The following is a 57671-nucleotide window of genomic DNA, read 5'->3' on the forward strand; positions in this document are numbered from 1 at the left end:
TATCCTTACCGGCGGTGCGGGTAATGATGTTTTATCTGGTCTGGGTGGTAATGATACCTTGAAAGGAGGTGCTGGCAATGACACTCTCATTGGCGGCGCTGGTGCTGGCACTGGGGGAGATAAAATGTTCGGCGGGTCAGGCAACGACAGTTATTATATTGATAATAAAAGCGATGTCGTCAGTGAAGATGATGGCTTCGGTAGCGATGCCGGCGGTATTGATACCATTAACTCAACTATTTCCCTCACGCTTGGTGCACTTTTTGAAAACCTTAACCTAACAGGCAATGCACCTGCCGAGGGTACAGGGAATGGTCTCGATAATATACTGAAAGGCAATATTAACAATAATATTCTTTCCGGTCTTGCAGGAGAAGATACCCTAGACGGTAGGGCGGGCAATGATACATTACATGGCGGCGATGATAACGATACCTTAATTGACGACGAAGGCAGTAACAAACTTTACGGTGAGGCTGGAGATGATACCTTAAACGTAGACAACGCAGCCGGCAATAACTTCTTGTATGGCGGCGCTGGGCTTGATAGTTTTTCAGCCATAAAGTCTACGGGTAACAATTATTTTAATGGTGCATTAGGCGATAACCGCTTCAACCTTTTTGCAGCGAGTGGTAACAACAATGTTGTGGGCGGTGCTGATAATGATTCTATTCGCGCGGATTCCAGTACGGGTGATAACATCCTGAATGGCGGCGACGGCGATGATTATATTGTGGCGAATAATAGCAATGGCGACAATAAAATCTATGGCATGGGTGGTAACGATCGCTTAATCCTAGTCGCCCCGAAAGGCGCTAACATGCTGCTTGGCGGAGAAGGCGACGATCGCATTAGTCTTTCAGCGGGCAATGCCGCCAGTTTAATCACCCAAACAGTGGATGGTGGTAATCAATCTGATACTTTAATCGTCGATTATACTGATGCCAGCACCACCTTAACCGTCTTTATCAATGCAAATGATGGCGCAAGCGGTACTTTTATTGCCGGCACAAACCAAATTAAATTCACAAACATAGAAGCAATGAAAATTACCGGTACTAACTTTGATGATGACCTAAAAGGTGGAATCGGCAATGACACACTCAATGGTGGCGCAGGTAATAATACGCTGTCTGGCGGAGAAGGTGATGACAGCCTTTACGTTGATAACAATGCTTCTGGAAATAACATTCTTGAAGGAGGAGCTGGCAGTGACAGCCTATCTTCCTCTAATAGCACAGGAAACAATACTTTCAATGGTGGTGCAGATAATGACACTATAGAAGTTAATAATGCTGCCGGTAACAACATTTTGAATGGCGATGACGGCAACGACAAACTTAGTATCTCAGCCAACAGTGGCATCAATAAACTTTTTGGCGGCGCAGGTAACGATAGCATTTACGCTAGGCAATCCGCTGCAGCCAATACATTAGACGGCGGTACTGACAATGACTTTCTAGATGCTTCCGGCTCCACCGGCACAATTATCATGATGGGCGGTGAAGGCAACGATTACCTGACCGCAGAAAATAGCACGGCAAAAAACACCTTTAATGGCGGCAGTGGTAATGACAATATTTTCGGCGGCTTAAATGATGACATGATAATAGGGGGATTAGGTCGAGACACTTTATATGGCTCCACTGGCGCAGATACCTTTGTTTTTAATTCCGCTTCTGATTCTTTCCCCGATAAAATTGGCGATTTTTCTTTGGCGCAAAACGATGTTATTGCCATTTCTGCATCGGCTTTCGGTATCGCCAACTTAACTATTGCGCAATTTTCCTTTAATGGGGCATCCACAGCAGCACAGAGCTTTATCTATGACCAGGAAAACGGTATTTTATCGTTTGATAGGGACGGCAGCGGGGAACAATTTTTTGCTGTTGACTTAGTTGGAGTTGATTCCGGTACGGCATTGACAGCGGCCAATATTCATATTATTGCTTAAAACACCCTAAAATTACTTACCAGCACGGACACATGAAAAACTGTCCGCGCTTGGTAATTCGCTAAAAATTGCCGGAGTGCGGTACTAGTAAATATCACAAATCCGGCAATATCACAGGTGTACTAATTTCATTAATCCTCAGTCCATAACAGATAACGGGGGCTTTAATCACCTCACCTTTTATAGACTGCAAGGCCATCTGTGCCAAGTTAGCACCCGACAAACAAGCCATACCAAAGCCACCGGAAGGTCTAGCATTAATTTCCAGCAAGCGCACACCCTGCGCACCTTGTTTGAATTGAATATTGAATATGCCATTCAACCGATAACGTTGAGTTAATCGACTAACCATGCCCTGGATTTCAGGATGGTTATCGATGGTTTGCCCATGACCTGCCATTGGCGATTTTTTTCGTTGTACAGCAACTAAAAGCTCACCGTGCCGGCCTACGCAATCGACGCTCCATTCAACGCCGCCCAAATGTTCCATAACCAGCAGCGTATCAAATTGTGGCGTATTCACCATGCCTTGCCGTAGTTCTTGCCACGGTATTTGGTACTCAATCCCTTTAAGCACATGAGTGATGCCATCACGCTGCCTATCTAGAATTCGAAAACCAAGCCCGTAAACCGACACCGCCGGTTTAATACACAACTTTTCATGTTTAAGCGATAACGTATTAACAGCACGGTCAAATTCATCAGCATTATTAACTGCAATAAAATCCATTACAGTCGCCACACTGGGCTCTAGGTGACTATAAAAATGGGCTTTATTATGTAATAGAGTGAGCGTTGTAGCATCAGCAACTGACATCACTTGTACACCAATGGCATTAAACAGGGCATGATTAGCACTGATCAAAGCCGCTTCCTTACCCGGCCAAAACAAATCAATCTTGTGGAGACTGCAAAACACCACACACCATTCAAGATAATCTTGACCCACCAGATCCGAAGGCTCTAGATGGTTCTCATCAGCCGCTAAAAACACTGTGGCTGTGGTGTAGGTTTGCGTACAAATCAGTGTCACTTCATCGGCCGGTATCGACTGACGAAGATTTTTTAATACCGCAGCGATGGTTGAAAAAGTCTTATTGAACCAAATTCTCACGACCTATAGATGAATCACGATTTGCGGCAACAGGCTATCTATAGTACGACCATTGCCATTTTCACCAATCGCGTGCATTTTCCACTCGCCATTATGGCGATACACTTTGGCCATAATTTGCGCAGTGTGATTGCCTTGTGCACTTAATGTATAACGGGCAATTTCCGTGTTGTTGGTGCCATCCACCAAACGGCAATAAGCATTTTCTACCGCATCAAAGGTTTGATTAGTAAATGAGTTAACGGTAAATACCAATGATTTAACCTCGCCAGGTACTTTATCCAGCGCCACGATAATTTGCTCATCATCGCCATCGCCGTCACCAGTACGGTTATCGCCCGTGTGAATAATACTGCCATCACGGCTTTTTAACTGTTTAAACCAAATAGTATCAACCAGTTTATTTTGCTCGTTAAACATAACACATGAAGCATCCAAATCGATGGCATCGCCACTGCCACTGCCAAAAAATCCTTTTAATGCACCGCCAGTTTTTTTAGCATCCCAGCCTAAACCCATAATAACTTTTGTTAAAGAAGCCCCAGAATCTTTGGTCAAAGAAATTTTTTGACCTTTTTGTAGATTAATACCCATGAATGAAATGCTCCTAAAGTAGATAATTAATACAAGAGTTTATGGGTTACCTATGGTAAACCCAGTTTATCAACTCGGCCTCACGGCGACTCAACAATAAAAAATCTAAGCGAGTATACACTCAACGAGTGATACCCTTAAGTTTAGCCGCTTCCAGCCAGAGAGGAAATTCACTCAACAAACGTTCATACAAATCTTGTTCACTTACGCTGTTAAGGTCATCTAACGAAAAAAAGCCACAATTGTCGACGACTCGGCCAGATAAAGTATCGAGTTTTTCCAAAACACCATAATTTCGCCCACCAATACCAATAAATTGCCAAAAAATAGGCAATTTAGCCGCATCGACCAACAATTTTTTAATAACGGCATTTTGGCTTACGCCGCCATCACTCACAAAAATTATCAATATCGGCAAATTTGTATGGGCATAATGTTGAATCACCCGCTCGATTACTTCGGGTTCATTATTAATACTCATCATGCCCCAATTACGCCAACCGTAGTCTGCGCTGGCGATATAATCAGAATAGTTTTGTAACGTAGCTGGCGGCAGCGCCAGAGCTTTGCTGGAAAATGCCCAGACATCCAGCGCTCCATCGTCATCAAAATGCACAGCCAGCGGCAACAATCGCTCAATGACTTGCTGCACTTTACCCTTATCATACTGTGCGTACATTGAGCCTGAAGCATCCAATACCAAGCCTACCTGCGCTACAGTGGCTGTCAAATAATATTTTTCCAAAGAGATCGCTGCTTTTTTAGCCAAACCGACTAGTTTTGGTGCCGCCGCGGCAATCTTTTTTTCAAGGGGCAGCTCAGGGGGTTTCTGTGGCATCTCTTCTTCAACATTACCGCCAAAATATTGAACCAATGCGGCCAAACCCCCATTGAAACCTTGAGCGGTGGCACTGAAACGCCAGCCACTGTTACTGCGGTAAATTTCACCCACTATCAAGGCTTTTTCGTTTTCAAAATCTAACCCTGAAAACGAAAAGCGAGCAAGTTCTTGATTAGCTACAACAAAACGTAAATAACCATTATGTAATTGCCGTATGGTTTCAGAGTTACTCAGTACTGCGGTAAAAACCAAACGATCAATAGTGGCTGGCAATACCGTCAATTGACATAAAAATCTGATTAAATCCTGCTCTGACTTAACTAATTTAATACCCCCGCAAGAGCTTTCGGCCTGATTATAGAACGTCATATACCGCTCATCCGCTAATTTTTGCTGGGCATTTACGCTAAAACAAGCAAAATCAACATCTTCTCGCAATCCAGAAAAACACAAGCCAATCTGAAATGACTCGATATCAATATTCTGATGCAACTCAGCCAAAGCCAAGCGCTGGCCGCGACGAATTTGCATAATCCTGTTTATAGCAAATTAAACATTAACCCCAAATGAAGCCGCTAATGGCCCTAATCCACCTGCAAAACCTTGACCTACCGCTTTAAATTTCCAATCGGCACCCACGCGGTAAATTTCGCCAAAAATCATGGCTGTTTCTACTGAAGCATCTTCACTCAAATCATAACGGGCAATTTCTTGGCCGCCATCTTCATTAATAATTCTAATGTAGGCACGACTAACCTGGCCAAAATTTTGTTTGCGTGTAGCAGCATCGTGTATAGTGACCGCAACAACAACTTTATCTAAATCGGCAGGTATTTTACTTAGCTCCACTTTAAGAGACTCATCATCGCCATCTCCCGCACCAGTCAAGTTGTCGCCTGCATGTTGTACGGCGCCATCAGCCACGACTTTATTGTTGTAGAAACAAAAATCACTGTCTGAACGAACTTTGCCATCTAGCTTAACCATAAAAGCACTGGCATCTAAATCGAATGCGGCACCATCTGTTGCGCGTGCATCCCAGCCCAAACCAATTACAACTTTATTTAATCCTGGAACCTCTTTGCTGAGATTCACGTTACCGCCTTTACTAAGTGATATTGCCATAACCGTCTCCGTATTTTATAAAAAGTGTTAACCCTTAATGGATCATATTAAATATTTATGCCGTATTGTCTAGCCAAGGCAGATAATCCACCCGCATAACCTTGTCCTACAGCCTTAAATTTCCATTCAATACCATGTTTGTATATTTCGCCAAAAATCATAGCGGTTTCAATCGAAGCATCTTCACTCAAGTCGTAACGCGCCACTTCATTATTGGAATCACCATTGACTATTCGTACATAAGCATGGGAAACCTGACCAAAATTTTGTTTACGTGCTTCTGCTTCATGAATCGTCACAGTAAAAATCACTCGCTGAATATCTACTGGAATTTTATCTAAAAACACATTAATTGTTTCGTCGTCACCATCTCCGGCACCCGTACGATTATCACCTGTATGCTCCACAGAACCACAGATAGAAGTTGTTTGATTGTAAAAAATAAAATCACTGTCGGAACGCACTTTCCCATCTTCTTTAACCATAAAGGCGCTGGCATCCAAATCAAAATCTGTACCATCCGTGGGCCTTGCATCCCACCCCAAACCGATGATGAGATTTTTCAGCGTGGGATCAGTTTTCGACAGGCTAATATTGCCGCCTTTACTTAATGAAATACCCATAAATTAACCTCCAGTGAGTTTATATTTTTTTAATAAGAACTTGACTCAACTACGCCTTAGTCCATACAAAGTATAGTGGAATAACGCTAAACCTCTGTAAAAATATCAAGCTACGTTGACAGCGTATAATTGCTAATAATACCTATTAATACGCAAATTGCATAGCAGGAGAATTACAACGCTAAGTTTTTAGTGAAAATACAAATCATCAGCTGCAAAATCCATAATCGTTAGCAATCCTTTGCCACAAATACTTAAGTCTCCATTTTTAAAAAGATATAGCCGATTACTAGCGAAATTTGGTGATACCACTGAAGCAAAGCGATGTTTAAATCAAAAAATTTTGGAATAAAAAAACCCCCACTACCCAGAAGAGTAGTGAGGGTTTCAATTCCTCTTTATTTGGCAATTAAAAATTGCCAATAAGATTCATTTATTAGATAAATGATGGAATTAATGGAGCATCTACAGTAACCATTTGACGGTTGCCGCCTTCATCAGTGAAGAACAACAAACCAGCAAAACGACTGTCTGGATCGTAGATCAAGTCAGCTAAACGATAAACTTCCCAAGCCGCGTCAGACGCAGTAACTTGGTAAGTTCTTGTTTGGCCTGGAGCAAGTGGGCTGTTATCGCTAACAGTCAAACCTTCTTCAGCCAACAAGTCATCTGGGTATCCAGTTTCATCTTCATGAACAGCAGGATCCAAGAAACGTACGCCAGCAGTGTTAAACTCGCCTAAACGAACAGCTGAATCACCATTGTTAGTAACAGTCAATGTCATTTGCATGGCACGGCCTGGTACACGGTAAGTAGCGTCGTCAACTTTAACAGCGACTGTTGGAGCTGGCATTTCAATTGGCTTCATACCACGTAACAAACCTGCTTGTAGCGGGGTTGTAATTGGAAATTCAGCGTTTGTGCTAGCCATAGTTGCTGCAACGATCGCCATTGTACCAACAGCGAAAGCGATACCAACTTTTTTGTCAGTTGGAGTGATCAACGTGTCAGCTTTTCCTGCTTCAACGGCAAGATGACGTGGAATAAATACTGGTTTACGCAACCAATAAACAATCCATGCCAAACCGATTGCATACCAGAAAGCATGCCAGAAGTAGATGTTACCAATGTTGTAGTTTTCTAAATCAACAGTTACGCCGGTCAAAGTTGTAATTGGATTTTTGAAATCTTTCATAGAACCAGTAATGGTAACCCATTTACCTGGCCCGATGATTGGACCACCACCTTTAACGTTCATCATACTGTGAACATGCCAATCGCCTGGACGACGTGCTTTCAACAATACTTTGAATTCGTAGGTTTCACCCAATTCCAAGCTACATGAACGTGGAACTAACTGACCACCGATCCAAGACCCTGCACGAATAAATACAGGACCTGGTGTACCGATGTTCAAGAAAGATGATTCTGGTAAATCAACAGTTTCAGGCCATCCTTTAAAAACGTGGAATTTACCTGTAACAGTCATTGTATCATTAACAGCTACGGTATCTTTTGACCAATTTAAGTCATACCAGTGAATAGTACGCATACGCATAAACGCTGCTTGAGACTTTTCACCATGAGCTGCTGCTGTTGGAGCATAAAACATTGCTGCTGTAACGCCAACTAACACGCCGACAAAGGACAATTTAGCAATCTTGTCTTTAATCATTTTCATATATCCTCCTCTATAATAGAGAATCTATAGGTTTTGAGTATCTAGCCAGTAGCCGTTATAAAATAATCGTCTCTGACCAGTTTTTTATGTACATGTTCTTAATTCAATGATTCTTAACGAATCAGTAACGTTTCTTATGATGCAGTTGTGAAAGCGGTGCTTCCAAACCAACGACCAAAGAAATGCCACAATACATATACGATGATACTCACGAAACCAGAGAAGAACGCTGATACTGGAGCAACGTCTTTACCAAAGGTTCTTAGTGTACCTTTCTCAACCATTCTGATGTACTCGGGCATACCAGTTCTGATGTAATGGTATCCTAATAAGTCAGCCAAAGTCATTACCATACCGTTGTATTCAACAGGTTGATGTAATGGAGCAATAACTGGCCAGTTGCTTGGGTAAAACAACAAACCGAAAGCCAAACCACCAAGTACCGCAGTCAACTGCATACTTCCAGACATCATCAATATAACATCCAGAACGATAGCGCCTGGAATTAATTGTGATGGGAATACGAAGTTAATTGGGAAATATGTCCAACCCCAAAAGTTGAAATATCTGTTGACCCACTCACCGAATAACAAACCCATTACGCAGAAAGTTGCACCGAATGCGATGCGATAACGCCACCAAAGAACTGCTTGAACAGCTGCTGGAAAAGTAATAGCCATAATTGGCAGAACTGTTACCCACAGACGTCTATCTTTCCAGTCAACCCAGAAATCCCAGTCACCTGCAACAAGCATAAAGTGAACGTGGTAACCACCAAGTACAACAAAGAACAGTGTAAAACAAATTAGCCAGTCAAACGTACGTGAAACTTTTACCGCTTCAGCACGTGAACGTACAGCTGATTGAGATGCGCTCATAGCTTTACCTCCAAAAAGGATTAAATTATTTTTATTAAAACTATCTTCTCTTAAGGTTGCCCCAAAATCTAGGAGATTTAGGAGCAACCAAGGAGATAGTTATTACAGCAAAGACTAGATTAAAATTAAGCTAAGTCTTTTTTCAGAAGCTTGGCAATTGCCGCAACTTCGATACCAACAACACCTAATACACCTAAAGCTGACCATCCGAAGAATACGAAGCCGTAATGTAAAGGAGCAACAAACAACTCTTCCATGAACCAGAAGGTGTGACCCCATTCATTCAAGCCAACATTTGGCAGAATCATGAATGGACCAACGGTCGCAACCATATATTGGATAGAGTTACCTTGTTGGTAGGTAGGCAATCTTGTTTTTGCATACAAGAAAGCGCCGCCACCAGTAATAATATATACAGGGTAGCTCAAATAGAATTCGATAACGTGACTTGGTGTGAAGTCAGTGTCACGAACAATTGTTTGATGCCAAGTACCATCTTGCTCAGTGAAGTAGCTAGCGCCGAAGTAAATAGCAACGCCGTAAGCAACTAACCAAACCCAATGATGGAAATGTCTTCTCAACTCTTCTCTTGGAGTGATTGACATCACTTTACGATCGCGAGATTTCCACAGGTAACCCCATAGAATACCAGCAGTTGATACTTCTAAAACGAATTCAATGTACAGGAAGTTCATCCAGTATGTTTCGAATTCGGGTGCGAAAGAATCTAAGCCAGCAGACCAGCCATAAACGCCTTCATACCAACGGACCCATGCATAAAATACGCAATAAATTGCGACTGCAAAGACCAAGTTTCTTTTATTTAACAGCGGTGCTTCCGCAGCATCAGCTTTCACTGATTCAGTTGTAGCTGCCATTTCTATCTCCTAAAAATGAATTGAACCTGGCTAATAAGCCAGTGTCGATAGTAACAAGTCCTTTTTACCCACTTGAATATGATTATTATCACCATCAAGAGACACCAAATCAATTTGGCGCTTCCAAAGTCTACCAGTTCGAACTACCTTGTCAAGCCTATTCATTCATTGAATTAAATAATTTTTACTTCACCCCCGCTATTCCAAATTTTATTATCTTTAACTACTTGATTTCTGATATTATCAACGTAAATTGAGCATTCTAATTCAACTAAAAAAATTATTAAAAACACCTAACTTATGAAAAAATACTTACTCTTATTTGTGGGGCTAGGCGCATTAATAGCCTTCATGCGCCTTGTACTGCTCCCACTGGTTCTCGAAGTAGTTGCCTCGGACGCCTTTCTCGTTGAGAGCAAAGATGAAGCTCAAACACAGAGCATATCAACCCCCCTCACGGCTCTTGCATTTAATCACTGCAATAGTTACATAAAATCAGAACTTGGGGATAAAGTTGATGTAAGCTTCCCAGATAAGCCACTTAAGGCATGGGGTTTTGGCAATTATCAGTACATTATTCATTCTGAGTTTAGCGTTGCTGGCAACGCATCAAATCCAAAAACATACGCCTGTCGCATAACTTATGATAACGGTGACAATCAAGAGGGTATTGCTGATCCTAAGAACTGGACGGTAGATGGCCTGACGGGGCTAGATGGGCTTTAACCAGCCAAATTTAGTGATAGCCCACGGCGTGTATTCCGTGAAACGCTCAAAGTAAGTTACTTTTAATACACTATGCAAAAAATGGTAGAACCTCGAAATAAATCGATTTGTTTTATTGGCGGGTTCTGCCTTTCTCGACACTTGATTATATATTATCCCCCGCGATTTCTTCTCAGCGCCAACTGTTCAAATATAACAACCCCTAACCAAAAATGCTGATACAAAAAGCACTGCTTTGCCCATAATTTTATCAGCACTATACACCTGATTCCACACCAAAAAATGCCCTTCCAATATTTTAGATTGCTTTTGCGATGCCAAATATTTTGGACATTTATCCATATACTGCCTTGATTTCTTAACAAAGATTTTTCTTGTTCTATTTTGAAACCCAGGAGTACATATTTTCTCATTGCGTATCTTGCAACTTCTTTGCAGAACTCACTTTAACTTTTTTATACTATACCTAGAGTTCAGGGGAATTTCATAAAGACCTATGAAGCTTTGTGAATCTAAAAACTAAAGCCCAGTACCCATATCTTTTTTCAAATAGCTTATATAAAAAAGCCACATACAACATTTTTTAAAGATACTTGCACCCAATATGTTGGCATAATATTTATACTTAAAACATCCTCCAACATTTTCTAACATCTACATGAAAATAGCACTCATAGTCGCAATGGCCAGCAATGGCGTGATAGGCCACAAAGGTCAAATGCCTTGGCACTTGTCGGCTGATTTAAAGCATTTTAAAAAAATAACCCTAGGGTCACCAATAATAATGGGGCGAAAAACCTTCGAGTCTATAGGCAAGCCTTTGCCAGGTCGTAGCAACATTATTATCAGCAGAAACCCTGACTACCAGCAAATCGGGTGCTTAGTTTTTAACACTATTGAAACCGCTCTAAAAAATTGTTGTCACAATAACCAAGAAGTTTTTATTATCGGCGGCTCAGCTTTGTACGAAGCTACATTAGCTTATGCAAATACGCTTTATGTCACAGAAATCAACAAAAACTTTGATGGGGACACGGTGTTCCCCAACTGGAATAAAGCTGACTGGCTTGAAACCCATCGTGAAGATGTTAATGACGATTCGCAATCATCTTTTAGCTACAGCTTTATAACTTACAAAAGGATTACCGTGCCTACCTTAAGGTAAACAATGAGTGCAATAATGCCATGGCGATGACAAAAAAACTACCGAACCGATGCCAAGATTTTGAAACTGCCTTAATAGACAGCGAACAGCGCTTTCGGCAAATGGCAGATATAGCCGGTGAGTGGCTATGGGAGCAAGATCCTCAAGGCTATTACACCTACAGCAGTATCGCCGTTAAAAAAATTCTTGGCTTTACACCGGAAGAAGTCATCGGTAAGCACTACACGACCTTTTTAACACCCCAAGACAAGGCCAACCAAAAAGACTATACCACTGAAAAAACTGCATTTTATAATCTTATCAACAACTATCGCCACCAAGATGGTCGCCCAGTATTAACGGAATCAACTGGCCTTCCTATTTTCGCCCCTACGGGCCAGCTTTTAAAATGGCGTGGTATTGACCGCGATATTACCAGTAAAAAACAATTTGAAGACGCGTTATTAGACAGCGAAAAACGCTTGCGCTTAGTGATTGAAAGCGCCTTGAGTGCTATTGTCATGATGGATTCTTACGGCATTATCACTGACTGGAATCGCCAAGCTGAAAATATGTTTGGCTGGTCTAATAAAGAAGCTATCGGTCAGCGGCTTGATTCTCTGATTATCCCATCCCGTTTTCATAGTGCTCATCGACAAGGCTTGCAACAGTTTTTGCAGACCGGCCACGGGGAAATCTTAAATCGACGCATTGAGCATATTGCCAAACGTCGTGATGGCTCAGAATTTCCGGTGGAATTAAGCATTGCCCCCTTAAAATTGGGCAATACCTATATTTTTAGCGGTTTCGTCAATGATATTACCGCAAGAAAAGCCGCAGAACAGCATACCCGTGAGGTACAAATTAGCTTGGCAATTGCACAGAGCGAAATCAATATGGCCCGACATATTCAGTCCTCGTTGCTGCCCTCAGCGCCTATTATTACCAAAGATTTTCAAATCGCCGGTTATTGTTTACCGGCCAATCTGGTCGGTGGCGATTATTTTGATTATTTTTTCCGTACTGACACCCAGTTAGACATGGTGATTGCCGATGTGTCCGGCCATTCATTTGCGCCTGCGTTGTTTATGGTTGCGGCCCGTAGCGCTATCCGAACCTATGCGAATAGCACCCAATCACCTGCACACATCATTGACACCCTGAATCGATTCATGTTTAAAGACCTGGATAATAGCGATTTTTTTATCACTTTGTTTTATTTGCAATATGATATCGTCCGTCATGAATTACGCTTTGCTAATGCAGGACATCCGCCCCCGCTATTGTTGAGTGCCGGTCAATCTCAATGCCAGCGTTTAGATGCCGATGGTTTAATACTGGGCGTGCGTGAACAGGTAACATTTGAAGAAAAAACCGTGTTAATGGCCAAAAACGACGTGTTATTGATTTACACTGATGGCTTAACGGAAGCAGAAAATGCTGAAGGAGAGTTTTTTGGGCTGGAACGCGTCAGTGATATTTTTAGTCAGCATTGTGGGCAAACGCCACAAGCCATTATTGATGCCTTGTTAAGCGAATTAAAGCAATTTTGTCAACGCGACGCGCTTAAGGATGATATTACCCTCATGGTTTTCAAGCGTAACTGACGTTACAGTAATTTAGCTAATGCTTTATTCAATACCAGGTAATGAACTAAAGTAATGGGCGGATTATTATGCAGCTCTTGATGTATTCGCCAATATTCCTTGATTTTTTGTTTAGCTATGGCGGTTTCAAAGTAATCGGCACAGCTTGTTGTTGACGTTAACAAGATCGTCTTAACAAGAACACCCACAATACGGGTTATATCCTGATTTATCTCAGCGACAATTTTACGCTCCCAATCTCCCTGTATAGGAATCAGTGCGAGTTGCGCAGCAATGCTATCAACATCCAGATAATGGCTGGTTTCGTGAAACAACTCTAACACCGCTGTCATATCATGATTGGTCTGTGTCGCGACCATTACAATCAGGGGAAATACCGACATACACCCCAACAAGGCCGTTTTTTCTGCAATAGCGTCTGGAACACCGTCTTGCAGATAAGCTGTTTTATGTTGTTGATATTGGCCATTAAATTGTTTTACATAATCGCTATACTCAGCCAGATAGCGTTTGTATCCCATAATAGTTAACGCGCTGACCTGGCTTTTTTTATCTTGCCCCAGTGTCCACTCGCACAAATTAAACAATGTTTTTTCTAACTGGAGCAATAGCCCATATTGTTTAGCAGTGGCCAGTTGATTATCCAGTGCATAAATAGCTTGCCTGAGGACAGCGCCATCCAGAACCCTATCAAAATTCAGGTAGCTATTGATGTAATCCAGCACGATTAAGCCTTCATGCTCTTCTAGAACATTTAAAAACCCACTGCCCGCCTGATTAATTATTTTATTACTCAGCACCGTCGCTTTAATTTCTTGAGCCAAAGGGTGCTGGGCTAAATAAGTTTTATAGCGCGTGTTAATTTGTTCGGGAAAGTACTGTTCTAAATAAATGTTGCCCACATCATCTGGTAATTGCGCAGACTCTATCTTTATGGTGTGCGTTAAATACATTTTACTCGCCGCCATCAGTACCGCTAACTCTGGACGCGTTAAAGCCTGTTGGGGACGGCTCAGAATGTCTTTGTCAGAGGCAAAAGACTCCACAACCTTATCGAGAAAGTCATTAGCTTCCAGCTTTTCTGCCACTTGCAAAAATAAGCCAGGGTTTTCGCTGTTACGCATTTCTTCCAATGATAAACACAAACTTTGCGCGATATTATTGGCTAACACCTGCCGACAGACTTCATCGGTCAGCTCATCAAACAAACTTTGTGGGTCGCTGATCAGGTTTTTATTGTGCAAACCGGTCAGCAGAATCTTTAAATTGACCTCATGATCGGAAGTATCGACACCCGCAGAATTATCGACAGCATCGGTATTAATGCGGCCACCGTTTAAATGATATTCAATCCGCGCTTTTTGGGTAAAACCCAGGTTAGCACCTTCACCGACAACACGTGCTTTAAGATCAAGGGCATTGATGCGCACGTTGTCATTACTGTGGTCACCCACGTCTTCGTGTTTTTCACTGCTGGCTTTAACGTAAGTACCAATACCGCCTAACCACAATAATTCTACGGGAGCTGTTAATAAATAGCGGATTAATGATTCACCATCCAAAACACTGTAGCGTATACCCAACCATTTTTTGAGTTCGGGCGAAATAGGAATGTCTTTTGCTGAGCGGGCATAAACCCCGCCGCCTGACGAAATCAAGGCAGTGTTGTATTCCATCCAGGTAGAGTTTGGTAATTCAAACAAGCGTTTGCGTTCTTGAAATGCCGTATTATTGTCCACAGGATTGGGATCAATAAATATATGCTGACCACTAAAAGCCGCCAATAAGCGAATATGCGGTGACAGCAACATACCATTGCCAAAGACATCGCCATCCATACTGCCAATACCGATGACGGTAAAGGCTTCGGCCTGAATATCTTTATCCAGCTCTCGAAAGTGACGCTTCACACATTCCCATGCCCCACGTGCGGTAATGCCTAACGCTTTATGATCGTAACCTTGCGAACCACCGCTGGCAAACGCATCCCCTAACCAAAACTGATATTGCGCAGCAACGGCATTAGCGGTGTCTGAAAACTGTGCAGTGCCTTTATCGGCGGCGACCACTAAATAAGGGTCAGGATCGTCATAGCAGACAAGTTGTGGTATCTGAACTATCTGGTTATTTTGGTAGTTATCGGTTAAATCCAGCAAGCCGCGTATCAAGGTGATGTAAGCTTTTTTGCCGGCGACCTTAAAATCCACTTTGGAGCCGTTATGTTTAACAACAAAACCGCCTTTGGCGCCGGTTGGGATAATCAGCGCATTTTTACTGACCTGGGTTTGCATCAGCCCCAGTATTTCAACCCTAAAATCATCATGACGATCAGACCAACGAATACCGCCACGAGAAATTTTACCGGCACGCAAATGAATGCCTTCCATATGTATGGCGTGGACATAAATTTCGTTTTGTGGTTTAGGCGAAGGCATATCTATAATGCCCAAACTATTTATTTTAAATGACAAAAAATAATCAGGCCAGTCGCGCTGCAAATGAAAGTTACTGCGCATGGTCGCATCAATTAAATTAAAAAAGGTGCGTAAAACTCGATCGTCATTAAGATCAGTAACCGCCTTCATACTTTCCAGCAACTGTAGGCGCAGAGGAAACAAGGTTTGCTCTTCTCTTATCCCCGTATCGCTCCATTCAGGATTAGGTCGAAACCGTGCTTCGAAATAGACAAATAAACACAAAGCAATTTCAGGATTATGGATGAGCGCATGATTAATACTGGCTCGTGTGGTTAAATGATAAATCTGTAAATAATAATTCCGGTACGCGCGTAAAACATCAATGGCCCGCCAGGAAAGTCCCGATAATATGAGTAACTTATTGAGTGCATCATTTTCAATATAGCTATTCATCACCCCCGAAATAGCGTCTATCAGGCGATGCTTTAAACGGCAAAAAGCTAGCTTTTGACCATTGGCCGCCTTAACCGTAAAACTTTTAATAAACTGAGTCACGCCGTCAGTGGTAATGCGAAACTGCACCTGATCCATAACCCGCAATGACATATTTTCCAGTGCCAGAATATATTCATCCAGATAATGTTCATACTGACTGTAAAAATGCAGACGGTAGTGTTCAGCATCTTGACCAGGATTGAGCAGGCTCACTTGATGGATATCGTTATTATTGAGCTTTTCAAGATGTAACACATCTTTAAGTGCGTAACGAGGTGAAACTAAATGTTTGTATTCAGAGCTTAAAACGGGAAGATATTTTTGGTATAGCTGTTTAGCCGCTGTGTCGCCTAGCGCTCTGAGCGTCAGATGCTGGAAAGCAGCATCCCAGGGAAGCAGTGAATCAGCTACCGTTTCGCTGTTCACAAGACGGCCTCAGATATTTAACTATTTCCAGGACATTACCGTCATCGGTTTGGGTATAAGTGACCTTATCCATCAGTGAGCGAATAAAGAACAAACCCATGCCGTTTTCTTTCGGGTTATCTAAATCCGGTGACAAGACTGTTTTAAGATCAAAGCCCGGGCCGTGGTCATAAACTTTAATATTTAAGGCGTCATTTTGGATATGAATAGCGATTTTAACAGTATCCTGGGGATTGCTATGGTGGCCATGTTTAATGGCATTGGTGGTGGCTTCGGTCAGCACCAGATTTAAATGATAGGCCAAGGTATCTTTATCGGCGGCAAAAGTATCGATTTTTTGCACAATTTGCTCACCCAAATGACCAATCAGCTCCAAATATTTGGTCTGTGTTGGGATAATGACGTCTACCTGAATAATTTCAGCGCCCATGCTCGACCTCTAGGTATCATTGTTCAATGCTTCATCCACAGTCGCATAAATTTCAAAAACGCGATTTAAGCGGGTCAATTCAAACATGGATAAGACCTGCTTTTGCACATTCACTAACGCCAATTTACCCGATTTGGTAATGGCATTTTTATGTCCCGATAGCAACGCACCCAAGCCAGAACTGTCTATAAAGCGCACATCTTCAAGCTGAACAATAATGTGTATCTGACCTTGCTCTATCTGATGCAAAAGATAAGTTTTTAGTTCACCGGAGTTATGGGCGTCAATGCGATCTTCATGCACAAATAATACACAATAGCCATTTACTTTTTTTTGATCCAGATTCATGTGTTTTCAGGTTTTATTAAGGCGTTCGCACACGGTATATTAATTTACAATAACGCTGGCGTTATTTGTTAGTCAGCATAACAGCGCAGCGTTTAGCGTCAAGCATTATCGTTAGCTTTTACCAGCATAGATCTTTTGTAATGCCATCTGTTGCCTTGTCAATATTTCGTTCGCCGGTGTGTTTCAATGTTAAATCACCACAGTCATCATTGGCCTGGGCGCTGGAATTAATACGTGTTGCCTGCAAAGTATAACTATTAGGCGTTACTGCGCTAATAGTTAAATCGTAGTATTTTGTTCCCCCATCTACTGGGCTTGCCTTTGCAAAAATTAAAGGCGCTCCTGTGTCATTTATTCCTGTTTCAACTGTTCCTATGGTGCAAGTATTCTCTCCACCAGGAACACTTGCATCAGCTGCATCACAGTAACTGCCCATTTCGGTATAGTGTTTCTCCATAGCATTAGCCAACGACACCAATGCACCCTTGGCATCAGCGCGCCTAGATTTCATGACGCTTTTTTGGTAATTAGGCACGGCAATACTGGCCAATACACCCACAATAGCGACGGCAATCATTAGCTCTATCAGTGTAAAACCTTGTTGCTTTTGTTTCATATTTTACTTTTCCTAAATGCACTATAGGTCATTGCACATCCAAATACATAGCCAGTAGCAGACTATTTCAGCTGCCGCCATGACCTGCGAATACCGGCTCCTGCTGCTGTGCCGCCTCCGCCAAGATCTAAAACAGTACCCATATTTCCCGTCGAGCCACTGACATATTTAAAATCAACCTGTGCAGCCTGCGCCTCAATAATTGCCGGGGTTTTAATAATCCCTACGCCGACATCAATACCCGCCGCAAAATGTTCAACGCCAGCAACGGTTATTTTATCACTGCCATCAACTTTGCCATCGCCGTTAACATCAAAAGCCGCCGCACTAAATTCCCCACCCGTTAGTGCATCAACTTCCATCAATCGTGATTTTCCGCCGGAACTGCAAGCATCGGCATTAGGAATCACTGTTGAAAACACTACTAACCCCCTGCGCACAAGTGGAAAACTAACCGCCCTCTCGCCTTCGGCAATATTACCGGGCTTAAGTAAATTTAACGACCAGCCCATTTTTAATGTGCTGGTTGCCGTACAACCCGAACTGGTAGCCGCATAACATACCGGTTTTTTAGACACCACACGCACCGGTTTGTTACTAGCAACTCCCTTAACAGTCGTAGCAGATCCTTCATAATCGATAGTTTGCGCTTGTAACATATTTCGATCGGTTATGGCTGAGCCCTTATCCCATAAACCATAGAAAGTCTGTACTTGTGGACTGCCACTGACAACATTATCGCCAATTTCAACGTACTTACCCGTGCCAAAGTACAGCATAATCCCCATGCCGTTTTGGCTGGCTCCCACTTTTCCCACGTTGAGCTTGCTGGTAATGGGTTGACGATTGGCCGCATTACAAACAGTACCCGATGTGGTGCAAGCAATAAAAAAGGGTTTGTTATCTACAATCGTCCAGCTACTTATGTTCCCGGAAACATCAAACTTCCATAAGTTACCGTATAAATCTCCGGCATAAACAGTATCCACGCTATGATCGTTGTTGGTATCAAGCGCAATAGGCGAAGACAGCCCATTTTTATTTGTCGCAGTTCCAGCACCCGTGTCTAGTTTTTTCAATATCGCGCCAGTTAGTGCGTCAAGAACAAACAATACCGCATGGCCGTTATCACTGTTATAGCCATTGCCGACAACCACAACCCAGTGGCCATCTTGCATTCTGACTACAGAAGGTTGCGCCAGGGTATAACCCAAATCAGCATCGTCCGTATTAGTAAACTCCCACCATACATTGCTGCTGCCAAACGTATCCGGATTGGTAACATCCAGCGCAAATACCGCACGTCCACCTGCACCCGTACTACCCACCAACAGTGTATGCCATTGTGTGCCATCATAAACATCACCCACGCTGGTGGCGCCATCAACGTAATACTGATGCGTATAAAGAGGTGACACTAGCTTGCTCAATTCAGGAAATAAGGCATTGGGTATATAAGCCAGCATTTCGTTGCCGCCGGCTTTATTAGCATCAAAACCATGTAACATCCCGTCATTAGCGCCTACATATATCATAGGTCTACGATTACTATACGTACTGCTTACCCTAAAATCCTTGTAGCGACTTCCCTCTACACCCGATAAATCCGCGTAGCCATAATCTTCATTTTTTACATAAACCGGATCAGAATTAACAATATCACCTAAGATGCCAGTTCTGTTCCTAAATGCGCCGCCAGGCTTTTTTTGCTCACCGGTATCATCGCCCCGCAACCAGTCAACCCGTAAACTGCCTTTATTGCTTTCATTGAGATAGTTTTTTTGATCTGTCGTCAAGCTATCCCACTTAAACACGACCCCGCGTGCCCCGCCCACTGCTAAAGGGTTAAAAGTGTAGAGCTTACGATTACCAGGAGACGGAAACTTTGTCGAAGCTTCCCAGGCAGGTGTTATACCGCCGGTATTGATATCGACATTAAAAGCCTGCAATTCACCGCGCCAGTCTTCGGTGTTAAATTTGGCTTGGTAGACCTGCGTACCCGTATCCAGGCGCGTGGTATTAACCGCTACCGCGGAGGCTGACGAACTCTGCGCATTAATTTTAATGAATGCCTGGTTTAAGGCATCTATCAATTTTTTAGGATTAGTGGCAAGTACATAGTTATCAGGTTCATTATTGCCATCTGCATCCCATTCAGACGGAGCAGTCACTTTCCCTGTGGCATCAACTACCTTATTATCGGGTATGTCGTTATGGTTAAAATCGTTAAAGCCACCATATTTTCCGGCCAGCCACAGCATATTCATCTTGCCGACCAATGGCGCTGCATTGTATTCCTGGGTATCTACCATAAAGGTATTCACCGTCTGTTCCCCGTCAAAACCAGTGCCCGTCCTAAGATCTTGCGTGTTGGCATAATAAGCCAGACCCGCAATATAATAAGCATTATCCTTACCGGTATAGGGGCAAGTGCCGAACACTTCGCCAAGACCTGGAATATTTTTGTTGCTGGCAAGCATATCGCAGTTAGCTGATGTACAGCCAATACACTGGCTGGTATTGGTTAAGCCTTCAAGATCCCCCACTTTATTGGTCAAGGATTTTACGTTTATCGCGCTATCTGCATTACTGGGCTGGCCATAATCTTGAGAAATATTGCGCGCATTAAAAGTGGCTGCGGTAAAAAAACTGCCCGGGAGCTTTTTATCCATCCAGGGATTAGCATCGTTAATGCCGACAATAAAGTTTTTCTGGCAGCTGGCTAACATAGGATCTTGCCAACGATCTGCCTTCAGGATAGGAAAACCGCCGTTTTCGCCCTTTAAATATTCAGGCGTAGGGCCAAGATTTTTAAAATAACGAATAGATTCATAAAACAATTCACTTGCCGGATCGTTAGCTTTATAAGAAACATCACTGAATTTATTAATGTAAGGAATTACCCCCGATTTGGTGACGCCACTTGAAGTGGCATCACCTGGGTTAGAATTTAACTCAAGCGTGCCATCGGCCTTAATTTCCTTATTGGGGTTATCGACAACTCCGCCAGAGCCATTGGGTTTTAAAGCACCCACATACTTAATGTTTGAGCGCAGTACGCCACCATCGATGCCATTACCATCGGTATTGGTATAACTGGTAATGCCGAAACGGATATGATCGGCATTTTTTTGCACCAAACCTTCAGGTTTGTAATACGCGCCAGCACCGTAAGCGACACAATTGCTTTCCAGGCTTTTGTTTTTATCACAGACCTTGATGTCAACATTCATGACGCCCTTTTCGTTTCCGCTCCGGGCAGCACTAAATTTGACACCAAAATCAGTGTTATAAATAAAAATTTTGCTATCGCTCCAGGGCGTAACGGTAGAGGGCGCAACATTTTTGGCGGCGGTAATTAATTTATAGGGAAACCAATCATCGTTATTTTGCTTGCGCATTCGCCTAACAACCGTGGTGTTATCCGCGCTATCGACAATCCGGTTACCTCCAGTCATCGTCCAGGTGAACATATCCATTGCCGTCATGGTTGCCCAGTTCATAAAGTTGCCGCTATATTGAGCGGTGCATTCATGCACGTTATTTATAGTGTTGCCGTCTGGCTCAAACCGCTTACCAGTGCTATTGTAGAGATAACATTTGTCAGGATCAAAATAGCCAAGATAAGTATTTTCTTTTGAATAACATATACCTACCGCACCATCCTCATTTATTCTGCCAGCACAGCCATTACCGTCCGGCTGATCGTTGTATGCTGCACCGCCCATCGGCGATTCTATTGACATGTTAAATAAAACATTGGGATCAATCGATACCGTCAAAAAAAGCGGTGATTGAGACAGGCCTGCATAACTGCTATTAACTGAAAATATGCTCATCAGACTTAAGAAGCTAAACAACAAAACTTTTGAGATCGGCAAGCAATTAGACTTAACAGTGTTCATTACAAATCTCCAAGGGGAATATTATTCGGGATGTTGTCGTGCCAATAAGATTTTTTTCGCAGATTTTTAAAGCTCAAAAGTTGACTGCAAGATAACGACCGTATCGGTTGAGCTTCCCACCGCACGCGCGGTAATTCGGTAGATTTTTTTTTGGTTGCCCGAAGGACAAGGCGATAAAGCCGTGGTACAAACCATGCCGATATCTTCAATAACATAGCGCGGATCAGCACTGAGGCTGCTTAAATCAATGGTTGCCGTATCACCATCCGTGTTGTATTTTATTGATTTTGTGCTCCAATCAATGTTTTCCCAAATAGGCGGCATTAACACAGAGCTTGAAAGCACGTTAGGCTTAACACAGCCTGTGCCATTTGCAGGATAAAGTCCGTTAATACAATTAAACGCAGGTAACGGCACGGTGACTCTTAAGTAGTGCTCACCTGCCGACAAGCCAGACTCAGCGGCATGAAAAGCCAAATTATGATCACGTACATTACCGGCCATTTTTTCTTCCATAGAAGAAGTTTGCATGCCGCTAATACCTATTAATGTCAATATTAACAAAATGATTAACCCAACAACCAGCACCACGCCGGATTGATGTTTAGGGCTTTTATAGCTTCGCATTAAGACAAGCGATTACGTAAGGCGATCGTCGAGGTAAATATTTTTCTTAGCCGCCGATCATCTTTATCAGGTTGTACTAAATGGCCGTTATAGGTGTAGCTGATCGGTTTATCCGTTAAATTATTGTCTATACTGACCACCAATAAACTAATGCGTACACTCATTACCTTAGGCCAATCAGAATCTTTAACTTTATCCGCAGTAACATAATAATTGGGTGTTCCATCCGCGCTAGCATCGGTATTTACACCGTATAAAATCTGCATTTGTTCAATGCCCTCAACCATCTCCTCAGCTTTTGCACCCTTTTTAGTATATAACGCCGGTTGATTATTTGGATTTTCGCCAACGTAATAACTAATTGTACTAAGTGAGTAAACTTGAGCCCTTATATAGGTTCTACCCAGATTATCTAGCGCATTTTTCGGTGTACACGCGCCATCTTTGGCATGCGTAAGTACCGTTCCAGCTATGCCACTCACCTGAAAAATGGCGGCCATAGAGCAATCTGTGACCAAGGCAATAGCACAGTTATTGCCACCTGTGGGGGTGTTTTTTAAAAATCCAGCGGCTTTCAAATTTGTTGTTGTAGCAGAACTATCTAAGGTAAGCCCATCTGTAGAGCTGGTTTGAGCCGTTACAGTAAAACTTTGGTCATCCACTCGGCGAATACTAATAATGTCAGAGCCACCCAGAGGAGAAGTGATTGAAGGGTCTTTGGCCGGTGTCCATGCTGTTGCAGAAGTGGATTCAAAGCCTTCAATGGCTTTGTCAAAACGATATAAAAAATCCGTTGACGCACTTAACGTGCTGGCAGGTGCAGTTTGGCTACTACAGCCCATAAAACCCGCCATACGGATATCTCTGATCAAAAAATCCATGGCAAAGCGGCCATCTTCTTGTAATCGCGATAAGGCCTCTTGAGTGCGATAAGTTTGTTTGCTGTGCAGAAAAACTTGCAATATGCCCCCCAACAAAAACACGCCTAACAACATGGCCACCATAATTTCAATCAGGGTAAATCCGCGCTGGTAAAAAGCGTGCTTCACAAGCGAAAGCTCATCGAGAAGCTAGGATCGTTGTCATCAACAGCATCATCGCGGTTATCATCCCAGTTAATATCGACTTTATAGGTGCTAACACCCGCCACCGTAGCGCCAGTTATTGTGCCCGTGCCACTGGGTAAAATAGACTGGATGGCCGTATTCCACTCATAAAGATCGTGCTCTGCCATCTCTGCTGGTGTACAACCCTCTATGGCTAAACAGCTGTCATGTACATTGGCGCTATCTGCAACGGTATAAGTAGCTGCGCTTGCAACATTAACACGCATTCTATCGGCGATATCGTAAGCCAGTTGGGTTGCCTGACTACGGTAATAAGCGCTCTGGTTATTTCTAAGGCTGCTCGCCTGTAATGCCGCCAGTCCTAACAAACCCACCGCCAAAATCATCATGGCAATTAAAACTTCAATTAAGGTAAAACCGGTATTGTTGTTCATTAGGTCTCTCTACTGCGTGCACTTATCAATCTCTATACCATTGGGATCGTTAGGAATGCCGTCTTTATCAGGATCAATACCCATGCGTACACGCCCTGTCGTAGTAATAATAATGACTTTTGCCGTTTTCAAACGATCAGGTTTAGATCTATTGGTATCACACAGAATTAACGTACCGTTAACACTTTTTCCCATAGCGCTAAAACTAATCGTTTTAGGAATGTTATTATTGCTTCTTAAAGTAAATCCTGTCGGCAACTCCGAATAAGTACGTAACGAACAATCTTCTGTCGCAGTGCCGCCAGGCGCTTCGCATAAGTTTGCATCACCATCATCCTTATTCAGAGTATTATTGTTATCGGAATCAATAAAAACATCCCAACCGTTTTCCCAGGCATTATCGACGTTACCTTTGCGTATAATAGTGACCTTTCTGCCACGTTTTATGGCTTCACTACGTGCTAAATTTAATGCGGTTACAAACTCGTTGGTATAGGCGGTCAGACGATTACTGCTGATGACGCTATTAAACGTAGGTACGGCGATGGCTGTTAATATACCCGCGATAGTTAAAGTGGTGATCAGTTCAATCAGGGTAAATCCTGACCCACTTAATGGTTTTTTGAGCATAGTTGATACGCGTAACGCATTGCCGGCTGAGAGGGTAATAAAAAATTTTATTACTTACATCATGGCTTCAATTATAGGCATAAAATTGAATTTGTGCGGAGAGCACTGTAAAAAATATTGTTTTTCGCTTACCTACCAAGACGGAACAAAGGCTTAAAACTTACACATTGTCCCGTCTTAAAGGGTATAACTGCAAAATAATTGTTTTATTATGCGTAGACCCTACTGAGATATCTACAATTTTTTAGAGGTCAAGATGCCAGATTGGTTTATTTTGCAGGTGCAGGTGCAGGTGCAGATTCGGCGGGCGGCAATTCATCTGTGCGGGTATCAGTAATCAGCGAGTAACATTCCATAACACTTTCGGTATAATTACTGTGCGCTTCAGAGAGATTTTTAGGAGAACCAAATAAAGTCGTTAATTCTTCAAAAGCTTTTTTAGGATCAGGAGCTTTCTCTGCATTAAGCATTTTTGTGTAACGCTCATAGGTCAGTCTTCTATAAGGATCGTAGGTGAAAAATCCAGGCATATTGGTCGAGGTCGTATCGAACACGCACTTAGCCATGGCTTCGGGTGCTATGTTGTAATCCTTAACGTCTTGCTCTTTTTGTATGCGCTCCAAAAGTGCTTGTTCATAGGCTTTTTTTTCAGAGCAGCCTGCGAGCAATAAAACACTAAAAGAAATCAGAAAAAATTTTTTCATAGAAAAATTACCGTTGTTGATAAACTAAACAATGTAGACTAATGGGTGTTTACGGCATTATACGCATTTTTGCTAAAACTCGTATTAACCGCTTAATTGGCCATTGCCGCACTCTGCCCTCTATGCTCTTCTCATAACAATAAATATTTCGGAGGAATTTATGTCGCAACAACATCATACCCTACTCATCATCGGCGGGGGTGCCGCGGGCGTATCCATCGCTAATAACATGCGCCGCCAAAATGCCACTATTAATATTGCTTTAGTTGAACCTGCCGAAAAGCATTATTATCAACCTGGCTTCACCATTATAGGTGGTGGGGCTTATACATTAAAACAAGCCACTAAAAATGAAAAAGACCTGATCCATCCTAGCGTAACCTGGATAAAAGATTATGCCGAAAGCTTTCAACCCGATACTAATACAGTAATTTTGCGCTCTGGCGATACGCTAAACTATGACTATCTTGTGGTTTGTCCTGGTTTACAGCTCGATTGGGATAAAATAAAAGGCTTAAAAGAAACACTGGGAAAAAATAACGTTTGTAGTAATTATTCAGCGGATTACGTGGAATATACCTGGGAATGTATCCGTAACCTGCAATCCGGTACTGCGCTTTTTACCCAGCCTCCCATGCCCATTAAGTGCGCAGGAGCACCGCAAAAGATTATGTACCTCGCTGCCGATCGGTTCCGTCAAAAAGGCATACTCAATAAAATGACCATTGAATTCTTAAATGCGGGCCCTGCCATGTTTGGTGTGCCGTTTTTTGCTAAGGCGCTCAGCCTAGTGGTAGCCGACTATGGTATCAACACGCTATTTAATCATAACTTAGTCACGATAGATGGCGCTGCCAAAACCGCTACCTTTGAGGCCACGGGTGGTGACGGTAATAAACAGTTGGTGATTAAAAATTTCGATATGATTCATGTCACCCCGCCACAAAGCGCACCGGATTTTATTAAGACAAGCCCACTGGCAAATGCAGCGGGTTGGGTTGATGTCAATGAAAACACTTTACAACATAACCGATATAAGAATATTTTTGGCTTAGGTGATGCAACCTCAACACCCAATGCCAAAACCGCAGCGGCGGTACGTAAGCAGGTTCCGATTGTTGTGGATAACATCCTCCATCTTATTAGCAATCAGCCACTAGATTACAAATACGATGGTTATGGTTCCTGCCCCCTCACAACGTCCTTAAATACCGTTATGCTGGCAGAATTTTCTTATGGTGGCAAAGTCACGCCATCGTTTCCATTTTTGGATCCTAGAAAAAACCGTTTTATTTGGTGGCTGGGCAAAACCACCGGTTTTCCGTGGCTGTATTGGCATATTATGATTAAAGGCTATCGCATTGATATTCCACACTTAGAATCTTATGCTAAAAACTTTACCAAAGAATAGACGTACCCGGAATAGACGTACCCGTTAACACAGATGTAGAGACGCAAGATTTACGTCTCTGCACAAAGCATGGTTAGCTCAAATCCGGATCAAGTGAATACATCAAAGACTGTACCAGCAAAGATACATCACGTTTTTCACGTGCATCCACAGAAAAAACCGGTGGATTAATTTTGAAGGGTTTTAGATGGGTATGATAATCGTTGATCGTAAAACGGTTATTCAAGTCCATCTGCGTGACGCCAATCGCAACACCGGTTTTATCGATAAACTCACGAAAAGACTGTATAAAAAAGCGCATATCCTGAAAGGGGTCGGCACGGGTATTATCCAGCAATAAAACCAGACCAATACCTCCTGTCACTAAAATATCCCACATAAAATCAAAACGCTCCTGGCCTGGCGTACCATACAGATGAATTTTTTCGCCGCCGCCAACGTTCATGATGCCGTAATCCATAGCAACGGTGGTGGTGGCTTTTCGGCTTTTAGTCATATCGCTGGCTGCCGCATCTGTTTTGATGGGCGGCACATCACTGATCGCACCTATCGCCGTAGTTTTACCCGCACCAACCGGGCCTGTGAAAATTATCTTATGCTGAATCATGGTTTTTTGTAGGTCAATAGCAGTACTTTAAATATAGTTTTTGAGAAAACTATACAATTTTTCTCATACATCCAAATAATTTAGAATTGAATTTAAACATTATTCTCCTCGGAGCTTATTGATAATTCTACTCAATATGCCTTTTCTAGCGGGGGGGATAACCGGCAATGTGACTTGAATTAATGCATCCATTTGTCTTTTTGCCTGCGCTGCCAAACCCAATGCATGAGCTGCGCTGACAAAAATATAAACATAGCGCAGTTCAATAGCTAATACGGTAGCAACATTAATCATTGTTTCAGGACCCCTGCTCACCAAAAAGGCAGCGATCCGTAAGGCATGTGGCGTTATAATATAGCGAGTCAGATCGGGCCATTGTTGCAAATAAATAGGTCTATCAACCTCAATGGCCTTTGGATAACGTCCTTTAGATGTCCAAAGTGCCAGCTTCCAAAGAAAAGCATTCATATCCTGAATTTTTTCTAAGTTGCCCATGCTTTGAGTGATTTCCTTATCGATGGGCGTTATGCTCATAGTGCCCAAATCAAGCCAAACGCAAGCCTTTTCTCTTAGTACGTCGTCATTAGTATCTAGCCAAATTTCATGAGAATGAGGCAGCACCACCAATGTGTTCCAAACCGAACTGCTTAACTGTAAAATTTGGGTTTTTTCCCCAGCAGACTTGTAAGCGAACTGCACATAGCCTTGATAATACTTTTTGGGGTCATAAGCTGCAAGATGACGCTCATGAATATCATTAAGGTTAATCTCAGGGAGAACACCAAAAAAATCGTTAAAATCCGGTTCCTCAATAGTGATCGCGGAGCTGTACTTGGCTTTCTTGTGCTGCTCATCCAGATTTATGAGCTTTTCTTGTTCATTTACTTTGAAGTCAGCGGGTGTTTTTAATACTGCTGGGGACTGTGGCGTATCAACAGCCTTAATCTCCGGCAAAGGTACTTCTGGCTTATTGGGTTTAGCGATTTCACGGGCAAATTCGGAAATTTGCACACGGTCAAAATAAGGCTTGCGCCTAACTCTACTATGGCTAATGTCATTTGCCCAATCGATAGCATCCATCATCTCATCGGTTTTAATCGGCTTATCGAGATACAACACATTATCCCTATCGATTCGCCCTGCTGTACCGGCTGTTAATACAATAATAGCCCGCTGGGGATTGCGCGCCATGCTATTTTCCAGCAGTTGTGCTGAATGGGAAAAATGAGTATCAATAATATCTACACGAGCATCAACCTCGTCAACAACCTCGGCAAATCCCTCACATGACCCCCAAAAAACCGTGCCACTAATTTACAAGACCGCTCATCCATGCCTAAAAGAGCCACACCTAATGGATCTTTGCGTCTTTTTTTCATTGCTTATTTCACTGTGTATGTAAGAACAATCGCCTCTTTCCTAAGCAGGAAACAAACAAGCTTCTTTAGTTCAATCCAGGGTATTTAAATCACTATCTCAGGCCAATAAGAACAAGGAGGCCGTTTATTCACCTTACAACACGAATGCCGGAATCAAAAATACAACCAAGCACTTTATTCATGATAAAAACCACTTCCGAGACAAAGCTCATTGTCATACCAAGCTATCAAACAAGTTACGTGCCGTTTTGATTTGATCAGCGTTGCCTTTATCAAGGACTTCCGCGATAATCCCTTTAGCCGCATCCGCATCACCCATGTCAATATAGGCTTTGGCTAAATCCAGCTTTGTTTCCAGCTCATCTAGATCCATAAAATCAAAACCGGCATCAGCTTCATCCAAGTACTGCGTATTTGACTGTGTGGCAGCAGATGTGGCATCCATATCAAAATCAAAATCAAAGTCATCAATTACTTCATAACTCTTTGGGTCTGTATCCAGTGTCAGCGGGTAAGATTTATCTATTTCTAACGTATCTTGACTTTTATTATCCGGGCTAAGTAACTGGCTATCTAAGCTAAACTCATCGAAGGCTTCGAGATTATCGTGCGCAGAAGTGAAATCAAACATTTCAACTTCATGTGCATCATCCAGAGTCAGTTCGGTTTTATCCGGTGAAAAATCTGCGGGCTCTTGCTGAGTATTATCGAGTTGAACCGTATTGTTTTTCGCACTGCCGCCTAACGAACCGAGATCAAACTCTATACTGTTATTATTTTGCACTTCCTGGTCGACAGCATCACTGTCTATATCGGAATTCAAATTAAACTCTGACATACCCTCATCAGCATCATATGGAACATACAGCTCCGACTCAGCTCCCATTAATGATTCTTCAAAATCACTGTCAAAAGTAGCGACATGAAAATGGCTATGCTCTTCAGGCTCACTGTCATTATCAATTAGATCAGTATCATGCACTGCAACTGTATCATCAGCGCCCTGTTCAGCAGGCGGCGCCAAGTGCGTATAAATATTTTCAATGCCCGCATCATTCTCAGGAATGAACATATCGCCGCCAGAAGTTAGCGTCAAATCTGACCAGACTTCCTCACCCATTTCAGTGACTTTTGCCCAAAACTCAGCCTGACCCTTTTTGCCTGCCGCTGCCAATTCTGTCGCGTAATTAACAAAATCTTTTTTACGCTCAGTAGCGCAAAAAATTTCCAGTAACTTCAGTTTGTATTCGTCATTATCCGGCTGATCTTTAATCGCCTGACGCATAAGCTCTTCGGCTTGCTGATAACGACCGTAAGCCAGATAGACATCTGTTTCTGAAATAGGGTCGATTTCTACATGTGAAGTATCAAAAACCTCAAAATCGCTGGCTGTAAACTCGTTCAGGAAAGAATTATCTTCTATCGAACCCGCTGCAATTGCGCTGGGCGTATTAGTTGCTGCCTTATTGACCGGCCTGATTGCGGCCTGATCAGGCTTAATCATGCTCGAAGGCGCAAACATGCTCTCGCCATCAAACTGTTCATTAAATTTGCGTTTTCTCCACCATAACCAGCCAATCAACGCTAATAAGCCCCCCCCAATTCCCACTAACCAAACTGGCGTAGTGTCAGTAACTGGAGTCTCTACCAAAGGACTTTGTGTAGGAGTTTTTATTGCTGGCTTAACAATTAAAGGCTTAGGCAGTTCAGGCTTTTTAAGGGTGGGTAAAACCACTTCAGCAGCATTAGTTGGCGTTTGATTCTCAGGCACAACGGGCAAAGGTTTGCCACCATTTTGTATAATCTTTAGCTGCTGCTCTTTCTGCTCCAGATTCTTTTGCATAGTGGCCAGCTGCTTTTCAAGCTCTGTCACTTTGTCAGTTTTTACATCTTGGTCAGGTGCAACGACATTGACGCCGCTTTCCGCTTCGCCACTTTGGCCGTTGGCATCACCTTCTTTAGATTTTTCATCCGCTGTTTTATCAGGTTTAGATGCAGAATCATGGGCAACACTTGTTGTTGAATCATTAGCGACAGCAGCATCAGTGGGTGCAACCAGCGTTAACTGCTTATCTACAACAGTCTCTTCCGCAGGCGCAACCACTTCTTTATTGACTGGAACGGGCTCGTTATTTTTCCAGGCACGCATTTGCTCATTAAACGCAACCAGAGCCTGGTCTTGAGGCAAGCTTAAAACATCCTCCTTTTTAGGAATATCTAGCTTTTTGTTTGGCAGTAAGGCATTAATATTGTTTTTGTAGAACGCTTGTGGATTAGCCTCATAAATGGCTATCATCATTTGCTCAACAGTTGGCTCGCCATCTTTTCTAACGCGCTCCGCCACTTTCCATAACGTATCGTGTTTGCGGGTAACGTTATGCCTGCGATCCACATACACAGCACGATGACGCGGACGATGCGTTACAACACGTTGCCTTGGTTGTTGAATAACTGGCTGCGGCGCTTCTTCGAAACTTTGATAAGTTTGAACAGGGGATGTCGATACTTTTTGGTATACCGGCGGCTCTAACAGCACAGTAAACTCACGGTATAAGCTCCCTTTAGGCCAGCTTACTTCCAGTAAAAAATCCAAAAACGATTCTTTTAAGACTTCATTTGAACTGATCTTAATGACCGTAGAACCATTGGCTTTTACAACCGGCTCAAGCTTGATCTTGGATAAAAAAGCCGACCAAGGTATACCTGCTTCATCAAATTTTGCCGGGGGAGCCAAGCTAATTTTAATATCGGCTACATCTTCATTTGCGGCTCTAATCAGAGCAATCTCGGCATTAAGATTTTCGTTAAGCCCAGAGTGCACTTTAATACTACCTATCCCCAGCGAATAAGCACTAGCCGGAGCTAATAACGACATCACAGCCAGAGTTTTAGTTAATTTGCGCACATCCGCTCTCCTAAACAAAAATCTACCACAATCTTGTACCACCTGAAGTCAAATATATAAACAAGCTTAGCCTAGATGTAATTTTTTACTAGCACTTCCGCTATTTGCACACTATTTAACGCGGCACCCTTACGGACGTTATCACCCACAACCCACAAATCGATACCTAGTGGATGAGAAATGTCATCTCGAATACGTCCCACAAACACGTCATCATTGCCCGAGGATTCGGTCACAGCCGTTGGATACCCGCCGTTGACACGCTCATCAACCACGGTTACGCCAGGGGCTTTTTCTAATAACGCTTTAACCGCCACCGCATCAATTTTGGTTAATGTTTCAATATGCACGGCTTCAGAGTGTCCAAAAAAAACAGGAACCCGCACCGCTGTTGCGTTTACTTTAACATTTTTATCGCCAAGGATTTTTTGCGTTTCCCAGACCATTTTCATTTCTTCTTTAGTATAGCCATTTTCCATAAAGACATCGATCTGCGGCAACACATTAAAAGCAATTTGCTTAGGATACACGCGTGGAGGATCAATAGGTTGGCCATTAAGTAGCTTGGCGGTTTGTTTGACCACTTCTTCAACGCCTTTTTTACCTGTGCCGGAAACCGCCTGATAAGTACAGACATTAATCCTATCAATTCCGGCGACATCATAAATGGGCTTTAAAGCCACTAACATCTGAATTGTTGAGCAATTCGGATTAGCAATAATGCCGCGCTTGGTGTAATCGGCAATTTTTTCAGGATTAACTTCTGGTACTACCAATGGAATATCATCATCGTAGCGAAAATGCGAGGTATTATCTATTACGATACATCCTGCGGCCGCAGCTTTAGGTGCATATTCGGCAGAAACAGAAGCGCCCGCCGAAAACAAACCGATATGGGCTTTAGAAAAATCAAAATCAGCCAAATCTTTAACCACTAAAGAAGATCCTTTGAACGGAATCCTTTTACCTGCCGATTGACTACTGGCCAAGGCATAGACTTGGTCAACCGGAAAATTCCTCTCTTCCAAAATGGAAAGCATGGCCTCGCCAACGGCACCGGTTGCGCCTACGACGGCAATGTTATAAAGCTTAGTCATCTTAATTAAATACCTTTATGCCAGGATAGCGAAAACTTTTGCGGTAATATCTTCGACACTACCCACACCTATAATTGAACTGAATTTAACGCCCTGCCCCATGGCTGAATAATAACCGACTAAGGGTTTGGTTTGCTCATGATACACGCTAAGCCTTTTCCGCACGGTGTCCTCTTTATCATCATCGCGCTGAATTAAAGCCTCGCCGGTAACATCATCTACACCTTCATGCTTCGGTGGATTAAATTCAATGTGATAGGTGCGTCCTGAAGCCAGATGCACGCGCCGCCCTGCCATACGCTTAACAATATCTTCATCGGGCACTACAATTTCAATCACAGTATCGATGCTAACACCCATTGTTTTGAGTCCTTCGGCTTGGGCAATCGTACGGGGGAACCCGTCTAGTAGAAACCCGTGGGCACAATCGTCCTGAGTAATGCGTTCTTTAATTAATCCCAGAATAATGCTGTCGGAAACCAAGCCGCCGCTATCCATGACTTTTTTAGCTTCTACGCCCAAAGGTGTACCCGCACGAACTGCCGCCCGCAGCATATCTCCTGTTGAAATCTGAGGAATACCGTATTTTTCGGTAATAAATTGAGCTTGAGTTCCCTTACCAGAACCAGGGCTGCCTAAAAGAATAACGCGCATTAAATAACTCCAAAGGTGTCACAAAAAACAATTTTAGCCCACTCGGAAAAAATAAAATCTGCGAGAAAAATGTTTTTACAACTGAGTGAAAGGTATAAATTCCTATTCTTTCATTATACCTTGTCCATAGCAACAGGCGAGAGTATTGGTATTAATCATAGCCATGTATTTTTAAGCACTAAAAATGCGCCCACTTGCAAAGATGCTATTGACCTATGCCGCCTTGCGTTAAGTGTGCCGGATTCAGGAGCTTTTCCAGTTCTTGCACCGACAAGTCTGTCATTTCGGCAGCGACATCAATAATGGGGCGCTTTTGTTTATACGCGGCTTTGGCTACTTCAGCCGCTTTGGCATAACCGATAATAGGGTTTAATGCCGTCACCAAAATAGGATTTTTGGCTAAGGCTTGCTGCAAGTTATCGGCTCTAACCGTAAAGCCGGCAATGGCTTTATCAGCCAGCACCGTACTAACATTAGCCAGAATATCTATACTTTGCAATATGTTATAAGCAATTATCGGTAGCATGACATTGAGCTGAAATGTGCCCGATTGCCCAGCAATGGTAATGGTGGCATCGTTGCCAATCACTTGCGCGGCCACCATGGCCACAGCTTCCGGAATCACCGGATTGACTTTGCCTGGCATAATGCTACTGCCAGGTTGTAAGGCAGTGAGTTCAATTTCGCCCAATCCCGCCAGTGGGCCGCTGTTCATCCAGCGCAAATCATTGGCGATTTTCATTAAGCTGACCGCAATCACTTTAAGCTGGCCGGATAATTCTACGATAGCATCCTGGGTGCTTAAGCTTTCGAAAAATGATTCATTAGGCTGAAAAGGCAAACCAGTTTCCCGGCTTAAAAGATCGGCAAATTGTTTGGCAAACTCAGGGTGTGCATTAATGCCGGTGCCGACAGCTGTCCCGCCTTGCGCCAATTTATATACCCTGGGCAAAGTCGCATGAATACGGTCTATGGCGTTACGTATTTGCAGTGCCCAGCCACCCAGCTCCTGGCTCATCCTCACGGGCATGGCATCCATAAGGTGAGTGCGACCGGTTTTAATAACATCGTCTACTAATGTCGCCTTGTGCTCAATCGTTTCAGCCAGATGTCGCAACGCGGGCAAAAGTCGGTTATGGCATTCCAGCGCCGCACTGACATGAATCGCGGTTGGAATCACATCGTTACTGCTTTGCCCCATGTTGACGTCGTCATTGGCGCTAACCGTTTTACCGGCAATTTTAGTGGCTAAGTTGGCCAGCACTTCATTAACGTTCATGTTAGTGCTGGTACCCGATCCGGTTTGAAACACATCAATCGGAAATTGCTCAGCATGTTGGCCAGCTATTATGCACTCTACCGCCTGTATGATGGCATGGCCTGTGACAGCATCGAGTTCACCTAAGTTGATATTGACACTGGCTGCGGTTTTTTTGATCAATGCCACGGTTTTAATAAAAGCAGGCGGCATGGTTAAGCCGCTAATGGGAAAATTATTGATGGCCCGTTGAGTTTGCGCGGCATATAAGGCATTTGTCGGCACGGCAAGTTCGCCCATACTGTCTTTTTCAATGCGGAAGTGCTCAGTCATTTTTTATTCCTGTCATAAAATTATTAATATCGACTATGTCAAAAGGCCAGCCTAAGTCTTGTTGGGTTTCGGGATGATATAAAACGGGGATGCGCGTGGCATATTTAGGCTGCCATTCTGGAAATTCGGCAATGTCTATATTTGTGATAGATACATCATGGTCATTTAGCCAGTATTCGTTCACGATAGCTAAGGCCAGTTCACACAAGTGGCAACCGGAAGTTTCTAGTAGGATTAAGTGGACTTTAGACATTTTATTTTAATGGTTCATGGCTGTTGCTGTGCAGTGAGATACGCGTACAATTCGCGTGGATTAGATGAGGTTGAGGGAATAATCACAAGACATCTAACGGGGTATTAAAATCATCTTCCCTATCATAATGACCACATTTCGCCATAGAATTAAACGCCTGCCTTATTTTGTGTAATGGTAACGTGCTTGCAGAAAATCAATACGATCATTTGTTATTAAGTAAACCAAACGATGTTCTTCCGTAATACGGCGTGACCAAACACCAGCAGCAAGATGCTTCAACGGTTCAGGTTTACCGATGCCTTTGAACGGATCGCGCATAACGGCTTCAACCAATTCAAGCATCTTAAGGGCAACCCGTTGATTGGTTTGCACCCAAAACCGAAGATCCTCACGGAATTCTGGTTGAAATACACTTGCCCGATTAGGTGTTTTAACCAATGCCTACCTCAGCCCGTAATTCGGACAGTGATTGGGATGGCGTAGTTGCTTGTTGTGCGCGGGTTAATGCTGCAAACAGGCGTTCAGCATTAACAGGTGAACGTAAAAGATGTGCCGTTTCAAGCAAACTTTGAAGTTCATCAGCAGCAATTAACGCAACATCTGCGGTTCCACGTCGCTGGATGATGACCACTTCTCTGTCGTCTGTTACCGAATCTAGCAAGGTGGCGAAATTAGCACGTGCTTGGGTATAAGTGGTTTGGATTGTCATGGGGATCACACGAAATAAAAAGTACAGGATAACTGTACAAGTACTTGCGATCTATGTCAATCTGAAGCAGGCTTGTCTGGAGTTAAATAATATACAAACCGCGCATGAAAACAGTTTTGTTCATTAGCCAAGCAATGATGCAAATATGCTGATAGCTAACAAGTGGCGCATGGTTGCGCGGGTTTTCTCGAATGATGCGCTTCGTGCCTTAACACATATCCTAGTATGTAGCGTATCTTATGATCTTATAAAATCCTCAGAGTCCAAGTCTTCATAATCACTGTAATTAAATTCAACCTTGCTCTGTGTAACTATTTCATCCATAACTTCTTGAAGGCATCCTGATTTAACGACTTCTGTAAAGGCCCCGACTAAATCTTTAACGTTTATTATTTCTTCAACGGCCTTCATATAGGTTTCAACAACAGCTTCAATTTTATATTTTGTTATGGCTTGAGCTCTAATAGCGGATCGTATTTGCTCTGCGGTTTCATCTGATTTAACAACAAATGTGATAGGAAATCGTTGAACTTTGTCAATATCAAGAAAGTATTTGCTTACATCAATCGTTTCCGTTACCTGGAAAAACCTACCCAGCGGTTTCATAACAAAATCAATTCCACCATCATTTGCATTTGTACGGCCTGTTTTATAGAGGATTAGCGCTTCTTCAGATACCGTTTCTTTTGCATCACCGATCCAAATGGTTTCTTGCCCATACTTAGCCTTTAGTACGGCATAACTAACTATTTCAAAGACGCGAGCATCAACATTTGGCATCAGTTGCTGAATTACGAATTCAATAGCTTGCGCGGGATACACCTTTCCAAGATCTGCAATTTTTCTACAAGATTCAAGGAATCCTTCAAAAGCAGCTTTTTTTGTAGCCACATACGCGTCAATTACTTCAATAATTGCTTCCGCTATGTTGTATGTAACATCTTCACCATTCTTTTGACGTATTGATACCTGTAATAAATCTTCTTGAATCCAATATCGCTGACTCGCCACGTCCCGAACAATTGGAGATTTGCCAACGGTTGGATAGAATTTCTTAAATTCATCATTTAGACGCGCATTTAGGCCGTGATTCTGTAATTTTGTTCCAAAAGGCAATTCGCGTTGCCTACGAAAAAGGTCAGAGAACCTTGCTCCTTCGTATTTTGAATATGGGATATTGGATTCCCCTTTCAGGAATCCTTTCTCTAAATAATCTTCAATTATTACATACAGCGCGTAATGATTTGCAAAAGCGCCCCGTGCCTTGGAACCACGATTTGCCGATTTTGTTTTGTTATTTAGATAGCCAAGTAGAGGACTGGCTTCAAATACGTCTTTAGCGTACTCTCCAAAATGATGATCAAGTATTGAATTTATTGACGCGGTAAACGAATGATTAGTTATTTCAAACTTTGACATCAAAAAGATCTTCCTGTTGTACGCAAGATTGCCTAACGCTATTCCCATTTTTACGGATGAATGTTTTATCAATCGGTTTTAATAATTCACCATTGAAGTTATCGGCTATACCCAGCCTTCTAAGTGCAATTTTGAAATACTCTGACTGCATTTCAATACCTATTGACCTTCGGCCAAGACGTTGTGCTACCGCACATGTTGTAAATGTGCCGGAAAATGGATCAAGTACTAAACCATCGGGGTTGGTGCTGGCTTTGATGATTCGCTCTAGTAATGCTTCTGGTTTTTGGCTTGGATGCTCCTCATACTCAGACATGCGATATCTTACGCGAGGCATATACCATGTATTACCAGGAACCTTTGTTGTTTTATAAGGTGTCGGGATATCTTTTCTATAATCAATGAGCTTGCGAGTTGCTCCAGTCTTAGCCTCAACCTCTATATCTGAAGCATTAAACGTGTAGTTTTTTGGGTCTTTGACACAAAAAATAATTGGCTCATACAATGAGCCGAAATATTTTTTTGCCTGAACTCCTGAACTGTCGTAGTGCCAGACAATTCTCGATAAAACGGTAATCCGATCTCGTAACCATAAGTCGAGATATGGCATTGCCTGCGTGCTTGTCATGACGTATAGACTTCCATTTGGTTTTAATTTTTTAATACACGCTTCTAGCCATTTATAGCACCACTCGGCGTAGTCCTTATCAGAAGGCCATATGTCCAGAAAATCGCCAAACTTCTTTCCGATGTTGTACGGAGGGTCAGCAAAAATTAGGTCTACAGATTGATCTTCGACATCGGCAAGACATGCAAAACAGTCACCGTTGTAAACAGTGACCGATTCCTTTATCTCTTTTATAAAGTCGCTCATTTATTTGTTTCCAGAGAGAGGCTTGCTAGTAATTGCCTATTTTCGCTGCTTCGTGCTTTTTTGTCACGATGACTTCGCACCAAGATGGCTAATATGAAGTTTACTTGCGCAAAGTACATATGTTTATAACTTGTTTTAATGGGGACAGGCTATTATCTGGGTTTGAATAGCATACAAAAAACATATGATAAACAGCTTAGTTCATCATCCAATCAATGATGCAAATGCGCCGACAACCACCGCTCAGCCACATCCAGCGCCATCCCCTTACGCCGCGCATAATCTTCCAGCTGATCCTTATCAATCTTGCCGACATTAAAATACTGCGACTGCGGATGCGAGAAATACCAGCCACTCACCGCAGAAGCCGGATACATCGCAAAACTTTCGGTCAGCTCAATACTGGTATTTGCCGTCACATTCAACAAGGCGAACAACTTGGCCTTTTCAGTATGGTCAGGGCAAGCCGGATAACCCGGCGCAGGCCGTATGCCTTGGTACGCCTCATTAATCAACTGCTCATTGTCGATGGCTTCATCATCTGCATAGCCCCAGTAATTTTTCCGAACCACCTGGTGCATATACTCGGCAAACGCCTCCGCCAACCGATCTGCCAACGCCTTTAGCATAATCGAGCTGTAATCATCATAGTCGCTTTCAAACTGCTGGAGCTTTTCTTCTATACCGATACCGGTTGTCACGGCAAAACCGCCGATATAATCGGGCTTACCACTTGCAATCGGCGCTATGAAGTCAGATAGGCAATAATTCGGACGACCGGGCGCTTTCACGTTTTGCTGGCGCAAATGGTGCAGCACTTCCAAGGGCTGGCTGCGCGATTCATCGGTATAAACCACCACATCATCGCCTTCGCTGTAAGCCGGGAAAAACCCGATAACCGCCCTAGCCTGCAACCATTTTTCATCAACCAGTTGCGTTAGCATGGCCTTGGCATCGTTGAACAACTTTCTGGCCTCAACGCCAATCACCACATCATCCAGGATTTTTGGGTAACTGCCTGCCATTTCCCAAGTTTGGAAAAACGGCGACCAATCAATGTAATCCACCAAGGTCGCCAAAGACACATCATCAATCGCCTTAACACCCAAGAACGACGGCGTGACCGGCTCATAATCGCCCCAGCTGAATTTATTGCGCCGCGCGGCTTCCAGTAGGTGCTGCTTGGTCTTGGATTCCTTGCCTTTGTGGCGCTCGCGCACTTCTTCGTATTCTTTGCGGATGCTGTTGACAAACTCATCCTTCAGCTCGCCGCTTAACAAATTGCTGGCCGTACCCACGCCACGCGAGGCATCGGTGACGTACACGGTTGCCCCTTTATAATGCGGTTCAATCTTAACGGCAGTATGGGCACGCGAGGTGGTTGCACCGCCGATCATCAACGGGATGGTAAAGCCCTGGCGCTGCATTTCTTTGGCGACATGCACCATTTCATCCAAAGACGGCGTAATCAGGCCGCTTAAGCCGATGATATCGACATTTTCCAAGCGTGCGGTTTGCAAGATCTTTTCGCACGGCACCATCACGCCCAAATCAATCACCTCGTAGTTATTGCATTGCAACACCACGCCGACGATATTTTTGCCAATGTCATGCACGTCGCCTTTTACCGTGGCCATCAAGATCTTACCGTTGGTTTGGCGGTCGGCGGCGGACTTGTCAGCTTCCATAAAGGGCATTAAATACGCCACGGCTTTTTTCATCACCCGCGCCGATTTCACCACTTGCGGCAAGAACATTTTGCCCGCACCAAACAAGTCGCCGACCACGTTCATGCCGTCCATCAACGCGCCTTCAATGACGTGCAACGGGCGTTCTGCTTCCAAGCGTGCCTGTTCGGTGTCTTCGTCGATATAGTCGGTGATGCCCTTGACCAGCGCATGCTCCAAACGCTTGCTCACCGGCCAGTCGCGCCATTCCAGGTTTTCCTGCTTGACTTCGCTGCTGCTGCCATCGCCACGGTATTTGGCGGCCAGCTCCAGTAATTTGTCGGTGCCACTGCCATCGTGGGTGTTTAACACCACCGATTCCACCGCATCGCGCAAGTCGTGGGGGATGTCCTCATAAATCGCCAACTGCCCGGCGTTGACGATACCCATCGACATACCGGCCTTAATGGCGTGGTATAAAAACACCGCATGGATGGCTTCGCGCACCGGATTATTGCCGCGAAACGAAAACGACACGTTGGACACGCCGCCGGAAATCAGCGCATAGGGCAGGGTTTGTTTGATTTCGCGGGTGGCTTCAATAAAATCCAGGCCGTAATTGTTGTGTTCGTCGATGCCGGTAGCGATGGCGAAAATATTCGGGTCGAAAATAATATCTTCGGGCGGAAAGCCCACTTGTTCAACGAGGATTTTATAAGCGCGTTGGCAGATCTCGACCTTTCTGGCCTTGGTGTCGGCCTGGCCTTCTTCGTCAAACGCCATGACGATCACCGCCGCACCGTAACGGCGTACCAGCTTGGCGTGCTTGATAAAGGCTTCCTCGCCTTCTTTCAAAGAGATGGAGTTGACCACGCCCTTGCCCTGGATGCACTTTAGCCCTGCCTCCAAAATATCCCATTTGGACGAATCCAGCATGATCGGCACTTTGGCAATGTCGGGTTCGGCGGCAATCAGCATCAAAAACCGTACCATTGCTTCCTTGGATTCCAACATGCCCTCGTCCATGTTGATGTCGATGATTTGTGCGCCGTTTTCCACCTGCTGCTTGGCAACGTCCAAGGCGGTTTCAAAATCGCCTTCGATAATCAAGCGTTTAAACGCGGCAGAGCCGGTGACGTTGGTGCGCTCACCGACATTGACGAACAGGCTGTCAGGGCCGATCAACATCGGTTCCAATCCTGCTAACCGGCATTGTTTGGGGATGTCAGGAATAACACGCGGCGGGAAATGGCTGACAGCATCGCTGATGGCCTTGATGGTGGCAGGCGAGGTGCCGCAACAGCCGCCGATAATATTCAGATAGCCGCTTTGTGCCCAATCGGCAAGCTCGACAGCCATTTGTTCGGGGGTTTCATCGTATTCACCGAATTCATTCGGCAAACCGGCATTGGGATGCGCAGAAACATAAGTATCAGCAATAGACGCTAATTCCGCGATGTATTGGCGTAATTCAGTTGCGCCCAACGCGCAGTTAAAGCCAAAGGAAATTGGTTCAATATGCTTTAACGAGTTCCAGAACGCACCGACAGTTTGGCCAGATAATGTCCTGCCGGATGCGTCGGTAATGGTGCCGGAAATCATTACCGGCAACTTGTAGCCGATCGTTTCAAAGTATTCATCCACTGCAAAAATCGCGGCTTTGGCATTCAGGGTGTCGAAAATGGTTTCGATCAGGATAATGTCCGCGCCGCCGTCTATCAGTCCGCGTGTGGCTTCTGTGTAGGCTACCACCAGTTCATCAAATGTTATGTTGCGGAAACCAGGGTCGTTGACATCCGGTGACATCGACGCGGTACGGGCGGTTGGGCCTAACACGCCTGCGACAAAGCGCGGTTTATCGGGGGTTTTGGCAGTGTATTCGTCGGCGGCTTGCTTGGCGACGTTTGCGCCTGCAAAATTCAGTTCGTAAGCCAGGCTTTCCATCTGGTAGTCGGCCATCGATACGCTGGTGGAATTGAAGGTATTGGTTTCGACGATATCGGAACCGGCCTCAAAATACGCGCTGTGGATGGCCTTGATAATATCCGGCTGAGTAATGGACAATAGGTCGTTATTGCCTTTGAGGTCAACCTCCCACTGGGCAAAACGCTCGCCCCTGAAATCTTTTTCTTCCAGCTTGTAGCCTTGGATCATAGTGCCCATGGCACCATCCAAAAACAGAATCCTTTGTGATAATTGCTGTTTTAATACCGCTGTTTTGCTCATTGTGCTGGAAGTCCGAAGTAGGGTTCTAAAGTGCGTAGGCAAACGTTTTATTTTTATGCATACATTCTCCCATCAAGTGCCACAAACTCAACTTGAGCAGGAATTTTATAATTGATTAGCAAGCCGCCAAGCACTATCATATTTTAATTTGCCAAGACGGATATGAGAAAACCGAAGATTATTCAGATTATTGAAGATATTGTATACGCTACCCTAGGTGTACAAAATAGCGAGGTGCATAAAAAGCAGTTTGAACAAGCTTCACTGTCGACTTATATCATTGCAGGACTACTTGCTATCGTCATTTTTGTGGGCATTATCGTTTTTATAGTTTCTATGCTCATTTAGGGTAACGCCCTCTACAAAAAAGCCCAAGCAAACTGACTTGGGCTTTTTTTAAGCGATAACTTTACGTTTTTTATTCAGGAACTTTAAAGCTTTGTTTGATACTTTGGAACATTTCTTTAAGGCCGCCAAACAAATTACCAATCGTAAATGGCTCTCTCAGCATAAATTTGTTACGAATAAGCGCGATCGCTAAAAAACCTACTACTGGGGGCATTAATTCCATGAATACAGATATAAATGTACCTTTAGCGCCCTGAAAGCCGCCCATATTCTTTCTGTCACCAATACTTGCCAAGTCACGCTCATAATTGGCATCCGCCTCACCGCCTCTGATCGTCTCTAGAATATCGACACTGCCCCAAATCAGTAAGGTTTGAGAAGCGAAAAAAACCGCCGCACAACCAATAACCCAAATTATTGGATTATTTACCTTGCCTCTGACTGCAGACTGATAAACCCAGAGAATCGAAAAAATCATTATTAAAGCACCAATCATAGCTACACCCCTCTTAAATTGTTATAGTTTTGCTAGAAAATAGTAAAGATATTTGCATTTTAAAGTCATGATTGAGCCATCTTTCTCAACAACTTTACATGACTCATATTTGTCTCGCCCAGGAATTTCCTGCTTTTGTATTTCACCATCAGCAACTGAGTATTTAATAGCGATATTCATTTCCTTAGTTCGCCCGCCGCCATCGGTGGATTTTGTTTCAAGAGTACCATCGCTTTTAAAATCCCATTCGACGATAAGCTTTTTTTTCTCACCGTCTAACTTACCAGACTCGGCGTAAACTTTCCATTTACCGAGTATATCGGTATTATCCTTCAGAAAGACATCAGCATGAGCCGAAAGTGCAAAAAAAATTGTTGTTAATGAGAATAACAGTGCAGCGCGTTTTTTTATCATTTTTTGCTCCTAAGCTGTTGGATTTGTCTGGACAAGACGATCGTAAACTATATCACATTGACTATCGAGTTTTAAATTTCACCTTAACCTAATATCGATATAAAGCAAATTTTTTAAATACTCAGCAGCAATAAATCTTGACTTTAATGGCGTCTCAAGTATCATTTATGCTCGGCTTGCTACGATAACTAGCAATTTCTTAAAACAACAACTAGTAAGGTAGACACTCATGGGGTTCATTTTAGATCTCGTCGAAACATTAAGAACGCCGGCAGGTATGGTTGGCGCGGTAGTGGTTATAGCAGCAGTTTATGCCCTCGTTAAGTGGATTTTTGCTCCACATCCAGACGACGAACCAAAATAAATCGAAAACCGATTTTCCCATATTTTATGGCAACTACCAATCTTATTGGATTGGTAGAAGCCATTATAAAATTATCTTGATCCACATCTAAATAAAGCAAGCACCACGCCTTTCCTTATCCTACATTTCCGAACATTTTTTACAGACAGATTCTGAGATGTATGCACTTCTATACTCAAAAATTTTAGCGCTTTCCGGTAAGCAGGCACCCGCCACAGGAATAGGCTTATTCCGCATTTTTTATGGCTTGGTTGCCTTACAAGAAATAATTTTTATTTTTTATTTCAACCATTTAATTTTTGACCCCATTCCTTACATCGACGTTGAATTCCCTACACTTACATTTTTTTTGTGTCTTTGGGGAATCGTTATCGGGTTTATTATTATTGGCTACCGCTATCAATTTGCAGTGGCCTGTAACTACATTTTCTGGCTGGTTTTCGTCAACTTTACAACAATGCAACGCGATTTTGACGGCGGCTTTGACCTTTTCATGACCGGCGCCGGTTTTTTTCTGTTGTTCATGCCCGGTGAACGCGCATTTTCTATCGATAATCTTAGATACAAGCTCAGCACGCCTTTCGTTCATTACAGCACTTATCCAAAACCAACTGTTTCAGCGCTGGCTTATTACCTGCCCATTTTTGTGTGCCTTGGTTTTTTGTATATTGATTCTGATGTACACAAAATTTTTGCCGAGCATTGGCGCAATGGCCTTGGCGCATGGCTGCCTTCAACACAGCCGTACTTTGTTTCGGCACTGGATATGTCGGTCATCCTGAATAATGAACTACTGCAAAAAATGATTGGTTACACCATCATGATTTTTCAGCTCACTTTCATATTCTTTTTCTTCAAGCGCCGATTACGCCCTGTGTTTTTGCTGGTGGGCATTGGGTTGCATCTGGGGATTACCCTATCGCTCAATATTTATCCCTTTGGCTTAGCCATGCTAGCTTTATATCCCATGCTAGTTCCATTTGCCTGGTGGCAATGCCTTAATAACCGCTTTACAGCGCACCAGCCTGTGCTAACGGTGTTTTATGATCGACAATGTCCTTTATGTAGCCGTACTGTTCTAACGCTTAACCACTTCGATATATTCAAACGCATCACTTTTAAAAATGCACAAGATCACGCTTCAGAATATAGCGCCCTGGCTCATATCGACAATCAAACACTATTAACCGATTTGTACGCGCTAGATCAGCACAACAACATCTATTCAGGCCTTAACACGTACATCCAGATCTGTTTAAAGATGGGCTATTTATTTCCGGTAGGATTGATATTGCGCTTGCCTGGCATTTACCAACTAGCCCAGGCAAAATACCGAGCCATTGCCGACTCACGCACACGGCTTACCTGCGATACCCGCTGCACCCTACCCGAGCCTTTAAAAAACAGCACTTGGTACCACGCTCTATTTGAACAGTATGGCGCCCAAAAACCTAAAACCTTAGCCAGAAAAATTACTAAAATAACGGTAGCACTGCTGATCTTGCAAATAAACTGCTCGGTACACTATGGGCTAATTTATCGGCTTAAAATCAATCTTAACCAGCACCCGGTGACTGCCGCTATTGCGCAAGGCAGTAACGCACTTTTAATGATATCGCGCATTTTTTTGGGCATTGCACCGCACGCACTTTACCTGCACGACCATTTTGCCAATTATCATCGCATTTTAGCCATCACTTACCTGGATAAAAATGGCAACGAACAATGGCTGCCGTTTGTAAATCAACAAGGGCGTTTACTGGCACCCAATTGGGGACGTGTTCAGTCCATGTGGGCTAACATTGCAATTACCCCGACCATTAATGACCAGCGAGTGCGTAAATTCATTATGAAAGTGACGGCGTTTTGGGGTGAGCAAATCGGAATTAATCTTAATAATGCTCAATTTCAAATAAAACTCAAAAAGATCGATGCGCCGACCCATTGGGTTTACGATCAATTACACAAAAACATGGCCGCACCGTGGGTTACGGTTGGTACAGTAACGTGGACAAATAAAATTATTTCTTATGATTTGCCTGCCAATATGAATGCACTATAACGATTAGCGACCGGCAATCTATCTTTAATTATTGCATCGATATTTGAGTCATGATATAAAATGCTCGTGCTGAATTGATTAACGCACATATAAAAATAAATTAAACCCCTTTGGAGGATATCATTATGAAAAAAGTTTTATCACTTTTGGCTTTAGCGATGATGGTTGTTGGTTTATCTGGCTGTTTAGATCCACAAGATGGAACTAAACAAAGACCAGAAGGTTCAACTTCTGTTCACTTGTAAGAAATTCTGGCTGTAAGCATAAAGAAGCCCGACTATTTTAGTCGGGCTTTTTTGTTAGCCCCAATCTCGCTAGTCAAAGCAAATTTTTAATGCTTATCATCCGTTCCGCACCCACTACAAATCACATAACCCAATAGACTTATCATTTTTAAAACAGATTGTACCCCCAAACAAACTGTTATTAATGGATGCCAAAATCCCGTGTAAGCTGAACAACAGCGCTTAAACTTTCAACTATTCCTCATCACTACCGCGAAAAACATCTGATTAGTTTTTATAAATTTAGCGGCTTATAAAACTAATACTAAAACCCTGTTGTCTGACCGATAAATAATCTACAACAAAATCGGTACAATACCCTTTTGCAAAAAAGAGACGCACTATGAGATTAACCATACTCCTTGCCTTGGCTTTTATTGCGGTTTTACTCATTATTACGGGTTACACCGATAAACAGGATAAGGTTGCCGCTGAAAATCTTGAAAATTTGTCATCTGCGGTATTTGCCGGCGGCTGTTTTTGGTGTACAGAAGCAGATTTTGAAAAATTACCGGGCGTTTACCAAGCCGTTTCTGGTTTTAGTGATGGCCATGTCGCTAATCCCAGCTACGAACAAGTCTCAAACGGCGGTACAGGCCATGTGGAGAGCGTAAAGGTTTATTATGACCCTGAGGTGGTCAGCTATGAAAAACTGCTCAATGCTTACTGGCGTATGATTAACCCTACCGATAACGAAGGCCAGTTTGTTGATCGGGGTGTCGAATATCGAACCAAGATTTTTTATAAAACTGACCAACAAAAAGCCAAGGCCGAGCACTCTCGCCAACTATTGGACGAATCAAGACGTTTTGCCTCGCCTATCGTCACGGAAATAAAAAAACTGGAAAATTTTTATCCCGCTGAAGCCAGCCACCAAGATTATTACAAAAAAAACCCTTTACGTTATAAATACTACCGTTCTAATTCCGGACGCGACCATTATCTGGAAAAAATATGGTCTGCCCGCGCACAGGTAACACAAGACCAAACGGCATCCCCTCGTGCGAGCAAACCTGGCGACGATGCCATGCCAAAAAACCTAATGCCTCGCAATAAATCAAGCTTTTGATGACAAGCCTGACCTCACCCATTTAAGCCGTTGCATTAATTGCGCAGGCCACTTATTTATTCCTGTAGACGATGAGAGAAAAGCCGGTTACGATAAGTTTTTACCTGGCTTTAGCACAACAGCGTCTAAATAATGTGTTTTTAGCGTATGCCCTCCCCTAACATTAACTGCGTATTCAGTCTGCACTGACCGCGCAAAGCAATGGTTTTTTATGCACGACGACACACTTAATCACTTGCAGCATCCGCATAATTTTGTGGTCATTACCAAAAAAAGCGAACGACGCACCCAGTTAGCCTTGTTACTCACGTTTTTCACTATGCTAGTGGAAATAACGGCAGGGGTTCTATTTGGATCCATGGCTTTACTGGCGGATGGCTGGCACATGGCAACCCATGTTGCCGTGTTTACAATAACGCTATTTGCCAACCGTTATTCAAGATTACACGCGCAGCGCCATAGCTTCGCCTTTGGTGCAGGCAAAGTGGGTGTTTTAGGGAGCTTTGCCAGTGCTGTGGCCTTAGGCATAGTAGCCTTAATGATGCTCATTGAATCCGTTCAGCGCTTATTAAGCCCTCACATTATTCGTTTTGATGAAGCGACTGTCGTTGCTGTGGTTGGCTTGTGCATTAACGTGCTGTGCGCTGTTTTACTCAAAAATCATATTCATACTGATATCGACACCGATACTTTTGAACATGACAGTGAAGATGAGTTTGAACAAATACCTGAACACGAGCAGAGTCCTAAAGCGGCTTACTTAACTATATTTGCTGATGCCTTAACATCACTACTGGCCATCATTGCCTTACTTGCCGGGAAATACTATGGCTGGAATGCGCTAGATCCGGTTATGGGTATTGTCGGTGCCTTAATTATCAGCCGCTGGGCATATAGCCTTATCAAAGAAACCGCGCCGATATTATTGGATAAAAGCATTGCACTACGTTACAAGGCAGCAATCCAGGAAACTATTGAAGCAGATGCCGACAATCGCATTGCCGACCTGCATATATGGCGCGTGAGTCCTGGGCATTTTGCGGTGATTCTTTCAATAGTGTCACATACACCTAAAACGCCCGAATATTACAAGGCCTTATTGACACAATTTAATTTACACGGCAGCAAAAACTATTTAGCGCACATTAGCGTTGAAGTGCATCCTTGTTCTGATGAGCGCTGTTTACAGCATGATAGCAACTTAACTGACACACAAACCCTATCTGTGGAGTAGATGCTTAGTAACGTGCATGAAATAAGTTGAACAACATAAAACACCGCTCCCGTTCGTGCTGAGCTTGTCGAAGCAGTTATTTCGTGCACGTTACTTAACTTACTTCAGGTTGCCAAAAAACCGTGAGCCAGTATTTAAAAGCATCACCACTACGCTTACTTTGCAATTGATAATCGAGTTGATTAATAACACCGTCAGCGTTCACGTTCGCGCAAGATAATTTCTTTTGCCAGCATTGCTTTACCCATGCCTGAAACGTAACCTTTAAATCACGGTCTTTTTTTGCTTTATCCAGCGCGTTAACTCTTTTATCCTTATTAACGTCAGCCACCACCACAAAATTGGTTTTTATCACATTTTTAATATAAGCGATATATTTGGAAATGCGTGTATAGACACCGTAGTAACCCAAATTAGCACAGCCATATCCCCAACTGGTGATGCCCGCCAAACGCCACTGATTGTTCAGTTTAATCACTAATGGGCCACCACTATCACCACTACAGGTATCGGCCTTGGCATTATTAAACCCCGCACACAGCATAGTGTCGGTTATTTCGCCTGCCCCAAATGCTTTTTTACACAGGCCATTAGAGATAATTGGCAGCGTGGCATCGTACAATATCTCAGGGTATTGCCCAAAATGCGCATCACTATCTGATAACGCCCCCCAGCCAATAATGGTGGCATTCACATTAACCAATAACGAAGTGTCTGTATACAAAGGCAATACTCGCGCAGAACTCACGGGTTTTTTTAACTGCACCAAAGCAATATCATTATTGATGGTCTCTGCATTGTATTTAGGGTGAATCAATATGCGCTTAATCGCCAGATTTTGTCCCTTATCGTTCCTAAGATCACGCACATGGGCAACCACATAAAGACTATCTATTATCCGACCTTCAACACAATGCGCGGCAGTCAACACCCAGGTTGGGCTGATTAAAGTCCCCCCGCAAAATTGCCCTTGATTATTATCCGAACCTTTTTTAACCAAAGCAATCATCCACGGCCATTGGCCAAAAACTGAGGGTTGCCCACCTACAATTCGAGGTTGAGGTTTAATAGGAGTATTAGCAGAAGTTGCCGTCGACAGCGTTATCATCGATAAAGCCGATAGAAATAAAATAAAGAATAGGAGATATTTTTTTACAGACATAAAGAACGCACCACAAAAAGAGGGTGTTAATGAGGCTTATAACTGCTCTGACAGCAATAAACGGAGAGGCTTTGAGGGGATGAATGCGGAAGTAACTTAATAGAAATCTTAAGAACTGAACACGCAGCCACGAACACATTAGCCATTGGTATTACACCACCACCTAACCTCTTAGGCAATAGTTAATACGCTAATGACCAATGTGCCTGTGTTTTCTGCGTGTTAGCTAAATAGCGTGGAATTAATTATGGCGTCTGCGATGTTTTTTACTTACTTTTTTACTTTTACTGTGTTTGGTAGTGGTAGTAACGGCTGCAGTTTCTGGGTTAGCAGTAGTAGAATTACTATCTTCTGTTTTGGTGACTTCTTTAGTTGTTTCAACTTTTGTAGCGCTATCTGTTTTTGGGGCTTCAACTACGGGCGCAGCTTGTTCAGTAGTCGTGGTAGTCATCTTTTCTTTAACTACGCTTGTCGCTGCATCAGCTGGATTAGCCACGGCGTCTTTTACGGCCTCTACTTTATTTAAAGTCTCAGAGGTTGTGGTAGCGCTTTTTAAAAGTGTTTCATCGGCAAATACTGAGCCAGAAACCAGCAACATTGACATCAATAACAGTTTTTTGTTTTGCATAATATATTCCTAAGTAATGTAAAAGCGACAACATAAATGTGTGGCCGCAATAAAAATAAGTCATTAGATTGAAACTAAAGAAAGTTATTGCGATTGACCTCCTTAAAATACTTCATTAAAACAAAATAATAGCACGTAGATTTTATTCAATACTCAAAAATTATTTAAAAAGTACGACTAATCTTTTGTTATGGCTATAGCATATCAACTCGAACCTGAATGGATAATGAATCAAATTGAATTTTTCTGAACAGATAAACAGACTTAATTTTGAACAATTTCCGTTCAGGCACTAAGTCATTGTCCAATGATATAATAGCCATCCATTACGCTACCCCATCCTGAATAAATCTCCTTATGCCTTTATTACGCTTAAACAATATTTCCATCGCTTATGGGTTGCACGCCTTATTAAAAAATTCGAATTTTCAACTGGATGCCGGTGAAAGAGTGGGGTTATTAGGACGCAATGGCGAAGGCAAATCCACTTTAATGAAAATTATTGCCGGCGATGTGCTGGCAGATCATGGCGATATCTGGCGGCAACCTGAATTAAGATTGGCCTGGCTGGAGCAAGCACCCACCTTTGAAGATAACGCCACTATTTACGATGCTGTCGCCGGTGGTTTAGGTGAACTGGGCACATGGATCACCCGTTATCACGCGCTAACAATGTCGATGGATTTTGATGACAGCAATGCCCTGAATGAACTAGGCGACTTGCAGCATAAACTGGAAGCCCACAACGGCTGGCATTTTCAACAACGGGTTGAATCCACTCTAAGCCGTTTGGAATTGCCTGGCGAGTTGAAAATTGATGATTTATCGGGCGGCTGGAAACGCCGGGTGGCTTTAGCCAGAGCTTTGGTTATCGACCCTGAAGTATTATTGCTGGATGAACCAACTAACCATCTGGACTTTGAAAGCATTAGCTGGCTGGAAGAGCAGGTGCTTAATTTTCAAGGTGCGGTGTTGTTTGTTACCCATGACCGGTTCTTTTTGCAAAAACTGGCCACCCGTATTATTGATTTGGATCGTGGCAATCTGGTGTCCTGGCAAGGCACTTATGATGATTATTTAGTCCGTAAAGCCGCCGCACTGGAAGACGAAGCCAATCAAAATGCCGAATTTGACAAAAAATTGGCCGATGAGGAAGTGTGGATACGCCAAGGCGTTAAAGCCCGCCGTACTCGTAACGAAGGCCGCGTTCGGGCGTTGGAAGCCTTGCGTAAAGAACGCTCACAACGCCGTGGCCTTCAAGGCACAACTCGATTGGCACTGGATAAAGGCGAAAACTCAGGTAAGAAAGTCATTGAAGTGAAAGACATTTGCTTTGGCTATGCGGACAGACCTATCATTAAGAACTTCTCCACGCTTATTCAACGCGGTGACAAAATCGGTTTGATAGGCGCTAACGGTGCTGGAAAATCAACGTTGTTAAAATTATTGTTGCAACAGCTTCAGCCAGATACGGGTGAAGTAGAACAAGGCACTAAACTTGAAATAGCTTATTTCGATCAATTACGTGATCAACTTGATCCGGAAATGAGCGTGGTGGATACCATCGCTGATGGCAATGATTTTGTGGAAATTGCCGGTAATAAACGCCACGTCATGTCGTATCTAAGTGACTTTTTATTTGCGCCCGCCAGAGCGCGCTCACCGGTAAAAAGCTTGTCCGGTGGCGAGAAAAACCGTTTATTGCTGGCGCGTTTATTTACCAAGCCTGCCAATCTTATCGTTATGGACGAACCGACCAACGATCTGGATTTGGAAACCCTGGAATTGCTGGAAGAAAAATTGGTTAACTATGACGGCACATTGTTAATCGTCAGCCATGACCGTGCTTTTCTTGATAACGTGGTCACCAGCGTACTGGTACTGGATGGATCAGGTTCGGTGGATGAATTTATTGGCGGTTACAGTGATTGGCTCAGTTATGACACCCAGCAAAAACAAATCGCTGCAAAAAAAGCCCTTCAAACAGTAAAGCCTGTAAAACAGGAAACCAATCTTCCAGGTGTTCTGCCTGCTAAAAAGAAAAAGCTCAGCTTTAAAGAACAGCATGAGCTAGATAATTTACCTGGTTTAATTGAAGATTTGGAAAACAAACAGGCAGCCTTAACCCAGCAAATTAATGATCCAGAGTTTTATAAAAAAGAGGCCAAAGCCGTCACCAAAACAATGGATGAGTTGAAAACCATACAAGATAAACTAGAAGAAGTTTTTCTGCGCTGGACTGAACTGGATACCTTGGCCTGAAATATATCCATAGCTTAAAGAAAAGAGATAACTTATAATTACTGGCTAGCAATAGCTGGAGAGATGGCCGAGTGGCTGAAGGCGCACGCCTGGAAAGTGTGTATACGGCAACGTATCGGGGGTTCGAATCCCCCTCTCTCCGCCAAACACCAAAAACCCGCAAGCTATGCTTGGCGGGTTTTTTTATGGCTGCAACCATTTAGATTATTGGCACTGATTTTATAACAGTTTGTTTTGGTTTTCTCCAATATATCCATTGACATAATAGCCAATACGTTCCTATAGTTACCCTTAACAAATATTCATTACCAACAGGCCAAACGATGGCAACCGTTACTTTCGATACGCATGAATTTGTTAAAAAATTAAAAGGTGTGGGTTTTAGTGAAGAACAGGCCGAAATACTGACCGATTTACAAAAAACCACGGCACAAAATACACTGGAACAAGCGCTGCATGATTACGACCTGGAAAACATTACCAGTAAAAAAGATGTTGAGTTGCTGGAGTTGAATCTTAAGCGTGATATCAAACAATTAGAAATTGATTTAAAAAAAGATATTGAAATATTACGGCTTGAAACCAAACGCGATATTGCTGAGAGCAAAACCGAATTAATACGCTGGGTTGTTGGTGTTGGTGTATTGCAAACTATGTTAGTGAGTGCCTTGTTATTGAAATTATCCGGTATGCACTAAGCGGGTAGAAAATTGTAAAGACCCCGTAAGTTATCGCTAATAAACACATATTACAAATAGGCCAAGCAATGGCAACCGTTACTTTTGATACCCACGATTTGAAAGAGTTGGAATTGAAACTTGAGGCGCGGATTAAGGATGTTGAATTAAAAATTGCCGACACTAAAGCCGAATTAATACGATGGGTAGTCGCTGTTGGTTTATTGCAAACCATGTTAATCAGCGCATTAGTGTTGAAATTATCAGGCATGCACTAACTGCCATCCTACTAAAACCCGCAAGCTGTTTGGCTTGGCGGGTTTTTTATTGTCTGATGAAGTGCTGTGCCAATAATTTATAATTATTAAACAGAAATTGCAATTGTGATAAAACAGCTCACACTTCCCCTTTAAATTAAAACCACGTTACAGGATGAGTTATGCCCACCTTGAATTGGATAGGTAAATCTGCCGTAGAAAAACACCATAAAGATGTACCTTACCGTTTGTTGGAGCTTGTACCGGAATTATCTTGTGGTGATAGTGACAGCGGCAATTTGATTGTGCAGGGCGATAATTTACACGCGCTAAAAGCCTTGTTGCCACGCTATGCGGGTAAGGTGAAATGTATTTATATTGATCCGCCGTACAACACGGGTAATGAAGGCTGGGTGTATAACGATAATGTTAACAGCCCTGAAATTCGTAAATGGTTAGGCGCTGTGGTAGGTAAAGAAGGCGAAACTTTAGACCGCCATGATCGCTGGTTGTGCATGATGTACCCGCGTTTGGTGTTGCTTAGGGAATTTTTGAGTGCAGATGGGGCGATTTTTGTTTCGATTGATGACAACGAGGTTGCTAGCCTCAAATTTCTGATGGATGAAATTTTTGGTAGAACCAATTTTGTCGCGCAAATTGAGTGGCAAAAGCGGTACACTCGTAGCAACAACACAGTCTCTTTTACAACTGTCGTAGAACATATTATTGCCTATTCAAAATCGGGAGTCTTTACTCCAAATCTTGTCCAAAAGGAAGAAGAAGCTCACGCTCGTTACACAAACCCTGACAATGATCCTCGTGGTTCTTGGAAGGCAATTCCGTTTTTGAACCCATTATCTCCCGATGAGCGTCCTAATCTGGTGTATGACATTATCCAACCAAACACTGGCGAGGTATTGCGTCCAAGCCGAAAAGCTTGGCGAACATCAAAAGAAACTTATGAGGTTTATTTATCCGAAAATCGATTGTACTGGGGAAAAGACGGAAAAGGTAAGACACCCACAATCAAGCGTTTTTTATCGGAAGTACGAGATGGGATGCCCCCTATTAATTTCTGGGATCATAAGTTTGCGGCTCATACAGATGTCGCTAATCAAGAACTTAAAGATATTTTTGGGGACAAATCTTTTCCTACACCAAAGCCATCGCGGTTAATTCAGCGTATATTGCAAGTAGCCTCAGACCAAGATTCACTAATTTTGGACAGCTTCTCTGGCTCTGGTACTACTGGTCACGCGGTACTAAAACAAAACGAAGAGGACGGTGGCACTCGCCAATTCATTCTGGTAGAAATGGACAAAACCATAGCCGAAACTGTCACCGCTGAACGAAATCAACGAGTGATTGAAGGTTATACCAACACCAAAGGTGAACAAGTTGAAGGCTTAGGCAGCGGTTTTCAATTCTGCCGATTATCGAAAGAACCTTTATTCACCGCCGATGGACAAGTACGGGATGATGTCACTTTTACCCAATTAGCCGAATTTGTCTGGTTTAAAGAAACTGGAACCGGCTACACAGGCAACGCCGATACGCCATTATTGGGCGTGTTTGAAGAGCGTGCCGTGTATTTGCTTTACAACGGCATTTTAAAGGACAAAACGCCAGACGGCGGCAATGTGCTAACGCCTACCATTTTCAACCTTTTACCAGAATTTAATGGAAGTAAAGTCATTTATGCAGCGGCGGTAAAAGGTGGTACAAACTGGCTGAAACAACAACTGATTACCTTTAAACAAACGCCTTACGCACTGGATGTATAGCCATGAAATATTTTGAACCCAAAGGCTATCAATCGGAGACCTTAACCAGCGTCGAAAACTATTTTAAGGCTTGTCATGCGTTACCTAGCCCATCACTGGCTTTTTATAGCTTGACCAATTTACCCTATAAAAGCTTATCAGGCTTTGCCGAAGATATGCCGTATTTTTGTTTACGCATTCCCACGGGCGGCGGTAAAACGTGGTTAGCGGCAAAAAGCGTTAAACTGATTAATACACATTTGTTACGCTCTGACTACAGCGTGATTTTGTGGCTAGTGCCTTCCAATCAAATCAAAGAGCAAACCCTAAAAGGCTTGAAGGATTTAAACCATCCATTACACGCTGCATTACGTGAGTCTGGCGATATTACTGTGTTGGGGTTGGATGAAGCGCAAAGCGTCACCGCTGCCACGCTGAACACATCCACAACAATACTGGTCGCCACACGGCAAGCATTTCAAGTGGAAAACGAGGAAGGCCGCAAAGTTTACAGCAACAATGGCGCGTTAATGTCGCATTTTGAATCGTTGTTATCCGAACAGCGGAACGAATTACTCAGGGACGATGACACGGTGGCGTATTCTTTAGCCAATGTTTTGCGCTTACGCCGCCCTTTTATTATTGTCGATGAAGCGCATAACAGCCGCACGGAGCTGGGTTTTGACACCTTGGCTAAATTCAACCCTAGCGGCATTATGGAACTGACCGCCACGCCCGATATGGTCAAAACGCCGTCAAATGTGCTGCATAGTGTATCTGCGATCGAGTTGAAAACGGAGGAAATGATCAAGCTTCCGATCCGTTTAGAAACTGAACCCAATTGGCAACAATGTTTAGCGGACGCTATGGCTTGCCGCAATGAGTTACACGTTCTTGCAGAACAGGAACAACGACAAGGTGCAGCATACTTACGGCCTATCGTGTTAATTCAGGCAGAACCCAAAAACTCCGCCCATGAAACGCTCGATGTTTATAAAGTCCGCGATGAGTTGATCACTAACCATGCTATTCCTGATGATGAAATCGTTATTGCAACGGGCGAAGAAAGAGGTTTACGTGAGTGCGAGGCCAATTATCCGCTGGGTATTTCCGATCCCGTGTGTCCGGTTAAATTTGTAATTACCCAAAAAGCCTTGGCGGAAGGTTGGGATTGTCCATTTGCTTATATTCTAGTCAGCATGGCAGCGATCCACTCCGCAACGGCGGTAGAACAATTGCTAGGCCGGATTTTGCGCCAACCCGATGCAAGCCACCGCAAAACACCCGAATTAAACCGTTCTTATGCGTTTGTGGTGTCGAAGTATTTTTCAGAAACGGCGGAAGCTCTTCGTGATCGCTTAGTGAGCGGTGCAGGCTTTGACCGTAAAGACCTAAAAGACTTTATTCAAGCCACGAAACCTGAACAATTTGATTGGGAACGCTTGCAAGGCCGGGTTAAAAGCGAACCTGTCAGTGTGCAATTAACAGCCAAACCAGTATTAAAAGGTATTTCCAAGCCTTTAAAAGAAAAAGTGACTTGGAATAATAATACCAGCACCTTAACCATTAACGCGCCGCTCACACTCAAGGAAACTGAGGAATTAAAAGCCACGGTTAATGAGTTACCCGCGCAATACGCTATTGAACAAGCCGCTGAACAAAGCCGCACCTCGGCAATTACTTTTTTCCAATCCCCTTCGGAACGGGGCGAAACTATAAGCGTTCCACAATTGGCGGTTTATATTCAGGGTGAGCTAAAGCTGTTTGATGAAACCGAAATGCTCGATTATCCTTGGGATTTGTCGTTATTAGATGCCAAACCAACAGCGGATCAAATCAGCCAATTACAATACCGATTAAAGAGTGCTGAAAGTGGCGTGCTAGATGTTACAGAACAGGGCAAAATGTTTGCAAAGTTTATGGCAAACTTGCAGCATAATTTGGATTTGGTCTATAAGCCTGAACATTGGAATGATGCCAAGTTAGCCGCATGGTTTTGCCGTAACTTACCTGATCCCACAATTACGCACGAAAGTAAACTGGCTTTTGTCAGTCATTGGATACAAAGCTTATTAGAGAATTTTCAGTTGGCGCACATCAATCAACAAAAATTTTATATTAGATTGATGCTTGAACAGCGAATAAATGAATTACGGAAACAAGCGGCAGCACGTGCTTATCAACATATTTTGTTCAGTGACAAGGTACGGGAAATGGTTTGTGTGGGTGACAGCTATCTATTCGACTTTCATCCACAAATTTATTACCCAAGCAGTTATTACGACCCTAGCACCAGCGAATACGGATATCACGAATTTAAACACCATTATTACCCACAAATTGGTGATTTTGATTCTAAAGAAGAATTTGAATGTGCCTGTCATTTAGAACGACTGGCAGAAAAAGAAAAAATCCAATTTTGGGCGCGAAACTTGGCACGAAAACAAACTAGCTCATTTTTTTTCCAACAAGCTAATGGGCGGTTTTATCCAGACTTTATTTGTAAATTGGCAGATGATTCAATTTTGATCGTGGAATATAAAGGCAAAGACCGATGGAAAGAAGCTGAACCCGATAGATTGATAGGCAACC

48 protein-coding genes and 1 tRNA gene (2 of these 49 cut by a window edge) are annotated in these 57671 nt (G+C 43.2%); 15 read left to right on the forward strand and 34 right to left on the reverse strand.

The window, feature by feature from the left end; translation table 11 throughout:
• A protein-coding gene (locus tag ACHZC4_RS01890) for a beta strand repeat-containing protein (protein ID WP_394752069.1) crosses the window boundary here: on the forward strand, window positions 1–1954 show its 3' portion. The gene continues 689 nt to the left of window position 1, outside the view; only the last 1954 of its 2643 coding nucleotides appear in the window; the start codon falls outside the window, past its left edge; its stop codon occupies window positions 1952–1954.
• Window positions 1955–2048: 94 nt separating this feature from the next.
• On the opposite strand, the gene ACHZC4_RS01895 is transcribed toward ACHZC4_RS01890, so the two are convergent.
• The 8 genes from ACHZC4_RS01895 to amoC form a co-directional block, all read right to left on the reverse strand.
• Window positions 2049–3068 (reverse strand): ATP-grasp domain-containing protein, encoded by a 1020-nt coding sequence (locus ACHZC4_RS01895; protein WP_394752070.1) that lies wholly within the window; start codon window positions 3066–3068, stop codon window positions 2049–2051.
• 3 nt (window positions 3069–3071) lie between these two features.
• Entirely contained in the window at window positions 3072–3662 is a 591-nt protein-coding gene (locus tag ACHZC4_RS01900) for a TerD family protein (protein WP_394752071.1), read from the reverse strand.
• A gap of 121 nt (window positions 3663–3783) precedes the next feature.
• The gene (locus tag ACHZC4_RS01905) at window positions 3784–5034 is read right to left on the reverse strand and encodes a VWA domain-containing protein (RefSeq protein ID WP_394752073.1); all 1251 of its coding nucleotides are present in this window, start codon (window positions 5032–5034) and stop codon (window positions 3784–3786) included.
• An 18-nt stretch (window positions 5035–5052) separates the two neighbouring features.
• On the reverse strand, window positions 5053–5628 hold the full coding sequence (locus tag ACHZC4_RS01910; protein ID WP_394752074.1) for a TerD family protein: 576 nt from the start codon (window positions 5626–5628) through the stop codon (window positions 5053–5055).
• A gap of 47 nt (window positions 5629–5675) precedes the next feature.
• A complete protein-coding gene (locus ACHZC4_RS01915; RefSeq protein ID WP_394752075.1) occupies window positions 5676–6251 on the reverse strand; it encodes a TerD family protein in 576 nt (191 codons plus the stop codon).
• A gap of 436 nt (window positions 6252–6687) precedes the next feature.
• The gene (gene amoB, locus ACHZC4_RS01920; RefSeq protein WP_394752076.1) at window positions 6688–7932 is read right to left on the reverse strand and encodes a bacterial ammonia monooxygenase, subunit AmoB; all 1245 of its coding nucleotides are present in this window, start codon (window positions 7930–7932) and stop codon (window positions 6688–6690) included.
• A gap of 134 nt (window positions 7933–8066) precedes the next feature.
• Complete coding sequence (amoA, locus tag ACHZC4_RS01925) at window positions 8067–8810, reverse strand: bacterial ammonia monooxygenase, subunit AmoA (protein WP_394752077.1); 744 nt, start codon at window positions 8808–8810, stop codon at window positions 8067–8069.
• Window positions 8811–8935: 125 nt separating this feature from the next.
• Window positions 8936–9688, reverse strand: a complete 753-nt coding sequence (gene amoC, locus ACHZC4_RS01930; RefSeq protein WP_394752078.1) for a bacterial ammonia monooxygenase, subunit AmoC — start codon at window positions 9686–9688, stop codon at window positions 8936–8938.
• A 300-nt stretch (window positions 9689–9988) separates the two neighbouring features.
• On the opposite strand from amoC, the gene ACHZC4_RS01935 reads away from it, so the two are divergent.
• From ACHZC4_RS01935 to ACHZC4_RS01945, 3 genes are all read left to right on the forward strand, one after another.
• On the forward strand, window positions 9989–10414 hold the full coding sequence (locus ACHZC4_RS01935; protein WP_394752079.1) for a hypothetical protein: 426 nt from the start codon (window positions 9989–9991) through the stop codon (window positions 10412–10414).
• A gap of 658 nt (window positions 10415–11072) precedes the next feature.
• The gene (locus tag ACHZC4_RS01940) at window positions 11073–11579 is read left to right on the forward strand and encodes a dihydrofolate reductase (protein ID WP_394752080.1); all 507 of its coding nucleotides are present in this window, start codon (window positions 11073–11075) and stop codon (window positions 11577–11579) included.
• A 20-nt stretch (window positions 11580–11599) separates the two neighbouring features.
• The gene (locus tag ACHZC4_RS01945; RefSeq protein WP_394752081.1) at window positions 11600–13165 is read left to right on the forward strand and encodes a SpoIIE family protein phosphatase; all 1566 of its coding nucleotides are present in this window, start codon (window positions 11600–11602) and stop codon (window positions 13163–13165) included.
• 2 nt (window positions 13166–13167) lie between these two features.
• On the opposite strand, the gene ACHZC4_RS01950 is transcribed toward ACHZC4_RS01945, so the two are convergent.
• The 10 genes from ACHZC4_RS01950 to ACHZC4_RS01995 all read right to left on the reverse strand — a co-directional run bounded on the left by ACHZC4_RS01950 (window position 13168) and on the right by ACHZC4_RS01995 (window position 25264).
• Window positions 13168–16503 (reverse strand): NAD-glutamate dehydrogenase domain-containing protein, encoded by a 3336-nt coding sequence (locus tag ACHZC4_RS01950; RefSeq protein WP_394752082.1) that lies wholly within the window; start codon window positions 16501–16503, stop codon window positions 13168–13170.
• Entirely contained in the window at window positions 16481–16933 is a 453-nt protein-coding gene (locus ACHZC4_RS01955; protein ID WP_394752083.1) for an ATP-binding protein, read from the reverse strand. The genes ACHZC4_RS01950 and ACHZC4_RS01955 overlap by 23 nt, the downstream gene beginning before the upstream one ends.
• 9 nt (window positions 16934–16942) lie before the next feature.
• Window positions 16943–17281, reverse strand: coding sequence for an STAS domain-containing protein (locus ACHZC4_RS01960; RefSeq protein ID WP_394752084.1), 339 nt, complete (start codon window positions 17279–17281; stop codon window positions 16943–16945).
• A 118-nt stretch (window positions 17282–17399) separates the two neighbouring features.
• Window positions 17400–17897, reverse strand: a complete 498-nt coding sequence (locus tag ACHZC4_RS01965; RefSeq protein WP_394752085.1) for a type IV pilin protein — start codon at window positions 17895–17897, stop codon at window positions 17400–17402.
• Between the two features lie 62 nt (window positions 17898–17959).
• Window positions 17960–21802 (reverse strand): pilus assembly protein, encoded by a 3843-nt coding sequence (locus tag ACHZC4_RS01970; protein ID WP_394752086.1) that lies wholly within the window; start codon window positions 21800–21802, stop codon window positions 17960–17962.
• Between the two features lie 66 nt (window positions 21803–21868).
• Entirely contained in the window at window positions 21869–22429 is a 561-nt protein-coding gene (locus ACHZC4_RS01975) for a PilX N-terminal domain-containing pilus assembly protein (RefSeq protein WP_394752087.1), read from the reverse strand.
• The gene (locus ACHZC4_RS01980) at window positions 22429–23478 is read right to left on the reverse strand and encodes a PilW family protein (RefSeq protein ID WP_394752088.1); all 1050 of its coding nucleotides are present in this window, start codon (window positions 23476–23478) and stop codon (window positions 22429–22431) included. The genes ACHZC4_RS01975 and ACHZC4_RS01980 overlap by 1 nt, the downstream gene beginning before the upstream one ends.
• On the reverse strand, window positions 23475–23930 hold the full coding sequence (gene pilV, locus ACHZC4_RS01985; protein ID WP_394752089.1) for a type IV pilus modification protein PilV: 456 nt from the start codon (window positions 23928–23930) through the stop codon (window positions 23475–23477). The genes ACHZC4_RS01980 and pilV overlap by 4 nt, the downstream gene beginning before the upstream one ends.
• A gap of 9 nt (window positions 23931–23939) precedes the next feature.
• Window positions 23940–24560 carry a GspH/FimT family pseudopilin gene (locus ACHZC4_RS01990; protein ID WP_394752090.1) on the reverse strand — a complete coding sequence of 207 codons (621 nt, stop codon included), beginning with the start codon at window positions 24558–24560 and terminating at the stop codon, window positions 23940–23942.
• Window positions 24561–24829: 269 nt separating this feature from the next.
• Window positions 24830–25264 carry a hypothetical protein gene (locus ACHZC4_RS01995; RefSeq protein ID WP_394752091.1) on the reverse strand — a complete coding sequence of 145 codons (435 nt, stop codon included), beginning with the start codon at window positions 25262–25264 and terminating at the stop codon, window positions 24830–24832.
• 160 nt (window positions 25265–25424) lie between these two features.
• Between ACHZC4_RS01995 and ACHZC4_RS02000 the strand changes: the two genes are divergently transcribed.
• Window positions 25425–26675, forward strand: coding sequence for an FAD/NAD(P)-binding oxidoreductase (locus tag ACHZC4_RS02000; protein WP_394752092.1), 1251 nt, complete (start codon window positions 25425–25427; stop codon window positions 26673–26675).
• A 73-nt stretch (window positions 26676–26748) separates the two neighbouring features.
• Here the strand turns inward: ACHZC4_RS02000 and ACHZC4_RS02005 are convergent, their stop codons facing one another.
• The 12 genes from ACHZC4_RS02005 to metH form a co-directional block, all read right to left on the reverse strand.
• Complete coding sequence (locus ACHZC4_RS02005; RefSeq protein WP_394752093.1) at window positions 26749–27282, reverse strand: ATP/GTP-binding protein; 534 nt, start codon at window positions 27280–27282, stop codon at window positions 26749–26751.
• 99 nt (window positions 27283–27381) lie between these two features.
• A complete protein-coding gene (locus ACHZC4_RS02010; protein ID WP_394752094.1) occupies window positions 27382–28473 on the reverse strand; it encodes a hypothetical protein in 1092 nt (363 codons plus the stop codon).
• A 402-nt stretch (window positions 28474–28875) separates the two neighbouring features.
• Window positions 28876–31566 carry a FimV/HubP family polar landmark protein gene (locus ACHZC4_RS02015; RefSeq protein ID WP_394752095.1) on the reverse strand — a complete coding sequence of 897 codons (2691 nt, stop codon included), beginning with the start codon at window positions 31564–31566 and terminating at the stop codon, window positions 28876–28878.
• 71 nt (window positions 31567–31637) lie between these two features.
• Window positions 31638–32663: an aspartate-semialdehyde dehydrogenase gene (locus ACHZC4_RS02020; protein ID WP_394752096.1), complete on the reverse strand. Its 1026-nt coding sequence runs from the start codon at window positions 32661–32663 to the stop codon at window positions 31638–31640.
• A 15-nt stretch (window positions 32664–32678) separates the two neighbouring features.
• A complete protein-coding gene (gene adk / locus ACHZC4_RS02025; RefSeq protein ID WP_394752097.1) occupies window positions 32679–33317 on the reverse strand; it encodes an adenylate kinase in 639 nt (212 codons plus the stop codon).
• A 205-nt stretch (window positions 33318–33522) separates the two neighbouring features.
• Window positions 33523–34908, reverse strand: coding sequence for a class II fumarate hydratase (locus tag ACHZC4_RS02030; RefSeq protein ID WP_394752098.1), 1386 nt, complete (start codon window positions 34906–34908; stop codon window positions 33523–33525).
• The gene (locus ACHZC4_RS02035; protein WP_394752099.1) at window positions 34901–35161 is read right to left on the reverse strand and encodes a glutaredoxin family protein; all 261 of its coding nucleotides are present in this window, start codon (window positions 35159–35161) and stop codon (window positions 34901–34903) included. Before ACHZC4_RS02035 ends, ACHZC4_RS02030 begins: the two co-directional genes overlap by 8 nt.
• Window positions 35162–35323: 162 nt before the next feature.
• The gene (locus ACHZC4_RS02040; protein WP_394752100.1) at window positions 35324–35602 is read right to left on the reverse strand and encodes a Txe/YoeB family addiction module toxin; all 279 of its coding nucleotides are present in this window, start codon (window positions 35600–35602) and stop codon (window positions 35324–35326) included.
• Window positions 35595–35873, reverse strand: coding sequence for a type II toxin-antitoxin system Phd/YefM family antitoxin (locus ACHZC4_RS02045; protein ID WP_394752101.1), 279 nt, complete (start codon window positions 35871–35873; stop codon window positions 35595–35597). Before ACHZC4_RS02045 ends, ACHZC4_RS02040 begins: the two co-directional genes overlap by 8 nt.
• A gap of 237 nt (window positions 35874–36110) precedes the next feature.
• Window positions 36111–37292, reverse strand: a complete 1182-nt coding sequence (locus ACHZC4_RS02050) for a hypothetical protein (RefSeq protein WP_394752102.1) — start codon at window positions 37290–37292, stop codon at window positions 36111–36113.
• Window positions 37279–38166 carry an adenine-specific DNA-methyltransferase gene (gene yhdJ / locus ACHZC4_RS02055; RefSeq protein WP_394752103.1) on the reverse strand — a complete coding sequence of 296 codons (888 nt, stop codon included), beginning with the start codon at window positions 38164–38166 and terminating at the stop codon, window positions 37279–37281. Before yhdJ ends, ACHZC4_RS02050 begins: the two co-directional genes overlap by 14 nt.
• A 212-nt stretch (window positions 38167–38378) precedes the next feature.
• Window positions 38379–42059, reverse strand: a complete 3681-nt coding sequence (metH, locus tag ACHZC4_RS02060) for a methionine synthase (RefSeq protein WP_394752104.1) — start codon at window positions 42057–42059, stop codon at window positions 38379–38381.
• 162 nt (window positions 42060–42221) lie between these two features.
• Here metH and ACHZC4_RS02065 point away from each other — a divergent pair, with 162 nt between their 5' ends.
• Window positions 42222–42407, forward strand: a complete 186-nt coding sequence (locus ACHZC4_RS02065) for a DUF2970 domain-containing protein (protein WP_394752105.1) — start codon at window positions 42222–42224, stop codon at window positions 42405–42407.
• Window positions 42408–42477: 70 nt separating this feature from the next.
• Here ACHZC4_RS02065 and ACHZC4_RS02070 read toward each other — a convergent pair whose 3' ends face one another.
• Together ACHZC4_RS02070 and ACHZC4_RS02075 are read right to left on the reverse strand one after the other, a co-directional pair.
• A complete protein-coding gene (locus ACHZC4_RS02070) occupies window positions 42478–42903 on the reverse strand; it encodes a hypothetical protein (protein ID WP_394752106.1) in 426 nt (141 codons plus the stop codon).
• 21 nt (window positions 42904–42924) lie between these two features.
• A complete protein-coding gene (locus tag ACHZC4_RS02075; RefSeq protein ID WP_394752107.1) occupies window positions 42925–43317 on the reverse strand; it encodes a hypothetical protein in 393 nt (130 codons plus the stop codon).
• A gap of 521 nt (window positions 43318–43838) precedes the next feature.
• On the opposite strand from ACHZC4_RS02075, the gene ACHZC4_RS02080 reads away from it, so the two are divergent.
• The 3 genes from ACHZC4_RS02080 (at window position 43839) to dmeF (ending at window position 48330) form a co-directional block, all read left to right on the forward strand.
• Window positions 43839–45743 carry a DCC1-like thiol-disulfide oxidoreductase family protein gene (locus ACHZC4_RS02080; RefSeq protein WP_394752108.1) on the forward strand — a complete coding sequence of 635 codons (1905 nt, stop codon included), beginning with the start codon at window positions 43839–43841 and terminating at the stop codon, window positions 45741–45743.
• A 627-nt stretch (window positions 45744–46370) separates the two neighbouring features.
• Window positions 46371–47096, forward strand: a complete 726-nt coding sequence (gene msrA, locus ACHZC4_RS02085; RefSeq protein WP_394752109.1) for a peptide-methionine (S)-S-oxide reductase MsrA — start codon at window positions 46371–46373, stop codon at window positions 47094–47096.
• Between the two features lie 211 nt (window positions 47097–47307).
• Window positions 47308–48330, forward strand: a complete 1023-nt coding sequence (gene dmeF / locus ACHZC4_RS02090) for a CDF family Co(II)/Ni(II) efflux transporter DmeF (protein ID WP_394752110.1) — start codon at window positions 47308–47310, stop codon at window positions 48328–48330.
• 94 nt (window positions 48331–48424) lie between these two features.
• Here dmeF and ACHZC4_RS02095 read toward each other — a convergent pair whose 3' ends face one another.
• Both ACHZC4_RS02095 and ACHZC4_RS02100 read right to left on the reverse strand, forming a co-directional pair.
• The gene (locus tag ACHZC4_RS02095; RefSeq protein WP_394752111.1) at window positions 48425–49492 is read right to left on the reverse strand and encodes a S1 family peptidase; all 1068 of its coding nucleotides are present in this window, start codon (window positions 49490–49492) and stop codon (window positions 48425–48427) included.
• A gap of 241 nt (window positions 49493–49733) precedes the next feature.
• Window positions 49734–50120 (reverse strand): hypothetical protein, encoded by a 387-nt coding sequence (locus ACHZC4_RS02100; protein WP_394752112.1) that lies wholly within the window; start codon window positions 50118–50120, stop codon window positions 49734–49736.
• Between the two features lie 357 nt (window positions 50121–50477).
• Here ACHZC4_RS02100 and ACHZC4_RS02105 point away from each other — a divergent pair, with 357 nt between their 5' ends.
• From ACHZC4_RS02105 to ACHZC4_RS02130, 6 genes are all read left to right on the forward strand, one after another.
• The gene (locus ACHZC4_RS02105; protein WP_394752113.1) at window positions 50478–52382 is read left to right on the forward strand and encodes an ATP-binding cassette domain-containing protein; all 1905 of its coding nucleotides are present in this window, start codon (window positions 50478–50480) and stop codon (window positions 52380–52382) included.
• Between the two features lie 57 nt (window positions 52383–52439).
• A tRNA-Ser gene (locus tag ACHZC4_RS02110) sits at window positions 52440–52527 on the forward strand.
• Between the two features lie 178 nt (window positions 52528–52705).
• Complete coding sequence (locus ACHZC4_RS02115) at window positions 52706–53080, forward strand: DUF1640 domain-containing protein (protein WP_394752114.1); 375 nt, start codon at window positions 52706–52708, stop codon at window positions 53078–53080.
• A 68-nt stretch (window positions 53081–53148) separates the two neighbouring features.
• A complete protein-coding gene (locus ACHZC4_RS02120; protein WP_394752115.1) occupies window positions 53149–53337 on the forward strand; it encodes a hypothetical protein in 189 nt (62 codons plus the stop codon).
• 161 nt (window positions 53338–53498) lie between these two features.
• The gene (locus tag ACHZC4_RS02125; RefSeq protein ID WP_394752116.1) at window positions 53499–55100 is read left to right on the forward strand and encodes a site-specific DNA-methyltransferase; all 1602 of its coding nucleotides are present in this window, start codon (window positions 53499–53501) and stop codon (window positions 55098–55100) included.
• A 2-nt stretch (window positions 55101–55102) separates the two neighbouring features.
• On the forward strand, window positions 55103–57671 hold the 5' portion of the coding sequence (locus ACHZC4_RS02130) for a DEAD/DEAH box helicase (protein ID WP_394752117.1). The gene runs 95 nt beyond the window's last position; only the first 2569 of its 2664 coding nucleotides appear in the window; its start codon is at window positions 55103–55105; its stop codon lies off the right edge, out of view.

This window comes from Crenothrix sp. (assembly GCF_043729335.1).
GTDB lineage: Bacteria > Pseudomonadota > Gammaproteobacteria > Methylococcales > Methylomonadaceae > Crenothrix.

Bases quoted from the DNA above. Each gene is read 5' to 3' on its own strand.
- ACHZC4_RS01900 (WP_394752071.1), bottom strand. From the start codon at position 3,662: ATGGGTATTAATCTACAAAAAGGTCAAAAAATTTCTTTGACCAAAGAT.
- ACHZC4_RS01905 (WP_394752073.1), bottom strand. From the start codon at position 5,034: ATGCAAATTCGTCGCGGCCAGCGCTTGGCTTTGGCTGAGTTGCATCAG.
- ACHZC4_RS01910 (WP_394752074.1), bottom strand. From the start codon at position 5,628: ATGGCAATATCACTTAGTAAAGGCGGTAACGTGAATCTCAGCAAAGAG.
- ACHZC4_RS01915 (WP_394752075.1), bottom strand. From the start codon at position 6,251: ATGGGTATTTCATTAAGTAAAGGCGGCAATATTAGCCTGTCGAAAACT.
- amoB (WP_394752076.1), bottom strand. From the start codon at position 7,932: ATGAAAATGATTAAAGACAAGATTGCTAAATTGTCCTTTGTCGGCGTG.
- amoA (WP_394752077.1), bottom strand. From the start codon at position 8,810: ATGAGCGCATCTCAATCAGCTGTACGTTCACGTGCTGAAGCGGTAAAA.
- amoC (WP_394752078.1), bottom strand. From the start codon at position 9,688: ATGGCAGCTACAACTGAATCAGTGAAAGCTGATGCTGCGGAAGCACCG.
- ACHZC4_RS01935 (WP_394752079.1), top strand. From the start codon at position 9,989: ATGAAAAAATACTTACTCTTATTTGTGGGGCTAGGCGCATTAATAGCC.
- ACHZC4_RS01940 (WP_394752080.1), top strand. From the start codon at position 11,073: ATGAAAATAGCACTCATAGTCGCAATGGCCAGCAATGGCGTGATAGGC.
- ACHZC4_RS01945 (WP_394752081.1), top strand. From the start codon at position 11,600: ATGGCGATGACAAAAAAACTACCGAACCGATGCCAAGATTTTGAAACT.
- ACHZC4_RS01955 (WP_394752083.1), bottom strand. From the start codon at position 16,933: ATGGGCGCTGAAATTATTCAGGTAGACGTCATTATCCCAACACAGACC.
- ACHZC4_RS01960 (WP_394752084.1), bottom strand. From the start codon at position 17,281: ATGAATCTGGATCAAAAAAAAGTAAATGGCTATTGTGTATTATTTGTG.
- ACHZC4_RS01965 (WP_394752085.1), bottom strand. From the start codon at position 17,897: ATGAAACAAAAGCAACAAGGTTTTACACTGATAGAGCTAATGATTGCC.
- ACHZC4_RS01970 (WP_394752086.1), bottom strand. From the start codon at position 21,802: ATGAACACTGTTAAGTCTAATTGCTTGCCGATCTCAAAAGTTTTGTTG.
- ACHZC4_RS01975 (WP_394752087.1), bottom strand. From the start codon at position 22,429: ATGCGAAGCTATAAAAGCCCTAAACATCAATCCGGCGTGGTGCTGGTT.
- pilV (WP_394752089.1), bottom strand. From the start codon at position 23,930: ATGAACAACAATACCGGTTTTACCTTAATTGAAGTTTTAATTGCCATG.
- ACHZC4_RS01990 (WP_394752090.1), bottom strand. From the start codon at position 24,560: ATGCTCAAAAAACCATTAAGTGGGTCAGGATTTACCCTGATTGAACTG.
- ACHZC4_RS01995 (WP_394752091.1), bottom strand. From the start codon at position 25,264: ATGAAAAAATTTTTTCTGATTTCTTTTAGTGTTTTATTGCTCGCAGGC.
- ACHZC4_RS02000 (WP_394752092.1), top strand. From the start codon at position 25,425: ATGTCGCAACAACATCATACCCTACTCATCATCGGCGGGGGTGCCGCG.
- ACHZC4_RS02005 (WP_394752093.1), bottom strand. From the start codon at position 27,282: ATGATTCAGCATAAGATAATTTTCACAGGCCCGGTTGGTGCGGGTAAA.
- ACHZC4_RS02010 (WP_394752094.1), bottom strand. From the start codon at position 28,473: ATGGCGCGCAATCCCCAGCGGGCTATTATTGTATTAACAGCCGGTACA.
- ACHZC4_RS02020 (WP_394752096.1), bottom strand. From the start codon at position 32,663: ATGACTAAGCTTTATAACATTGCCGTCGTAGGCGCAACCGGTGCCGTT.
- adk (WP_394752097.1), bottom strand. From the start codon at position 33,317: ATGCGCGTTATTCTTTTAGGCAGCCCTGGTTCTGGTAAGGGAACTCAA.
- ACHZC4_RS02030 (WP_394752098.1), bottom strand. From the start codon at position 34,908: ATGACTGAGCACTTCCGCATTGAAAAAGACAGTATGGGCGAACTTGCC.
- ACHZC4_RS02035 (WP_394752099.1), bottom strand. From the start codon at position 35,161: ATGTCTAAAGTCCACTTAATCCTACTAGAAACTTCCGGTTGCCACTTG.
- ACHZC4_RS02045 (WP_394752101.1), bottom strand. From the start codon at position 35,873: ATGACAATCCAAACCACTTATACCCAAGCACGTGCTAATTTCGCCACC.
- ACHZC4_RS02050 (WP_394752102.1), bottom strand. From the start codon at position 37,292: ATGTCAAAGTTTGAAATAACTAATCATTCGTTTACCGCGTCAATAAAT.
- yhdJ (WP_394752103.1), bottom strand. From the start codon at position 38,166: ATGAGCGACTTTATAAAAGAGATAAAGGAATCGGTCACTGTTTACAAC.
- metH (WP_394752104.1), bottom strand. From the start codon at position 42,059: ATGAGCAAAACAGCGGTATTAAAACAGCAATTATCACAAAGGATTCTG.
- ACHZC4_RS02065 (WP_394752105.1), top strand. From the start codon at position 42,222: ATGAGAAAACCGAAGATTATTCAGATTATTGAAGATATTGTATACGCT.
- ACHZC4_RS02070 (WP_394752106.1), bottom strand. From the start codon at position 42,903: ATGATTGGTGCTTTAATAATGATTTTTTCGATTCTCTGGGTTTATCAG.
- ACHZC4_RS02075 (WP_394752107.1), bottom strand. From the start codon at position 43,317: ATGATAAAAAAACGCGCTGCACTGTTATTCTCATTAACAACAATTTTT.
- ACHZC4_RS02080 (WP_394752108.1), top strand. From the start codon at position 43,839: ATGTATGCACTTCTATACTCAAAAATTTTAGCGCTTTCCGGTAAGCAG.
- msrA (WP_394752109.1), top strand. From the start codon at position 46,371: ATGAGATTAACCATACTCCTTGCCTTGGCTTTTATTGCGGTTTTACTC.
- dmeF (WP_394752110.1), top strand. From the start codon at position 47,308: ATGCACGACGACACACTTAATCACTTGCAGCATCCGCATAATTTTGTG.
- ACHZC4_RS02095 (WP_394752111.1), bottom strand. From the start codon at position 49,492: ATGTCTGTAAAAAAATATCTCCTATTCTTTATTTTATTTCTATCGGCT.
- ACHZC4_RS02100 (WP_394752112.1), bottom strand. From the start codon at position 50,120: ATGCAAAACAAAAAACTGTTATTGATGTCAATGTTGCTGGTTTCTGGC.
- ACHZC4_RS02105 (WP_394752113.1), top strand. From the start codon at position 50,478: ATGCCTTTATTACGCTTAAACAATATTTCCATCGCTTATGGGTTGCAC.
- ACHZC4_RS02115 (WP_394752114.1), top strand. From the start codon at position 52,706: ATGGCAACCGTTACTTTCGATACGCATGAATTTGTTAAAAAATTAAAA.
- ACHZC4_RS02120 (WP_394752115.1), top strand. From the start codon at position 53,149: ATGGCAACCGTTACTTTTGATACCCACGATTTGAAAGAGTTGGAATTG.
- ACHZC4_RS02125 (WP_394752116.1), top strand. From the start codon at position 53,499: ATGCCCACCTTGAATTGGATAGGTAAATCTGCCGTAGAAAAACACCAT.